Origin of the sequence: Streptomyces sp. NPDC002935, assembly GCF_040611295.1 — a bacterium.
Classification (GTDB): Bacteria; Actinomycetota; Actinomycetes; order Streptomycetales; family Streptomycetaceae; genus Streptomyces.
Map to the genome: position 1 here is coordinate 1 of NZ_JBEXNW010000009.1, position 56,899 is coordinate 56,899.

Consider the following 56,899-nt stretch of genomic DNA (forward strand, 5'->3'; position numbering starts at 1 on the left):
CCTCCGCCTTGCAGTTGGACGCACCAGGCCCCGCTCACGTGCGCTGATCAGGCGCCGCAGGTTTCCTCCGACTTGATCCGCCGGACAGGCCCTAGTCCGCGTTCTCCAGCGTCTTCGACATGTTGACGAACCCGCGACGCTGCGCCGTGAGCTGACCGCCCCGTACGACCTGGAACGTGACGTCGGCGTTGACGAGGCGCGGGAAGTCGACGGCCGCAATCATGTCCTCGAAGCGCCAGCTGAGCGTCGGCGTGAGCCCGCCCGTGTCCACCTTGAGGCCGTTGTCCAGCGTGCGCCGGATGGTGAGCGGTGAGACCTCGCCCGCGCCGAGAGACTCGATGATCTTGTTCAGCACGGTGTAGGCGATCCAGGTGGTCTGCACTCCGGCGTCGTCCGGATCGATCCGGTTGTCGCCGAAGGCCTGCTCCTTGATCACCTTGCGCATCTCGTCCCAGCGCGCGTCGTTCGCGGTCGGGTACCAGCCGGTGACGTACGAGCCCTCGTAGGGGCCCGACTTGCCGCCGGTGGCGTCGATCTGAGACTGGTCGATGCTGCCGATGATCGTGCCGGTGTGCACCTTCGGGTAGTCCGCGCTGTCGCGCCGGAAGGAGTCCATGAAGGTGTTCGTGCGGTCACCGAGCGCGGGGACCACACAGCCTTGCTCGACCGAGTCGGAGGTCGCGTGCTGAAGCGCCTGCTTCGTCGGCAGGGCGTACTCCGTGGCGTCCTCGGCCGCCCGCTGGTCGGCGGCCCGCGCGTGGCCCTGCGTCTTCAGGCCCGAGTCGAGCAGCACCGGGAGCTCGTCACCGGCGATGGTGTCGGGCCGGATGAGCGAGACCGGGCCGCAGTTCTTGCCGAGCTGCTCGCCGAGTCCGGCCAGCAGGGCGGGCTGGCCACCGTTGACGGGGTAGGAGAGAGGGCTGGTGAACTCGTCGTCGGTGACGCCGTAGCCCCCGAGGTACGGGATGCCCGCGCTTTCCAGCGGGGCGAGGAACGAGCGGCTGTGCTGGCTGTAGGAACCCACGACCGCGACGACCTTCTCGTCGGCGGCCCGCTCGGCGCAGTGCGCGGCGGACACCGAGTCGTTGTGGTCGTTGCAGGTGAGGACCTCCAGCTGACGGCCGTTGATGCCGCCGTGGGCGTTGACCCAGCGTGCGTAGGCTTTCGCCAGCGCCGGCATGCCGGGCTTGTTGGTCGCGTTGGTCTTCTCCGGCGCCCAGGTCATCACCTTGACGGGGCCATCCCCGGAACCCCCCGTGGTACCAGGGATGGCCCCGCACCCGACGGCGACCGACGCACACGCCACCAGTGCGCTCGCGTACAGCAACGTGGCCTTTAAGGGCCGAGGCGGAACGGGGGAGGTGGTGCGAGTACGTCGCCTACCGGTCATGGACACGCACGATTCCCCCACATCGAGAACCCTTGTGTGACCCGTGGTCGACACGGGGTGACGTAGAGGTGAATTGCGGGGGCCGATGAACTGATTTTCACAGGGAACGTACGATCGGTGACCGTGCAAGGTTCGGAGAACTCTTCCCGTCGCGGCCGTCGCTCATCCACCATGGGCGGTATGCCACTGAACGACATGCCGTGGTGGCGCTGGCGCAGCAATGTGCGCTCTGCGCTGCACATGCTTTCCGACCCCGCCTTCCAGCGAGACGTCTGGCTCGCCGGCGTCGACGGGTACGGCGACGTCACCGACGCCGTGTACCGGCTGGTCGAGGACACCTGGCTGGACAACTGGTCGGCCGAGAAGTACGTCGGCACGATCTTCCGGGACTCCCAGGAGGCGGCCCTCGTGGACAGTGCCGTCCTGCGGGTTCTGCGGATCATGCACCAGGTCGGACCCGACGCGCCCGTCTCCGCCTATCTCGACCATCAGGCGTGGCCGGAGGCTTTGCAGGCCGCGCGCGCCGCGCACGTACGGCTGGCGACGAGCGACGGCGAGGACCCGGACGCGCCGCCGCGCACGCTTGAGGTCCTGCGCATCCTGACGCGCTCGGCCTAGCGGCGGCCACCATCGGCCGTAGTCACGTACGTCGCGGCGCCGCGACGACGGCGCCGCTCGGCCTGGCGCTCGGCCTGGCGCTTGGGCCGGCGGTCACCCGGGACGTCCGCGTGGCGGGACGACAGTCCGCCGCGGGCGCCTGGTATGGGACCCTGTCCCGCATGAATGAGCCGTCCGTCCGCGGGGCCGCGCCCCCCGCCGAGCAGTACGTCCTGACCCTCTCCTGCCCCGACAAGCAGGGCATCGTGCACGCCGTGTCGAGCTACTTGTTCATGACCGGCTGCAACATCGAGGACAGTCAGCAGTTCGGCGACCACGACACGGGTCTGTTCTTCATGCGGGTCCACTTCTCGGCGGAGTCGCCGGTGACGGTGGACAAGCTGCGCGCGAGTTTCACGGCGATCGGTGACGCCTTCCACATGGAATGGCAGATCCACCGGGCCGAGGACCGGATGCGGGTCGTCCTCATGGTGAGCCGGTTCGGCCACTGCCTGAACGACCTGCTCTTCCGCGCGCGGATCGGCGCCCTGCCCGTCGACATCGCGGCCGTGGTGTCCAACCACACGGACTTCGCCGAGCTGGTGGGCTCCTACGACGTTCCCTTCCACCACATCGCGGTGACGAAGGACACCAAGGACGAAGCCGAGGCGCAGCTGCTGGAGCTGGTGCGCGAGAAGGACGTCGAGCTCGTCGTCCTCGCCCGCTACATGCAGGTTCTTTCGGACGACCTCTGCAAGCAGCTCAGCGGCCGCATCATCAACATCCACCACTCCTTCCTGCCGAGCTTCAAGGGCGCGAAGCCGTACCACCAGGCACACGCGCGCGGCGTCAAGCTCATCGGCGCCACCGCGCACTACGTCACCGCCGACCTCGACGAGGGCCCGATCATCGAGCAGGAGGTCGAGCGGGTCGGCCACGACGTCACTCCCGACCAGCTGGTCGCCATCGGCCGCGACGTGGAGTGCCAGGCGCTGGCCCGCGCGGTGAAGTGGCACGCGGAGCGCCGCATCCTGCTGAACGGGCGCCGGACGGTCGTTTTCGCGTAGGGGTAGGGGTAGGGGTAGGGGTAGGGGCAGGGGCAGGGGCGCGGGGGCGCAGGGCGTAGCGACGGGCGTGATGGCGCCGGGCTACATCCGGCTGAGCGACGCCGCCGCGAACAGCACGTCCCTGATGGCCTCGCGGTCGCCAACCTGTCCGGCGGCCGCCTCCTCCGGTGACAGGTGGCCCGCGGCCAGCCGGCAGAATTCCACCCCGTCCAGCGCGACATGGGCCACCTCGCGCTCGGCGGAGCCGACGGCGCCGGGTGAATCGAGCGGAATGAGCCACTCGCCGCCCCCGGAGCCCTCGATCTCCAGGCGCAGACTGCGCCCCGGAGCGCCCGCCGCGACGAGATGCCGGGCCGGAGGAGCCGTAAGGCCCGCCCGGCGCCGCTCGGCCAGCGACGTGGGCAGCATCCGCGCGGCGAGGTCGATCATCCGGTGGAGGTGCCGGGGAGCGGGCGGTTCGTACGGGTAGTCCACCGCTTCGGCGATGTCCCCGGCGTGCACCCAGCACTCGAAGGCCCGGTCGAGCATCGAGTCGCTGAGCGGCAGCTCGAAACCGCCGTACGCCACCGTGAGCAGCCCGGAGCCCTCCCCACGCTCGACCGCGCGTGCGTGCGGGGCGCCGCCCTCCACGAACGACACCGTCCGGACGATGCTGTGGCTCTGCTCCCGCCAGGGCCCGCGCACGGACCGGGTGGGCGGGACGTTCGACGCCCGCCAGTACGCCTCGGTGCGCTCCTGCGGCGTCGGACGCTTGGTGCCGGTTCCGGTGCCGCCGAGCGGGTCGTCCAGGCCCAGCGCGACGGCGACCAGTCCGTCGACGCTCAGCAGATGGGCGATGACCCCGGCCACCGTCGTGCGGCGGCTCGTGGGCCCGTCGCCCTCGAACCAGCGCAGCCGCACGGGCGCGTGCCACTCGGAACCGCCGATGTCCTGGAGCAGGGCGTCGAGCCGGGCGGTCTCCGCGTCGTACGGAGCGGCCCATTCGGGTACCGGGATGCGCGGCGGGCGCCGGTCGAGGCAGCTCGTCAGGACGCGGGTGCGCAGCGTCGGGTCCAGGTCGAGGCTCTCCGCGGGGTGCAGCAGTCCGACGGCCTCACGCAGCCGCAGCGCCTCGTCCGCGCACGGGCCGCAGTGGCCGAGGTGTTCCTCGACGGCCGTCGTCTCGTCCGCCGAACACGCGGTCAGCGCCCACGCGCCGAGCAACGACTTCAGGACCCGGTGGTCGAGGACGAGCGGCGCGGGGCCGGGCGCGGCGGCCGGTTCGGGCAGCGGCAGTCCGGTGTCCTCCACGGAGGTGCGCGGCGGCGGTATGCGCGGAGGCCCCTCGGGCTCCTTGCGCCCGTCCTCGTCCACGGCCTTGCGCGCGTTCTCGTCCGCGGCCTTGTGTCCGTTCTCGTCCACGGCCTCGTTCACGTCCTTGCGCCCGTCCTCGTCGCCGTACGACTCGAACCGGTCCGTTCCCTCGCTCACCGCGCACCCCCGTATTCCGGCGGTGCGCCGGTGGGCCCGGCGTCATGGGCGGTGGACAGGAGCTGGAGGCCGAGGCGGAGCCGGCGGCGGGCCTCGTCCTCGGTGACGCCGAGGTCGGCGGCGGCCTGGCGGTAGTCACGGCGCTGGAAGTACGCGAGCTCCAGGGCGGTCCGCAGTGGGGTGGGCATCGAGGTGACGATGTAGTCCGCGCGGGCGGCGACGGACGCGCTGCGCACCTTGCGCTCCAGCTCCTCGGCGGTGCCGTGGCCGCCCTGGGCGAGCGCGGCGGTCTCGGTGGCGCGCAGGCGCTGCACGGCGAGGCGGTGGGTCAGTGTCGCGACCCAGGAGCGCAGGGGGCCCTGCTTGGGGTCGTACGCCTCGGGGTTCTCCCAGACGTGGGCGAAGACCTCGCGGGTGATCCCGTCGGCGGCCCGCTCGTCTCCGAGCACGCGGTGGGCGAGACCGTGCACGAGCGAGGCGAACCGGTCGTAGAGCTCACCGAGCGCGGCCGCCTCCCCGCGCGAGAGCCGCTGCTGCATCTTGCGGTCCCAGCGGGGTGGTGCGTCCTGCTTCGCCATACGGCCCCCTCACCCCTGGTCGTGCCCGGCGCCCGTCCGTGTGCCGGGCGCTGTCCCGGCCGTGTCCCCTGTCGCTTTCCAGCCGTGCGGTGCTGCTGTCCAGCCTGTGGGCAACTGCTGTCCTGAATGTAGTCGGCACGTCCGACAGCGCACGCCCCTTTGCGTCAATGCGCGCCCCTGGACGGGCCGAGGATGGTAAAGGCGCGGCGCCTTCACCTCCGGATCTGACCACAACAGACCGTATGCGACCGAAAGAAAACCCTCGTGAAGCATTTTCGACCGTAGACAGGCGTTTCTTCCTGGCGGGATCCGTGTTTCATGGAACTACGGCGGGGCAGCCGCGCTGAAAGGAAGCGTACGGAGAGCTTCCGTTTCTGCTGGGCGAGGCGAGCGAGAGGCGTGGCGGTGACGCTCAAGGTGATCCACGTGACCGACGTGACCGACGACGAGGGCGGCACAGGGAGTGCGGGGGGCGCGGGCGGTCCCGGCGCCGTGCGTCGCGAAGAGGGCGAGTGGGCCGTGCTGCGGGTGTCGGGCGAGCTCGACCTCGTGACGTCGCCGGCGCTGCGCCAGAGCGTGCACGACGTGGTGGCCGAGGGCCGGCACAGCATCGTCCTGGACCTCTCCGAGGTCGTGTTCTGCGACTCCAGCGGTGTCGGTGTCCTGATCGCCGTCCGCCGGCTCATGCGTTCCTGCCGGGGTCGTCTGCGGCTGATCCTGCCGGCCCGGGGGGCGGCCGACGGTTCGCACGTCAACCGCGTGCTCGCGGCCCTCGGTGTGCGCCGCCTCTTCGACGTGTACCCCGATGTGGCGGCCGCCGTCGACGAGGAATCCCGCCCGCTGTCGGCATGATCTGCCGGTCAGGGTCCGTTCCGTCGCCGCGCCCGCACCGAAACCCTGCCCTCGCCTTCGCCTTCGCCCGGAGTGACGTCCCCTGCTCACTGCGCGACACACCGCCACGCGGTTGTTCCAGAATTCCTGCGGTCTTGGTACAACCGTCGCTTTCCCGCTCCCACGGCGGCCCGGGCGTCGTACGCTCCGTCCCAGATGAACCGCAGTCCGGCCGAGGCCGGCTGAGAAGTGAGGCGGTCCGAACACACCATGGTCAGTACCGAGTACGAGCGCAGGATTGCCGCCCGGTTCGCCGGCTTCGACCAGGACGGCAACGGCTACATCGACCGGGAGGACTTCAACGCCGCGACCAAGGCGGTGCTCGCCGAGTTCGGTACGACGGCCCGGTCGGACAAGGGCCAGGCCCTGTACATCGGCGCCGAGGCGTTCTGGCAGGGCATGGCCGGGATAGCGGACCGGGACGGCGATCAGCGGATCACCCGTGAGGAGTTCGTGAGCGGCGCCGTGAAGCGGCTGCGCGACAACCCCGACCGGTTCGCCGAGATCGCCCGCCCGTTCCTGCACGCGGCCCTCGCGGTGGCGGACACCGACGGGGACGGCGCGGCCACGGTCGAGGAGACCGCGCGCGTCCTCAGGGCCCTCGGAGTGAGCGACGACATCGCCCCCGCCGCGGCCGCCGCCCTGGACGCGGACGCCGACGGACGGATCGGTGAGACGGAGGTCGTGAGCGCGTTCGCCCGTTACTTCACGGTGCCGGATCAAGGGTAGAACGGCCGGGTCGGCCGACCGCTCGCCCCGACAGGATCGGGGGCGGCCACGGCCTCACCCCGAAAAGCGCTCCCTGAGCCGGTACTTGAGCACCTTGCGCAGTGTCTCGTTGCGCGGAAGGGCGTCCACGACCTCCAGTTGCTCCGGCAGCTTGTGCACGGACAGCCCTTCCCCGCGCAGGTACGACGTCACGGCGGCCAGCGTCAACTCGGCAGCCCCCGGCGGCTGTTCGACCACCGCGCAGACGCGTTCCCCGCGCTCGGCGTCGGGCAGCCCGATCACGGCGGCGTCCCCGACCGCCGGGTGTTTGTGCAGCAGGTCCTCGATCTCCTTCGCGGAGATGTTCTCGCCCTTGCGGATGATGATGTCCTTCACCCGGCCGGTGAGGACGAGATGCCCGCTCCCGGTCAGATGCCCCACGTCCCCGGTGATCAGGAACCCGTCCCCGTCGAACGCCTCCGCCGTCTGCGCAGGGTCCAGATACCCCTGGCACACGGCCTCCCCCCTGAGCCGTACGTCGCCGTCGACGCCACAGGGCCGGGCGGCTCCCGTCGCGTCCACGATCCGTATCTCCATGCCCTCCGGGGGCCTGCCCTCCGTGGTCGCGAGGTTCTCGGCCGTGTCGTCCGGCGCGCCCATGGTGATCATCGGGACCTCGGTCATCCCGTACCCGTGGGTGAGCTGCACGCCCATCTCCCGGACGACGGAGTGATAGACCTCGGGCGGCTTCGGGGCTCCGCCGCCCGCGAGCAGCCGCAGCGTGGGGATGACCGGCTCCCCTGGCTGTTTGCGCTGTTCGGCGAGGAACATCGAGTAGAAGGCGGTCGACCCGCCCGCCACCGTCACGCCGTGCTCGCGGTAGTCCTCCAGGGCGGCGGGCAGCGCGAAGTGCTCGAACATCACGGCCGGGAAGCCGTACAGCAGCAGCATCACCGTGTAGTCGGGCCCGGCGATGTGCGCGTACGGGAAGGCCATCGAGCCCACGTCGTCGGCGGCCAGGTGCAGCGCGTGGGCCAGGCAGGAGCCGCCCGCGATCAGTGAACGGTCGGTGTGCAGCACGCCCTTGGGGTCGGAGGTGGTGCCCGAGGTCCAGTAGATCCAGCGGACGCGGGTGCCGTCGCAGGGCGGATCGGGCAGCACGGCGGGATCGCCGTCCGGCAGCGTGTCGTACGCCTCGAAGACGCCTTTCGCGCCGAGCCGGTGCGCCATCGCGGTGTGGTCGAAGCCGCGCCACTCGCCCGGCACGGCGAAGTACTCCGCCTTCGACTCCTGCAGCGCGAAGCCGACTTCACGGTCGCGGTAGAAGGGGATGACCGGCGACTGCACGGCGCCGATGCGGGCCAGCGCGAAGGACAGCAGAGCGGTCTCGATCCGGGTGGGCAACTGCCAGGCGACCACCGTGCCGGGACGTACGCCCATGTCGTGGAGGCCCGCCGCCACCCGCTCGGCGCGGTCGCGCAGCTCGCCGAAGGTCAGGGAGCGGTCGTCCTGGAGCAGGACGGGCCGGTTGGGGGTGAGGTCGGCACGACGGGCGACCAGTTCCCACAGCGTGCGCGCGGAACTCAGGGCGTGTGCGGTGTCGTTCACTTCGGCCCCCTGCGGTCGATCGCTTCGGTTCGTTACCTGACGGGCAGTCAGATCGTGCGCAGAGCGTAGGGCTCGCCGCCTTGTCGGTCCATAGGCGCGGGGCTAGCCTGCTTGTGAACAGAAATCTGACGACCCATCAGATACGTCGCCGGGGACACCCGCGGACGGACCCGTACGCAGGCGGAGGGGACCATGACCGAACTGCCCCGCATCATCAGCGTCGACGACCATGTGATCGAGCCCGCGCACCTCTTCGAGACCTGGCTGCCGCGAAAGTACCGGGAGCGCGGTCCGCGGCCGCTCACCGCCGGGATCGGCGAACTCGCCTACGTCGCGGGCAAGTACCAGATCACGATGGACCCGGACGGTCCGCCGACCGATTGGTGGATCTACGAGGACCTCAAGTTCCCGTACAAGCGCAACATCGCCGCCGTCGGCTTCGACCGTGACGAGATGACGCTGGAGGGCATCACGCGCGCGGAGATGCGGCGCGGCTGCTGGGACCCGGCCGAGCGCCTCAAGGACATGGACCTCAACCACGTCGAGGCCAGCCTCTGCTTCCCCACCTTCCCGCGCTTCTGCGGCCAGACCTTCGCCGAGGCGCACGACAAGGAAGTGGCCCTGTCCTGTGTGCGGGCGTACAACGACTGGATGGTCGAGGAGTGGTGCGGAGACAGCGGCGGCCGGCTGATCCCGCTGTGCCTGATCCCCCTGTGGGACATCGACCTCGCGGTCGCCGAGATCCGCCGTAACGCCGCCCGGGGCGTGAAGGCCGTCACCTTCTCCGAGATCCCCACCTATCTGGGTCTGCCCTCCATCCACTCCGGCTACTGGGACCCGTTCTTCGCGGTCTGCCAGGAGACCGGGACGGTCGTGAACATGCACATCGGTTCGTCGTCCCAGATGCCCGCCGCGTCCCCCGACGCACCCCCCGCCGTCCAGGCCTCGCTGTCCTTCAACAACGCGATGGCCTCCATGATGGACTTCCTGTTCAGCGGCGTCCTCGTCAAGTTCCCGCGCCTCAAACTCGCCTACTCCGAAGGCCAGATGGGCTGGATCCCGTACGCCCTGGAGCGCGCCGACGACGTCTGGTCGGAGCACCGCGCCTGGGGTGGGGTCAGGGACCTGATCCCGGAGCCGCCCTCGACGTACTACTACCGGCAGATGTTCTGCTGCTTCTTCCGCGACAAGCACGGCGTCGCCTCCCTGGACGTCGTGGGCCGCGACAACGCCACCTTCGAGACCGACTACCCGCACGTCGACTCGACCTTCCCGCACACCAAGGAGGTCGCCCTCGACCACGTGAAGGGCCTCGACGACGAGACGATCCACAAGCTGATGCGCGGCAACGCCATCCGCATGCTGGACCTGGACCTGTAGTGGACCTGACCTACACGCCCGAGGAGGAGGAGTTCCGCGCGCGCCTGCGAACGTGGCTCGCCGGGGTCCTTCCGGCGCTGCCGCCGAAACCGTCCCCGGACGACTGGCCCGCGCGACGGGCGTACGACCTCGGCTGGCAGCGGATGCTGTACGACGCCGGGTACGCGGGCCTGCACTGGTCCGTCGACGCCGGTGGCCGGGGTGCCACGCCGACGCAGCACCTCATCTACCTGGAGGAGACGGAGAAGGCGGGTGCTCCCTATGTAGGGGCCAACTTCGTCGGACTGCTGCACGCCGGGCCGACCATCGCCTCCGAGGGGAGCGCCGGACAGCGGGCGCGCTGGCTGCCGCCCGTGCTGCGCGGCGAGGAGGTCTGGTGCCAGGGCTTCAGCGAGCCGGACGCCGGCTCGGACCTCGCGGCGCTGCGCACGCGCGCGTGGCGGGACGGCGACGACTACGTGGTCAGCGGGTCCAAGATCTGGACCTCCCACGCCGAAGTCGCCGACTGGTGCGAGCTGCTGGTGCGGACGGACCCCGCCGCCCGCAAGCACCGGGGCATCACCTGGCTCGCGATGCCCATGGACGCGCCCGGGATCACCGTCCGGCCGCTGCGGACGCTCGCGGGCTCCACCGAGTTCGCGGAGGTCTTCCTCGACGAGGTGCGCGTCCCGGTCGCCAACCGCGTCGGCGCCGAGAACGACGGCTGGCGCGTGACCATGGTGACGCTGTCGTACGAGCGCGGGACCGCCTTCGTGGGCGAAGTGGTCGCCTGCCGACGCGTGTTGGCCGAGGTCGCGCGCGAGGCACGGAAGAACGGCCGCTGGGACGACGCCGTACTGCGCCGCCGTCTCGGCCGGCTGAACGCCGAGTTCCGCGCGCTGTGGCGGCTCACCCAGTGGAACGTCAGCGAGGCACAGGGAACGGGCGGAGTGCCCGGCGTCGGCGGTTCGGTTTTCAAACTGAGCTACTCGCACGCCCGCCAGGAGCTGTTCGACGCCGCCGCCGAGGTTCTCGGCCCCGAGGCCCTGGACCTGGGACGGGAGTGGACCCTGGACCGGCTGTCGTCCCTGTCGTACACCATCGCGGCCGGCACCTCGCAGATCCAGCGGAACATCGTGGCCGAGCGGATCCTCGGCCTTCCCAAGGGCAGGTGACTTCGACCAGTGGACTTCCGACTCACCGACGATCAACGCGCACTGCGACAAGGGATACGGGAGCTGCTGGAGGGCCGGTTCGGACGGGAGGCGCTGCGCGCGGCCGTGGACCGGGGGGACGGGAAGGGCGGGGGTGTCCTCGACCGGGAGCTGTGGCGCGAGCTCGGTGCGGCGGGGTTCTTCGCGCTGTGCCTGCCCGAGGCCGACGGCGGCGTCGGACAGGGCCTCCCGGAGGCTGTGCTGGCCTTCGAGGAGGCGGGGCGGGTCCTGCTGCCCGGCCCGCTGATCGCCACGCATCTCGCCGCGGGCGCCGTGGCCGGGGCGGCCACCGGAGAGGTGGTCGTGACGGCCGTCGACGGAGGGCTCGTGGAGTGGCTGGACGAGGCCGACGTCGTCCGCGGCGACACCACCGGAGCCGAGCCGCTGGCCTCGGTGGACCCCCTGACCCCCCTGCACCGGCTGCCCGCCTCCCCCACCGCGCGATCCGAGGGCGACGCACTCCGGGCCGCGCGGACGGCGGACGCGCTTCTCACGTCTCTTCTCACCGCCGCCGAGCAGCTCGGCAGTGCCTCCCGAACCTGCGAGACGGCCGTGCAACACGCCCGGACGCGCGAGCAGTTCGGGCAGCCGATCGGGGCCTTCCAGGCGGTGCAGCATCTGTGCGCGGGCCTGCTCGTGCGGGTCGAGGTGGCGCGCGCGGCCGTCTACGCCGCCTCGGTCACCGCCGACCCGGTGGACATAGCGGCGGCCAGGCTGCTCGCCGACGAGGCCGCCGTGCGCGGCGCCCGGGACTGTCTCCAGGTGCACGGCGGCATGGGCTTCACCTGGGAGTCCGACGTCCATCTGCACCTGAAGAGGGCGTGGCTGCGGACGCACCGTGCGGGTGGCATCACGCAGGGCGAGGAGCGGCTGGCGGAGGATCTGTCGGCCGGGACGGCGTAGAGGGCCCCTGTCCTGGGGCGCCGTGGGAGGAACGCGAGCGGATGTCGCGGATCGTGGCGGATCGGAATCACGGAGCGTTGAGACCGGGTTGTGTCCTAGGCGTGACTTGTCACGGCCTGGAGTCGGCGCCGTGCTCCGGTACCTTGTGTGGGATGCGAGTGGTTCTGAGGCTGAGCCATCCCGGTGTTGCCCCCGAGGCCGCGCCGAACCCGGCGATGCGTGCCGCTCGCGAGGCAGTGCGGACCCCCGTACCTGCCTGTTCGACTCCCCGTGGCGAGCGTCGCACAGTATGCCGCACGCGTACTCCTTCGCGCTGGAATATGCCCGAAGCGCTTGTTGGGGTGACTGTACGTCAACCATGCTGTCTCGCAAGGGAATCACGTTCCGTGATCCTTGTTCTGGCCATGCAGAAAATGGCTACGATCGTGGCCCTTGTGAGGCGCGAGGCGATGTGTCCGCCGGTTCGGATGGTGTGAGCGGTGCAGGTGCTTCAAGTGCAGTTGGAGATCCGGCCCGACCCCGCAGAGGTGGGGCGAGCCCGGCAGTGGGCCCGTTCGAGGCTCGCGGGGTCCGGGATAGAAGCCGATGAACCACTCGCCGAGACGCTGATCCTGCTCGTCTCCGAGCTCGTCACCAACGCCGTGGTGCACACCGGGTGTCCGGCCGTACTGCGCCTCTGTCTGCCGGGCGGTGCCGGGGCCGCCACGGTGCGCCTGGAGGTGGCCGACTCCAGCGCCCGCCCGCCGATGCCCCGGCACGCCGACGGCGACGAGACCAACGGCCGCGGCCTGGAACTCGTCGACGGACTCGCGGACCGCTGGGGCTGGAGTCCCGAGGGCGTCGGCAAACGCATCTGGTGCGAGGTGGACCGCTGCGCTTCGGGCCCCTCGGCGGGGGCCGCCTACCCGGCCTACGAGGACTTCGCGTACGAGGCGGTCTAAGGCCTGTCCGCCTGACCAGGCGCCGCAGGTTTCCTCCGACTTGATCCGCCGGACAGGCCCTTGCGGTCCCGTCCCCGCGCGCAAGCCGTGCGAGGCGGACCGGCTCACCCCGTGCGCGTGCCGTGCCGGACCCTCCGGCCGCCGGGGCGCGACGAGTTCGCGTTTTCCCGGTCGTGCTGTTCGCCGGGCTTTCCGGCTTCGGTGCCGCAGGCCGCGGAGGGTGGGTACACGCTTTCGTGCATGTATGCACGAAACGTCTGTACACGGCCGCCGTAGTGGCCGAATGCGCCGGGCCGTGCTTCCGTACGCGCTGTCTTAATTGGGGTGTAGTGCCACAAATCTCCGATCGGGTGTTGACGTGACGTGTCCGTTTGATCACGCTTGTGTTCAGCGATTCGCCGCGAGGGGACGACGAGGGTTCCGGTGACGGGGGCCCTCGGCGAGTGCGGGTCGCGATTCGGCGTCGGCTTCTCCAGGGGCGGGGGAGCAGGGCGGGAACGCCGGAGGCGGAGGGCGGCGCGCGGTGCCGTGCCCGGGGTGAGGTGGGGGACCTCCCGGTCGGGCGCAGTCGAGAGTGGGGGAAGCGCGCCGCCAGCCGGCCCTCGGCCGGCTGGACAAGAGCCACGGGAGCCACGGCCGGTCGGGGAAGTGTCGCGGGAGCCGCCGCCGGTCAGAGGAGTGCTACGGGTGCCACGGGTGTGCCCGTGCCGCCGACGAAGGGTTCCGGCATCGCCGACAGCAGGAAGGCGTAGCGACTTTCTTGTCCACAGGCTGTGGACAACTCTTCGAGATTCCAGTTCTGGCCCTGTAACATCCCCATTTCGACCAGATCGAGTGCGTGCACGGGCAGCCACAGGTCCTCGATCTCGGGCGGGAAGATCTCGAACGTCAGGGTGTCGTTGGCGACCGCCGCGACATCGCGCGCATGGAACCACTCCGGGGTGCGCACCGACAGGCCCGGCGACGGATACCCGTACCCGTGCTTGTCGCCCGCCAGATACACCTGGATCTGGCCTGTCCGTACGAGCACGATGTCGCCCGCCCGGACCCGTGTGCCCGCCAACTCCTCGGCCGCCTCCAGGTCTTCGGGGGTGACCGCGTGCCCGCCGGCCAGCCGGTGCTCGCCGCGCGCCCGGGCCACATCGAGCAGGACGCCGCGCGAGACGATGTGCCGCGGTTTGTCGATCCCGCTGAACTCGGCGCCACCGTGCGGGGTGACGGTGCCGGCCGGGCGACCGTTGTAGAGCTTGCCGGAGTGCGAGACATGGGTCAGCGCGTCCCAGTGGGTGGCCGCCTGGAGTCCCATGGTGACGGCGTCGTCGCTGCACGCCACCGTGCCGGGCCCGAAGATCTCCTGATTGATCTGCACCATCGTGTGCAGCGGATTGACCCGCCCGGGGATCATCCCGGTCTGCACGCCGTCCTGCTGGAGCGGGAGGGCGAGCGGGACGCGGCGTCCGGTCCGTACGGTCGCGGCCGCCTCCCGGACCACCTCGTCGGTGATGAGGTTCAGGGTCCCGATCTCGTCGTCGGCCCCCCAGCGCCCCCAGTTGTTCACGCGCTTGGCGATCTCGTGGAACTCCGGACGAAGCGTCGGCAGCGACATGAGTCCTCCCCGGGGGCTTGTCTCCAGGTATCTGACGGGTCGTAGAATCCGAGTTGAATCTAACGGACCGTCAGAAACTGCGGGAAGGGGCCGGGCGTGGGGAACTTCTTGGCGGGCAAGGTCATCGCCGTCACGGGCGCGGGGCGGGGGATAGGCCGGGCGGTCGCCCTCGCCGCGGCGGCCGAGGGCGCGCGCGTCGTCGTCAACGACTACGGCGTGTCCGTCGAGGGTGCCGAGCCCACGAGTTCGGTCGCCGACACCGTCGTCAAGGAGATCGAGGCGGCGGGCGGGGAGGCGGTCGCGGTGGCCGACGACATCTCGACGATGGCGGGCGGGCAGCGTGTCGTCGACACCGCGCTCGCCTCGTACGGTCGGATCGACGGAGTGGTGTGCGTGGCCGGCATCCTGCGCGAGCGGATGCTCTTCAACATGTCCGAGCAGGAGTGGGACCCGGTCGTCGCCACCCACCTCAAGGGCACGTTCACCCTGTTCCGGGCCGCCTCGGCAGTGATGCGCAAACAGGGCTCGGGCACGCTGATCGGTTTCACCAGCGGCAATCACCAGGGATCGGTCGCGCAGGCCAACTACAGCGCGGCGAAGGGCGGGATCATCTCGCTGGTGCGCAGCGCGGCCCTCGGGCTCCACAAGTACGGGGTCACCGCGAACGCCGTCGCGCCCGTCGCCCGTACCCGCATGTCGGCGAACGTCCCGATGGAGCTGAAGGAGATCGGCGAACCGGAGGACGTGGCCGCGCTCGTGATCTACCTGCTGTCGGACCGGGCCCGCGAGGAACGCATCACCGGGCAGGTCTACACGATCGCCGGACCCAAGATCGCCGTATGGGCCCAGCCGCGTGAACTGCGCGCCGGATACGCCGAGGGCGCCTGGACCCCGGAGAAGATCGCCGACTTCCTGCCCGGGACGGTCGGCGTGGATCCGATGCCGCTGCTGGAGCAACTGGAGGCGATGGCGCGGGCGGCGGCGGAGAAGGCGCGCCCCAACGCGTGAGTGGGTCGCGTGCGTGCGCCGCGTGAGGCCGTCGCGTGAGTCCGTCGTCGGGTCTGGTGGGAGGAGAGCGCGTGGATTTCGCATTCGGTCCGCAGGACGAGGCCTTCCGGCGTGAGGCGCGGACCTGGCTGGAGGAGCACCTGTCCGGCACCCCCGCGCGCCGCGACTGGGAGCGGGAACTCGGGCGGGGCGGCTGGATCGGACTCGGCTGGGCCGAGGACGGGTACGGGAACCGGCGCGCGGAGTTGACCCAACAGGTCGTGTGGGCCGAGGAGTACGCCCGCTCGAAGGCGCCGGCGCGGTCCGGGCACATCGGCGAGAACCTGCTGGCGCCGACGCTCCTCGCGCACGGGACGCCGGAGCAGAAGCGGCGCTTCCTGCCGCCGATCGCCGAGGGCCGGGAGCTGTGGTGCCAGGGGTACAGCGAACCCGGCGCTGGCTCGGACCTGGCGGGCATCCGGACGACTGCCGCACGGACGAGTGCCGCACGGACGGTCGATGCGGAAGCGGCCGACGCGGGAACAACTGCCGTACGGGACAAGGGAGGAGCGCCGGTGGAGGCGTTCCGTGTCACGGGGCAGAAGATCTGGACCTCGCTCGCCCACGAGGCGGACTGGTGCTTCGTGCTCGCCCGTACGGAACCCGGGTCCACCCGCCACCACGGACTGTCCTTTCTCTTCGTCCCCATGGACCAGCCGGGCCGCGTCGAGGTCCGTCCGATCCGCCAACTGACCGGCACGAGCGAGTTCAACGAGGTGTTCTTCGACGGGGCGGTGGCGCGGGCCGAGCACGTGGTCGGCGGCGAGGGGAACGGCTGGCAGGTCGCCATGAGCCTGCTCGGATTCGAGCGCGGGGTCTCCACGCTCGTCCAGCAGATCGGTTTCGCCGAGGAGTTGGGGCGCGTGCTGCGGACGGCCGTCGCGACGGGAGCGGCCACGGACCCCGTCGTACGCGACCGGCTCGTCCGTCTGTGGGCCGAGCTGCGCACGATGCGGTGGAACGCCCTGCGCACGCTGGGGAGTTCGGGGAGTTCGGGGAGTTCGGGGAGCGGTGGGGACGCGGCGGCGCCGAGTGTGGCGAAGTTGCTGTGGGGCGGCTGGCACCGGCGGCTCGGTGAGCTGGCGGTGCAGGTGCGGGGGGCCGGCGCGGCGGTGGGTCCGGCGGACTGGTCGGCGGCGCTGCCGTACGAACTGGACGCCGCCCAGCACCTGTTCCTCTTCAGCCGGGCCGACACGATCTACGGCGGCTCGGACGAGATCCAGCGCACGATCATCGCCGAGCGCGCGCTCGGCCTGCCGAAGGAGCCCAGGGGATAGCCAGGCCCGCCCCGGTACGCCCCGGGAACAGCCCGGTACAGCTCAGCACGGCCCAGGAACAGCCCGGCACGACTCAGGAACAGCCCGGTACGGCCCGGGAAACAGCCCGGGGTGGCCCGGGAAACAGCCCGGGGTGGCCCGGGAAGAGGGGAGCTGGCGCGATGCGAGGCGTGATCTTCGACGGGAAGCAGACCGAGGTCGTGGACGATCTGGAGCTACGGGACCCGGGGCCCGGAGAGGTCCGGGTGGCGATCTCCGCGGCGGGGCTCTGCCACAGCGACCTGTCCGTGGTGGACGGGACCATACCTTTCCCTGTCCCCGTGGTGCTCGGGCATGAGGGTGCGGGCGTGGTCGAGGCCGTGGGGGCGGGCGTCACCCATGTCGAGCCGGGCGACCATGTGGCGCTGTCCACCCTCGCCAACTGCGGGACCTGCGCCGAGTGCGACCGGGGGCGGCCCACGATGTGCCGCAAGGCGATCGGCATGCCGCGGCGGCCGTTCGCGCGGGCCGGGCAGCCGCTCTACCAGTTCGCCTCCAACTCGGCCTTCGCGGAACACACGGTGGTGAAGGCGGTGCAGGCGGTCCGGATCCCGAAGGACATCCCGCTGACGTCCGCCGCGCTGATCGGCTGCGGGGTCCTCACGGGCGTCGGAGCGGTCCTGAACCGGGCCCGGGTCGACCGGGGCGACACCGTCCTCGTCATCGGCACCGGTGGCATCGGCCTCAACGTCATCCAGGGCGCGCGGCTCGCGGGCGCCCTGCGGATCGTCGCGGTCGACTCCAATCCGGCCAAAGAGGCCGTGGCCCGCCAGTTCGGCGCGACGCACTTTCTGACCTCGACGGACGGGGTGAAGGACATTCTCCCCACAGGCGCCCAGCACGCCTTCGAATGCGTCGGGCGCGTCGAACTCATCCGCCAGGCCGTCGACCTGCTCGACCGCCACGGCCAGGCGATCCTCCTCGGCGTACCACCGGCGACGGCAGAGGCGTCCTTCCTCGTCTCCTCGATGTACCTCGACAAGTCCATCCTCGGCTGCCGCTACGGCTCGTCCCGCCCCCAGCGGGACATCGCCCTGTACGCCGAGCTGTATCGCGAAGGCCGCTTGCTCCTGGACGAGTTGGTGACCGCGACCTACCCGGTCGAGGACTTCGAGAAGGCGGCCGAGGACGCGCACGCCGGGAAGGTGGCGAGGGCGGTGCTGACGTTCTAGGACAGCCGCCGGGGCATCACATCCGCGAGGAGACGAAGGAGCTCCCGTCCCCTGTTCCGTCGGCTCCATCAGTTCCATCAGTTCCATCGGCACCGTCGGCTTCGGAAGCGGATCTGAAGGTGCGCCGGTAGGTGGTCGGGGTGACGCCGAGGGTCGCCTGCAGGTGCTGGCGCATCGACTGGGCCGTGCCGAAGCCGGCGTCGCGGGCGACCTGGTCGATGGACAGGTCGCTGGACTCCAGGAGCTGGCGGGCGTGTTCGACGCGCTGCCGGGTGAGCCACTGGCCGGGGCTGACGCCGACCTCCTCGCGGAAGCGGCGGGTGAAGGTGCGCACCGACATCGACTCCTGCTCGGCCATGTCGCGGAGCTGGATCGGCTCGTGGAGGCGGCCGAGCGCCCAGGCGCGGGCGGCGGTCGTGGTGGCCGACTGCGCCTCCGGCACCGGGCGCTGGATGTACTGCGCCTGGCCGCCGTCGCGGTGCGGCGGTACGACGGTACGGCGGGCCACCTCGTTGGCGACGGCGGCGCCGTGGTCGCGGCGTACGAGGTGGAGGCACAGGTCGATCCCGGCCGCGACACCGGCGGAGGTGAGGACGTCGCCGTCGTCGATGAAGAGCACGTCCGCGTCGACCCGGATCTGCGGGAAGAGCTCCTGGAAGTGCTCGGCGTGCATCCAGTGCGTGGTGGCCGGGCGGCCGTCGAGATACCCGGCAGCGGCGAGGACGTAACTGCCGGTGCAGATGGAGACGAGACGGGTTCCGGGGCGGATGTGCGCGAGGGCGGCGGTCAGCTCCGGGGTCAGGATGCCCTCCTGCTGGACCGGTCCGAGTTCGTACGAGGCCGGGACGACGACGGTGTCGGCGCCGGCCAGCGCCTCGGGGCCGTTGGCGACGAGGACGGCGAAGTCTGCGTCCGTCTCCACGGGGCCGGGCGGCCGGACCGAGCAGGTGACCACCTCGTAGAGCGGCCGCCCTTCGCTGTCCCGCGCCTTGCCGAAGATGCGCTGCGGAATGCCCAGCTCGAAGGGGAGCAGTCCGTCGAGGGCGAGGACGACGACACGGTGCCGGCGGAACGTACCCGAAGTGGCCATGGCCCGATCCTAGCGAATGCTGTCCTTCAGGCCAGTGGTTCGCCGGTTCGCGCTCCCCGAAGATCGATGACGTGACCCAGACAAGCGAAGCCCCGGCCCCGGAGGACTCCCGGCCCACCCGTCCCGCCGCCCGTCGCCGCATCCACCGCGCGTGGTTCGTCGCCGCCGTCACCTTCGTGACGATCATCGGCGCGGCGGCCTTCCGCTCGCTGCCGGGGCTGCTGATCGATCCGCTGAACGAGGAGTTCCACTGGTCGCGCGGCACCATCAGCGCCGCTGTCTCGATCAACCTCGCGCTGTACGGCCTCACGGCGCCCTTCGCCGCGGCGCTCATGGACCGCTTCGGCATCCGGCGCGTGGTGGCGGTCGCCCTGACCGTGATCGCGGTCGGGTCCGGGCTGACCGTGTGGATGACGGCGGCCTGGCAACTGCTGCTCTGCTGGGGTCTGCTGGTGGGCCTGGGCTCCGGTTCGATGGCGCTCGCCTTCGCGGCGACGGTCACCAACCGCTGGTTCACCGAGCGCAAGGGTCTGGTGACGGGCATCCTGACGGCGGCCTCGGCCTCGGGCCAGCTGATCTTCCTGCCGCTGCTGTCCTGGATCGTCACGGAGCACAGCTGGCGTCCCGCCGCGGTCACCGTGGCGCTCGCCGCCCTCGCGGTCGTCCCCTTCGTCTGGCTGCTGCTGCGCGACCATCCGGCCGACGTGGGCCAGATGCCGTACGGGGCGAAGGAGTTCGTGCCGAAGCCCGAGCCCGTGCGGGGTGCCGCCCGGCGTGCGGTGACCGTGCTGCTCTCCGCGGTCCGCACGGGCCCCTTCTGGCTGCTGGCCGGGTCGTTCGCGATCTGCGGCGCCTCGACGAACGGCCTGGTCCAGACGCACTTCGTGCCCGCGGCCCACGATCACGGCATGCCCATCACGGCGGCCGCCTCGCTCCTCGCGGTGATCGGCGTCTTCGACGTGGTCGGCACGGTCGCCTCGGGCTGGTTCACCGACCGCTTCGAGCCGCGTCGCCTGCTGGCGGTGTACTACGCCCTGCGTGGCATCTCGCTGCTGTTCCTCCCGATGCTGCTCCACGCGACCGTGCACCCGCCGATGGTCCTCTTCATCGTCTTCTACGGCCTCGACTGGGTCGCCACCGTCCCGCCCACCCTGGCCCTGTGCCGTGAGCAGTACGGCGAGGACAGCGCCATCGTCTTCGGCTGGGTCCTCGCCTCCCACCAGGTCGGCGCCGCCCTCGTCGCCTTCCTCGGCGGCGTCGCCCGCGACCACCTCGGCACGTACGACGTGGTCTGGTACGCCTCGGGCGCCCTGTGCGCGGCGGCCACGCTGATGGTGCTGGTGATCCGGCGGCGCCGGCCGACCGGCCGGCTGACCGCGACGGTGTCACCCGCTACCGCCTGACGGGCTGGGGCGGGACGACGGCCCGAAAGGCCTGGCCGGGGCCACCGTGGGACGGGCTCGGCCGGGGCGATGACTGCCCGACGGCTCAAGCTCCGGCCGACGGCTCGGGTCAGGTGAGGAACCGGCCCTTGTGGAAGAGCAGTGGCGGCACGCCCTCGGTGCCGTCTCCGTTCGTGCCGAGCGCGTCCACCCGGCCCACCACGATCAGGTGGTCCCCGCCCGTGTGCACCGCGTGGATCGTGCAGTCGATCCAGGCCGCCGTGCCCGCGAGACGGGGGGAGCCCGAGACCGGAGCGGCGTCGTAGATCACTCCCGCGAACTTGTCCGCGCCGCTCACCGCGAAGCCGCGGCACAGGTCGCCCTGGTGCGTGCCGAGGACGTTGACGCAGAAGGCGCCGGCCCGGGCGATGCGCGGCCAGGTCGTCGACGTACGGCCGACCATGAAGCAGATCAGCGGGGGGTCGAGGGAGAGGGCGGCGAAGGACTGGCAGGCGAAGCCGGCCGGGCCCGCCCTGTCCTCGCCGTCACCGGCCGGTGCCGTCACCACGGTGACGCCCGTCGCGAAGTGGCCCAGCACGCGCCGGAATTCGGCCGGGTCGACCGGCGCCCGCTCGTCGTCGCCGACCGCGCGCAGATCCGGGCGCGGCAGCGCCTCGACGGGCCCCGCGACGGTGGGGGCTCCGGCCGACCTGAGGTAGCGGACGGCGGCGGCCGCCATCCCTGCGTGTCCCATCACATGAACCATTGAAGCTGACGCTCTGTCAGATGGGAAGGCGTTCGAGGGGGCGGGAAGGCGGCAGTTCGACAGGTCAGGGTCGGCGGCCCCGCGCGTCCCGCCGGAGCGGCCGACGGCAACCCCTCGGAGAGCAGCGTGTTTCGCCCGCGTATCTTTCGCCTCATGGGGTGGGGAGACTCAGGGAAGCCCGCGCGCTCCCGGTGGGCATGGGCCGGCGGCGAGGTGAACCTCGCCGCGGCGATCTGCGCGGCACAGTTCGCGGTCGCCGTCGCCGTCCGGTGGGTCGGTACGTTCGACGACGACGACTACGGCGTGGGGCTCGGCGGTGGGCTCGCCGGCGCCGGGTTCCTGTGCATGCTGGTCTTCGGACCGCCGCTGCTCGCCGTTCTCGGACTGCTGCACACGGTGATGTATACGATGCCGGCTGCCACGCTCGCCCGGCCGGCGACCCGGCGCGCACCCGGCCCCGAGGGCGTCTGGCACCTGGCTTTCGTGCTGGTGCTCGGCACGCTCTGGGCCGCTCTCGCGGTCGTGCTCGGCGGCCTCGCGCCCACCGGCGCGACCGCTCTGCTGATCGCCGTGTCCGGTGTCCCGCCGACGCTGGGTGTCGCCCTCATGCGGCGGCGCGAACGCGTCACCGGACACCCGCCGGGCGCCCACCGCGTCTGGTTCCGCTCGGCGCTCGCGGCCCTCGGCGTGTGCGGACTGGTCGTCGCGGCGGGCACGGTGGGCCTGGCCACGGGGCTCATCCAGCAGTACGAGCCCCCGAAGCTCGGTGCCGACCGGCTCACCGGCGTCTGGCGGGGTGATCGCGGGGCGGTGCTGCGGCTGCGCGCCGACGGCCGGGCCGAACTGACGGAACTGCCCGCCCAGCCCGAGTTCGAGGACGTGACCACCAAGGAGTTCACGCGCTGCGACGGCACCGGCACGTGGTTCCTCGACACCGGCGGCCGCTACGACGCGTACGCCGGCGGGGGCGCCGGGCAACGGGACGGCGTTGTCGTCCACGTCGGGAACTGCGGTCACGACACGTACTGGACCATCGGCGGCACCGAGACCCACCCGGAACTCTTCGTCCTCTTCGGCGACCCCGACGCGGGGGATCTGCGCATATTGCGGCGGGGGTGAACGGGGGCCCGCGTCCGGGTTCGGCCGGTGGGTGGGGCGGGGCCGCGCCGGTACATCCGCCCGCATCCGAACGGAACTCAGCGGTGTTTCGAAGTGGGCGTGGGTGGTGATCCGTCCGGCCTGCGGGCATTTGATGTACCGGCACGTCCCCTCCCGCGCGTCGCCGGGTGCGCCGGGTGCGACGGGTTCGGATCGTCAGCGGCCCTTGAAGCGGGGGCTCCGGCGTTCCACGAAGCTCGCCACGCCCTCGTTGGCGTCCGCCGTCGTCATGTTGATCTCCTGTGCCGCGGCCTCTGCGGCGAACGCGGCGGCGCGGTCGGTGTCGAGGGAAGCGTTGACCAGCTGTTTGGTGAGGGCGAGGGCGCGGGTCGGCCCGGCGGCGAGCCGCTCGGACCACTCGCGTGCCGTCTTCTCCAACTCCTCGGGCGGTACGACCCTGTTGACGAGCCCGATCCGCTCCGCGTCCGCGGCGCTCAGCGCGTCGCCGAAGAACATCAGCTCTTTGGCGCGCTGCGGACCGACGAGGCGGGGCAGCAGATAGGCCCCGCCGCCGTCCGGTACGAGACCGCGGCGCACGAACACCTCGATGAACCTGGCCGGTTCGGCCGCCAGGACGAGGTCGCACGCGAAGGCGAGATGCGCGCCGATCCCTGCCGCCGTGCCGTTGACCGCCGCGATCACCGGCTTCTCGCAGTCGAGGACGGCGGCGATCAGGCGCTGCGCGCCCAGCCGGATGGTGCGGGCGACATCGCCGGCCACCCGTTCCCCCGTGGGCGGACCGCCCCGCAGATCCGCGCCCGCGCAGAACCCGCGGCCGCTCGCGGTGATGACCACGGCCCGCACGCCGGGGTCGGCGGACGCCGCCGCGAGCAGCGCGATCACGCGTTCCCGCTGGTCCCAGGTGAGCGCGTTCATCGCCTCGGGCCGGTTGAGGGTGATCCACGAGACGGCGTTGTCAGTGGTGTGACGTATCAATGAGTCGAGGGGCATTTCGGTCTCAGGGGATGGGGATTCGGGAGCTTCGTGGGGCGCACGGGGGGAGTCGGTCATGGAGGTGCTCCGTTTCGTACGGCGGTGGGGGGCGGGCCTGCCGGTCGGTGCGCGGGGCCGCGCCGGTGGAGGCGTCGGCTCAGCGACACACCACCAGCGCGTCCAGGGCCACGGCCCCCTGCCCCCGCGGCAGCACCATCAGCGGGTTGATGTCCAGCTCGGAGACGTCGTCCCCGAGTTCGAGCGCCATGCGCTGCACCCGGATCACGACCTCGACGAGCGCGTCCACGTCCACTGGCGGAGCCCCGCGCACCCCGTCGAGGAGCGCCCGCCCCCGCAGCTCGGACAGCATGGCCCGCGCCTGGTCCTCGCCGAACGGCGGCACGCGTACGGCGGCGTCGCGCAGCACCTCGACGAGCACCCCGCCGAGCCCGACGGTCACGGTCGGCCCGAAGAGCTCGTCATGCGTGACGCCGACCACCATCTCGACGCCCCGTTCGACCATCTGGCAGACGAGGACGCCGTCGAGGGAGATGCCTTCGTACCGGGCGATGTCGGTCAGCTCGCGATAGGCATCGCGGACCTGACTGGCGGAGGTCAACCCGATCTTCACCAGGCCGAGTTCGGTCTTGTGGGCGATCTGCGCGCCGGAGGCCTTCATGACGACCGGGTAGCCGACCTGGCTCGCCGCCCGCACCGCCGCGGCCGCGCTGGTGACCAACTGCTCGCGCGGTACGCGGATTCCGTACGCGCGCAGCAGCTGCTTCGCCGCGTGTTCGCTTAGCTGCTGGCCCGGGCGCATCAGGGCCTGGGCCTTGCGGAAGGAGGGCGAGGGGGTGCGCGGGGCCTCGTCGAAGGGCGAGCGGTAGGCGGCGGTGAACCGCGCGTGGTCGAGGTGGGCGCGGACGGCGGTGATGCAGTTGGCGAACGTACGGAAGGTGGCGACCCGGGAGGAACCGAGCAGGGTCTCGCGGTAGGCCGCCTCGGTGCCGACCGGCGACCCCCACACCACGCACACCAGCTTGTCCGTCTGTTCCGCCGCGTCCACCAGGTCCTGCGCCAGCTTGTCGCTCATGGGCGGGAAGGGCCCCGTGATCGGGCAGATCAGCACTCCGACGGCGGGGTCGGCGAGGATCGCGTCGATGATCTTCCGGCCGCGCCAGTCGCCGACCGGGTGGCCGCCGTTGTCGACCGGGTTGGCGACGTTCAGGTAGTCGGGTATCCAGGTGTGCAGTTCGGCCTGTTTGGCGTCCGAGAGGACCGGCAGGTCCAGCCCCGCCCCGCTCGCCAGGTCCGCGAAGTGCGCGCCCGTGCCGCCCGAGATCGAATAGACGACGACCCCGTCGGCCTGCGGTGCGCGGGCCCGTGCCAACAGGGCCGCGGTGTCCTGGAGTTCGTCGAGTCCGTCGACGCGGATCACGCCGTACTGCCGCATCGCCGCGTCCACCACCGTGTCGGCTCCGGTCAGTTTGCCGGTGTGCGATGCGGCGGTGCGGGCGCCGGTCTCGGTGCGGCCGACCTTGACCGCGACGACGGGGACTCCGCGCCGGGCGGCGCGGTCGGCGGCGAGGAGGAAGGAGCGGCCGTCCTTGAGTCCCTCGACGTAGCAGGCGATGGCGCCGACCTCGGGCCGTTCGGAGAAGTAGGAGATGAAGTCGGCGGTCTCCAGGTCGGCCTCGTTGCCGGTGGGCGCCCAGTGGGAGAGGCGGACGCCGAGCTGCTGCATGGCGAACACCGGCCGGCCCTGGTGGCCGGACTGGGTGATGAGGGCGACCGCGGGGCCGTCGAGGTCGTCGCGGAAGTTCTCGAAGGCGTTGAGGTTGGTGTTGGGCCCGAGCAGCCGCAGACCGGAGCGGCGCACGGCGGCGGCGAGCCGGGTCTGCGCGGCGGCGCCCTCGGCCCCGGTCTCGGCGAACCCGGAGGCGAAGGCGACCGCGAACCTCACCTTGGCCTCGGTTAGTTCCTCGATGACCGGAAGGGGGTCGCCGACGAGGAGCACGGCCAGATCCACCTGCTCCGGCAGGTCCGCGACGGAAGGGAGGCACGGCAGGCCGAAGACGGACCGGCGCGTCGGGTGCACCGGGTGCAGCCGGGCGCCGACCCGCTCGGCCCAGCCGATCAGCTGCCGGGTGATCCCGGTGTTCGGCCGCCCCTCGGTGTCCGAGGCGCCGATCACGGCCACGGACTCGGGTCGGAAGAAGCGGTCCAGATCGGGTACGTCGGCGTACAGCGGGCGACCGCTGACGTCCAGGTCGTCGACCTCGGCCGGCCGTCCGTGCACGACCGGTGAGGGTTGCTCGCCGCAGGCGATGACCCGGGCCCGGCGGGAGTCGGTGGTGAGGGTGCCGTGGGTTGATCCAAGCATCGGTCCGCCCGCTCCTGTGTGACAGCCAACTTTTAACTGACGCAGTGTCAGATTACTTAACTGACGCCGCGTCAGGAACCGTTGTGCAGGCAAAGGCTGCGAAGGGGGAGCGGGAGGGCGTCGGAACACCGGGCGCGCGAAGGCGTGAGCCGGGCACCCGGTACGTACCCGCCCGGCGAGGCGGGGGAACCCGCGGGCGGGTGGGCGACGGCCACCGCGGGCGGACGACGGTCACCGCCGGTGGGCGGGCGACGGTCACCGGGGTGGGTGGACGACGGCCACCGCTCGCGACGGGCAGCAGGGGGCGATCCGCCCGCCGGCGTCTGTCGAGGGACGGGCGGGGATGTCTGCCGACGCCTGCTCGGGCGCGGGCGGGGTGGTTGGGGGTGTCAGGGTGCGGTGGGGGATGCGGCCCGGGTCTTGGAGATGTGCCGGGCCACCGCCTTCGCGATCTTCTCGGCGTCGAGGGCGAGTTCGCGGAACATGCCGCTGATGGGGTTGGTGAAGCCGGTGAAGTACAGGCCGGGCGCGTTCTTCGGGCTGTGTCCGCCGTGCACGACCGGGCGTCCGCGGCCGTCGAGCACGTCGAGGTGTCCGACGACGTCCTCCAGTGCCTGCTTGTATCCCGTCGCGGCGATCACGACGTCCGGGCCGATCCGGGTCCCGTCGGCGAGCACGGCCTTGCTGTCCTCGAACCCCTCGACCGCGGCCACGATCTCGACCTTCCCCTTGCGGACGGCGTCGATGAGGCCGACGTCCTGGACGGGGATGGAGCCTTCCTTGACGCGGGAGTAGAGCCCGGTGCCGGGACGGGGCAGTCCCTGCGCCGCCAGGTCGGGCACGCTCAGCCGCGCCATCGGCCCGGCCAGCCCGTCCACGAGGCGCACCGGCAGCCGCCGTACGAGAATGCCCGTGAACTGCGCGGCCCAGCCGGCCGTCGAGCGGCGCACGATGTGCGGCACGGTGCGCACGGACAGCCGGACGCGCGAGGCGCCGCCCTCGACCAGGTCCACGGCGATCTCGGCGCCCGTGTTGCCGACGCCGACGACGAGGACGTCACGGCCCGCGTGGGGGGCCGGGTTGCGGTACTCGCCGGCGTGCAGCAGCTCACCGGTGTAGGTGTCGCGGCCCGGCCAGTCGGGGACGCGCGGGGTGTGGTTGTAGCCGGTCGCGACGACCACCGCGCTGCCGGTCAGCTCGCGGCCGCCGGTGGCGTGCAGCAGCCAGCCGTCGCCGCCCGGGGCGGGCTCGATGCGCGAGACCTCGACGCCCGTGACGATCTCCAGCTCGTGGTGCTCGGCGTACTTCTCCAGATAGCGCACCACGTTGTCGCGCGACACCCATCGCCCGAACGAGCGCGGCATCGGCAGCCCCGGCAGCGCGGACAGCCGCCGGGTGGTGTGCAGATGCAGCCGGTCGTAGTGGTTCCGCCAGGACGCGCCGACCTGGTCCGACTTCTCGAGCACGACAGCCCGTACGCCCCGGGTGCGCAGTGCGTGGGCAGCCGCGAGCCCTCCGGGGCCGCCTCCGATCACGTACACGGGGCGGTCCTCGTGGGACGGCACCGTGCGAGGGGTCGTGGAAGCAGTCGAGTCGGCCATAGCGCGAGCGTAATCACGACTTTGGTTGATAGGTCTCGGTCAAGACCGGAATCGGTTGCGAACTGGTCACGTCTGTGGGAGGAGTGCGTGGGACTGGTGGCGTAGATCACTTCAGTGTGGTGAGGGCGTGCGAAAAGCGCGTTGTCGCCGCAGGTGAGCGCCGGGGAATACGCCCTTTGTGGGAGCGCGGGATCGGCTCCGCGCGCACGCCTGTGGAGGGGGTGAATCGGGTGGGGGGTCGCCCCCGCGTCGGTGACGTACTCCTTGCCGAGAGGTACCGGCCTCTTGCGCGGGCGCCCCGGTGCATCGAAACTGACGTTCCGTCAGATCCGGTGCGCTGCGGGAGGTTCGGCCATGGAAACGATCTGGCTCGGCGGGGCGGAATGGCTGGCCGTGCTCCGTATCGGGCTCGGGCTCTGGTGGCTGGAGAGCTGGCGGCACAAGGACAGGAAGGGCTGGTTCGAGCGGGGGACCGGGATCGCGTGGGCGGCGGATGTCGCGGCCAAGCACCGGTGGAACGCCGTGCGGTCCGGTTTCGACGCCGTCGTCGCACCGCGCCCGCGGACGATGGCGTACGTCGTCGTGTACGCGGAGCTGGCCCTCGGCCTCGGGCTGGTGGCCGGACTGCTGACACCCGTCGCCCTGGTCGGAGGACTGCTGCTCAACGTCCTCTACTTCACGCTCATGATCCACGACTGGGCGGAGCAGGGGCAGAACGCGATGATGGCGCTGGTCTCGGCCGTCGGGCTGTTCGGGATGTCCTGGCAGACGTGGTCACTGGACAGCGCGCTGGGGCTCTTCTCGTGAGCGGGCCCGCGCGAGGTGGCGATGCGACGGGGCCGGCGCGGGGACTCGACGTCCCGGAGGTGGATGCCTTCACCCGCCCGTACTGGGACGCGGCGGCCGAGGGTCGGCTGCTGATCCGGCACTGCGCCGCCTGCGACCGCGCTCACCACTACCCCCGGGAGTTCTGCCCGCGGTGCTGGAGCGAGGACGTGAGCTGGCGGCCCGCGAGCGGCCGCGCCACGCTCTACACCTGGTCCGTCGTCCACCGCAACGATCTGCCGCCGTTCGGCGAGCGCGTGCCGTACGTCGCCGCCGTCGTCGACCTGGCGGAGGGACCCCGGATGATGACCGAGGTGGTCGAGTGCGAGGAGGCCGCGCTGCGGGTCGGGATGAACCTGGAGGTGGCGTTCCGGGCGGGAATCCCGGTGTTCCGACCCGCGTCACGCGCCGGGGACCGACCCTGACCGGTGCGGCGGCCGACCTGCACGGAAGCCGACTTCGCCCGGCGCGGAAGCCGGACCGCCCCGGGCTTCTTCCGGGAGCCCCGGCCCGCCCAGGGAGTGACCCGTGGGCATGAAGGGGTTTCAATGACTGGATGTCCGACGTCCATGAGCAGTTCGCCGTCCATCCCTTCCCCGAGCTGACAGGCCTAGGTCTGCGGCTGCGCCCCTGGGACCCGGAGTCCGACGCCGATGTCTCGGCGTATCTGCACGGGCTGGCCGATCCCGAGTTCCAGCGCTGGAACACCCCGCTCAGATTCGTCCGGGACATCGACGCCGCCCGTGAGGCGCTCCGGTCGCGCGTCGCCGCCGCGACGAACGGCACCGGGGTCTCCTTCTGCGTCACCGACGCCGAGACCGGCGAGACGCTGGGCCACATCGGCATCAACGAGATCGACCACGTCATGAGCTGCGCCCGCGTCGGCTACTGGGTCCTGCCGGAGTCCCGCGGCCGCCAGGTCGCCACCCGCGCCCTCACCCTCGCGGCCCGCTACGCCTTCGTCGACCTCGCCCTGCACCGCCTCGACCTCGGCCACGCCGTGGGCCACGACCTGTCCTGCCGCGTCGCCGAGCGCTGCGGATTCCGGTACGAGGGGACCCTGCGCGGCGCGATGTTCGAGGCGGGCCGCCACGACGCGTTCCGCGACGTACATCTGCACGGACGGCTGGTGACGGACCCGGAACCAGCGCCGGCGCCGTAACGCCCGGGAGCATGTGTCGCCGCGGTGAGCACGCAGGTGTACGTCGCCCCCGGGGCCCGGGGCGACGCGGACGCCCGCCGAAAATCGGAGGCGCGGCGCGGACGCCCGCCGAAAATCGGAGGCGCGGCGCGGTGGCTCCACGGGATCATCGGACATGACCTCCTCCGTGGCATACGACTGGCGGCTCACCCGTGACCTCGACGCGTTTCTCGGCCGGGCCGGGGACTTTCTCCGCTCGCGGCCCGCGCAGCACACCGTCGCCCTGACCGTGACGGACGCGCTGCGGAGGCGGGGGACGCGTCAGTTCGGACAGGACGCGCCGGTCTTCGGGTCCCTGGAGCGGGACGGGGCGGTCCGGGCGACCTTCTTCCGTACGCCCCCGTACCGGCTGAACCTCACGCCGCTGGACGAGCGGGGCGCGGACACCCTCGCCGCGCTGCTCGCGGACGCGGAGATCGAGGTGCCCGGTGTCTCCGCCGACACGGACACGGCCGCGGCTTTCACCGGGGCCTGGCGGCGGCGGACCGGAGCGAGGGCCGCGCTGCAGCGGAGCGAGCGGCTGTACCGGCTCGGCGACCTCACCGTGCCCGAACCCGCGCCGCCCGGCCGGGCCAAGGTCGCGAGCGACGCCGACCGTGACCTGCTCGCCCGCTGGTACACGGAGTTCGCCGAGGCCATCGGCGAAGGCGGGTACGGCGAGCCCGGAGCCTGGGCCGACGACCGGATCTCCTACGGCGGCATCACCCTCTGGGAGGCCCCCGACGGCACCCCCGTCGCCATGGCGGGCGGTTCGGCTCCGGTCGCCGGACAGGTGCGCGTCGCCCCCGTCTACACCCCGGCCCACCTGCGCGGCCGTGGTTACGCCGGTGCCGTCACCGCCGAGGTGAGCCGCGCCGCGCTCGCCGCCGGTGTCCAGGAGGTGCTGCTCTTCACCGACCTCGCCAATCCGACCAGCAACGGCCTCTACCAGCGCATCGGCTACCGCCCCGTCTCGGATTTCGCGACGTACGACTTCACGTACGACCGCGCGCGGGGCGACGAGCAGGACCGCGCGCGGAACGGCGCCCGGGGCGACGGGTAGGACGTCGTGCTCCTGGTCACCGTCGTCGTCACGGCCACAGCAGCTCTGTGGCCCAACCGGAGTCCGTGCGGCGGTAGACGAGCCGTGCGTGGCGTCGGCGGGCGTCGCCCTGGAAGAACTCCACCTCGTCCGGGCGGAGGCGGTAGAGGGTCCAGGTGGGGGCGGGGGAGTGCGGGGCGTTCTCGGCCCGTTCCCAGGCCGCGTCCGACGCCCGGTCCAGTTCCGCCCGCGAGGGCAGGACCTCGCTCTGGTGGCCCACCAGAGCGGCGGCCAGCGCCCCCGTGGACCGGGCGTGCAGGTCCGCCTGGCTCTCCTCGGGCGGTGCGACGGTGACGGGGCCGCGGAGCCGGATCTGACGTCCCTGCGCGGGCCAGTAGAAGCCGAGGGCCGCGTACGGGCGTGCGGTCAGCTGTCGTCCCTTGCGGCTCGTCACGTGCGAGGCGAACGCCCAGCCCCGGGCATCCGCGCCGTGCAGCATCACCGTCCGGACGTCGGGCAGTCCGTCCTCGTCGGCCGTCGCCAGCGACACCGTGTGCGGCTCGGTCTGTCCGGCCGCCACCGCTTCCGCGAACCATCGTGTGAACAGGGCCAGCGGGTCCGCCGGGGCCTCCTCCGGGTCGAAGCCGGGCAGCTCCGTGTCCCACACCCGCAGCGATCTCAGCAGCTCATGAAGATCCGGTTCCATGGCCCCGAGTATCACTCGGGACGGGTCGACACCGCCGCCGCCGTGTCGACGGTGGCCGCCCCCACACCCTCACCCGGACCCCTCACCCCCGCCCCAGCACCACCGTCCCCGACGAGCAGAACCAGCCACCCGTCCCGGACACCACCGCCAGCTCGGGCAGCGTGCCGTCGGGGCGGCGCACCTGCCGTTGCTCCGGCAGCTCGCCCCGTAGCTGCCGTACGGCCTCCACCAGCAGGAACAGGCCGCGCATTCCGGGGTGTTGGGCCGACAGTCCGCCTCCGTCGGTGTTCACCGGCAGTTCCCCGTCCACCAGCAGCCGTCCCTTCGCCGCGTCCACGAAGGCCCCGCCCTCACCCTTGGCGCAGAAGCCGAGGTCCTCCAGCGTCACGAGGGTCATGTAGGTGAAGGCGTCGTAGATCTCGGCGAAGTCGATCTCGTCCGGGCGGACTCCGGCGCGTTCGAAGGCGAGCCGGCCACTCACCGCCGCCGGGGAGACGGTGAAGTCCGCCCACTCGGACATGGTGGTGTGGGAGACGTGTTCACCGGTCCCGAGCACCCACACCGGGGCCGTACGGCAGTCGCGTACGTACTCCTCGGCCGCCAGCAGCACCGCCGCGCCGCCGTCGGAGCGGATGCAGCAGTGCAGCTTGGTGAAGGGGTCCGCGATCATCGGCCCCGACAGGACGTCGTCGACGGTGACCGGGGCGCGGAACATCGCCTCCGGGTTGTGGGCGGCGTTCGCGCGGGCCTGGACGGCGACCGAGGCGAGCTGTTCGAGGGTGGTGCCGTAGGTGTGCATGTGGCGGCGCGCGGCCATCGCGTACTTGGCGATGAGTGTGTGGCCGTACGGGACCTCGAACTGGAGCGGGCCCCGGGCGCCGAAGGAGAGGTTGCCGGTGCGGCGGCCCGCTCTGATGTCGGCGCGGGCGGTGGAGCCGTAGACGAGCAGGACGGCGTCGGCGTGGCCCGCCGCGATCGCGTCGGCCGCGTGGGCCGCCATGACCTCCCAGGTGGACCCGCCGACGGAGGTCGAGTCGACCCACGTGGGTTGCAGCCCCAGGTATTCGGCCACTTCGACGGGTGCGAGGGTGCCGAGGCCCGCCGACGCGAAACCGTCGATCACCGAGCGGTCCAGGCCGGAGTCGGCCAGCGCGCGGCGCGCGGCCTGGGCGTGCAGCGCGTACGGGGTCGCCTCGTCCACGCGGCCGCAGTCGGACAGGGATATGCCGACGACGGCGACCTTGCGACGGCTGTGGCCCGGGGTGGCATGCGTCATGAATCTGACGGTACATCAGATGACTGCATCGGATAACTGCTCCGCCGGGAGGTGGTCGCACCCCTGTGCATCTGGAACCCTCCGCCCTAACATGACGGCCCGTCAGATCCGGGATGTCCGCTGCCCCGCTGTCCCGCTGCCCGACGAGGGAGGAGCCCGCCCATGGATGCCCATCTCACCGCGGAGCAGGAGGAGATCCGCCGCACGCTGCGGGAGGTGCTGCTGAAACGGTGTGGTCCGGAGGAGCTGAGGGCCGCCGAACAGACCCCCGCCGGCTACGACCCGGCGCTCTGGGAAGCTCTCGCGCAGCAGCTCGGGCTGCCCGGACTCGCCCTCCCCGAGGCGTACGGCGGTGTCGGCTGCTCGGTGACCGAACTCGCCCTCGCCTGTGAGGAGTCGGGCCGCGCTCTCGCTCCCTCGCCGCTGCTGGGCACCGCCGTTCTCGCCGCCCCGCTGATCCTGGCCCTCGGCACCGAGGCCCAGCGTGCCGCCCTGTTGCCGCCGCTGGCCTCGGGCGGGCTGACCGCCGCCCTCGCGGTACCGGGCGCGGGCCTGGCCACCGCCCTCGGGCTGGTCGGCGACAACCATGGCGACTGGGCCGGTGGCGGGCGGGCCGGAGGCGTCCAGGCGCGCCGGGCCGAGGGCGTGTGGCGGCTCTACGGGCAGGCGGCGCAGGTGCTCGACGGGCACAGTGCCGGGCTGCTGGTGGTGGCCGCGCACACCGGCGGGTTCGCGCGCTCGCGGACGCTGCTGTTCCTGGTGAGGACCGGTGCCGACGGGCTCGTACGCGCACGGCAGACGTCCTTGGACGGGACGCGGCCGCAGGCCCGGATCGAACTGCGGGACGTGGAAGCCGAGTTGCTGGGCGACGAGCAGGCCGACGTGCCCGCCGCGCTGGCCGCCGTCGGGGACACCGCCGCCGCCGTCCTCGCCGTCGAGGCCGTGGGCGCCGCCGACCGCGCGCTGGAACGCACCGTCGAATACGTGCGCCGGCGTGAGCAGTTCGGGCGGGCGATCGGCTCCTTCCAGGCGGTCAAGCACCGGCTCGCGGATGTGTACGTGGGGGTGCGGTCGGCGCGCTCGGCGGCCTACTACGCGGCGTGGGCCTCCGGGGCGGGCGGCGAGCGCGTGGGAGGTCTCGCGCTCGCCCAGGCGCTGGAGTCACTGCGCACCGCCGCCTCCGAGGGCATCCAGCTGCACGGCGGCATCGGCTTCACCTGGGAGCACGACGCCCATCTCTATTTCAAGCGCGCGTCCGGCGACGAACTGCTCTTCGGCCCCGTGCACCGGTTGCGCGCCCACGCCGCCGACGCCGCACGTCTCTTCGACGGCGGGGAGGTGGCGGTCTGATGGCGGCGGCCAGGCGTTCGCGTACGGGGACCGGTTTGGGATCCGGTACGGAGGGGAGGGCGGGTACGGGGACCGGGGCGAGGGGGATTCCCGGAGTGCGGCTGGTGCAGAGGGTGTCCTCGACCCGGACCTTCGCCAGGGTGGCCCCCCATCTCATCCCGGCCCTCGACCGTGCCGTGCACCGGCTGACGCGCGGCAAGGTGCTGCTCAGCGCGCAGATGCTGCCGGGGGTCGTCCTCACCGCGCGCGGCGCCAGGAGCGGCCTGGAGCGCCGCACGCCGCTGGCCTGCATGCCGGAGGGCGACGCGGCGGGTGCCGTGTCGGCCGAGACGCGGGCCGAGGCATCGGGTGCGGTGTCGGGTGCCGGCTGGATTCTCATCGGGTCCAACTTCGGCCGGACGGGCCACCCCGCCTGGACCGCGAACCTGCTCGCCCATCCCGACGCCGTCATCAACTGGAAGGGCGAGGACATCCCTGTGACCGCCCGACTCCTCACGGGTGAGGAACGGGCCGCGGTCTGGAAGAAGGCGCTGGCGTTCTGGCCGCCGTACGCCACCTATCAGGCCCGGGTGGACCGGGAGATACGGCTGTTCAGGATCATGCGGCGGACGGCGCCCGCGGGTGCCCCGGAAAGCGAGGTGCGCTCCGGCTGAACGGACCGTTGGTTCCAGGTTCTTGCCCGGACAGCGCAGCGGGCGGCAGCCCACCGGAATGTTCCTCCGGACGAACTGCCGCCCACCTGACAGGAACTGGGGCGATCAGGAGCGGGAAGCTACTTCGTCGGCTTCTTCCCGGTCACGCCCAGATACACCAACAGCGCAAGATTCGGCTTGAGTTCAGCCTGTTTGACGCCCCACGTCTGGAAGCCCTTCTGGTGCGAGGCGACCGCCGCGAGCATGGCGACGAGGGAACCGGCCATCGCGGCGGGGTTCACGTCCTTGTCGACCTTGCCCTTGGCCTGGAGGTCGGTGACCGAGTCCGTAAGGGAGTTGTTGACGGAGTTCAGGATCTTCATGCGGATCTTGTAGAACCGCTTGTCGCCCTCGGCGGCACCGAGGTCGACGACCCTGAGGATCGCGTCGTTCCTCCGCCAGAACTCCAGGAAGCCGTCGACGAGTTCCTGCGCGGTCTGCCAGCCGGCCTTGCCGACCCAGGAACGTCCTTCGAGCAACTGGGTCAACCCCGCGCCCTCGGCGGCCATTTGCTCGGCGATCTCCAGGACGGCGCCTTCGACGTCCGGGAAGTACTGGTAGAAGGTCGCCGGTGAAGTGCCTGCCTTCCGGGCGACGTCAATGACTTTGACATCCCGGTAGGGCGAGGAGCTGAGCATCTCGCTGAGGCAGTCGAGCAGCTTCTGCCGGGTCGCCTGCCCACGCCGTCCGGCCACGCGGCCGTCGACGGTACGCACTTGTCCTGTCATGCCGTCAGCTTACCGAGGGGTGATCGGAGCGCGATTCGGCCGACTGCAAATGGGGTGCGGCCGTACATCGCGGGGGTTGAACGGGGGTTCAGCGAGGGTTCAGCGAGGGATTCAACCGGGGCTCACCGGGTCGCCGAGAAAGGTTCTTCGGTGTTCCCCGGGGAGTTCTTCGACGTTCCCGGGGGTTCGTGGGTTTCCCTACCCCCGAAGGGCGCCCGCGTTCCCGTGCGGGGCCTCTGAGCAGGGGCGGGGCATCACCGGAGCAGGTGCGTCTGCTCTGCGGGATGCGGAAAGGGCCGTTAGCTTGGCCGCATGGCCGAATCAGCCGTTGTCGCCGCGTTCTCCGAGGGTGTGCCCTGCTGGGTGGACGCACAGCTCCCCGACGTCGAGGCGGGCAAGCGCTTCTACGGTGACCTCTTCGGCTGGACCTTCCCCGAGGAGTCCGGCCCGTCGGGCTGGGCGGAGCTGGACGGCGAACCGGTCGCCGCGCTCACGCCCAAGCGGGACGGCCGGATGCCCACCGTGTGGACGGTGTACTTCGCGACGCCGGACGCCGCCGCGCTCACCCGGCGGATCACGGCGGAAGGCGGCCAGATCATCACCGCGCCCACGGAGGCCGGCGCAGCGGGCGAGCTGGGGACGGCCGCCCTCGCCACCGATCCGGAGGGCGCCGTCTTCGGCCTGTGGCAGCCCGGCACCCACGCCGGTTTCGCCAGGCGCCACGAGCGGCGCACGTTCTGCTGGGCCGAGCTGTACGCGCGCGACACCGCGACCGTCGACCGCTTCTACGGCGCCCTGTTCCACGACGCGCTGTTCGGGCCCGACGCGACCCCCGACTTCGGCCGGGTCCCCGTCTCGGGCGTCTTTCCGGCCGAGATGCCGCCCCACTTCCTCGTCCACTTCGGGGTCGAGGACTGCGACGAGACACTCGGGACGGTGAACCGGCTCGGCGGCCGTGTCCAGGTGACACCCTTCGACACGTCGTACGGGCGGGTGGCCGTCGTCACGGACAATCAGGGTGCGTCGTTCGCGGTACTTCAACGTTGAAGTTGCTTCGACCAGCGGCGACGATGCTTCGGTGGTGACGATGCTTCAACGTTGGAGTTGATTCGGCGGCACGGGCGGAACGCTTCTGCGGTGCGGGGCGCGGCACTTCGGCAGTCTTCGACAGTGAGGGACAGCACTTCCGGGGTGAAGGACGGGGTACTTCTGGGGTGAGGGGCGCATTTCGTCCTTGAACCGTCGCGCCCTGGCGGCCGTACTCCTGCGGGGGCGGTTGTTTTGTCACGAGACACCCCGATCCGCCCCCGGGTTCGCAACCTGTGGCCCGGCCAGGAAGAATCGGGGTGCGTGCCGCCATGGCGGTGCGGTGGTGAGACGCTGCACTGGGCCGCGTTCATACGTGGATGACGTGACCCGTACGGGGAGGTGGCAGGCAAGTGGTGGATCAGCTGACGCAGCACGATCCGCGCCGGATCGGGCCGTTCGAGGTGCTGGGACGGCTGGGTGCCGGCGGCATGGGGCTGGTCTATCTCGCGCGCTCGGCTTCCGGCCGACGTGTGGCGATCAAGACGGTCAGGACGGAGCTCGCCGAGGACCAGCTTTTCCGGGTCCGTTTCTCGCGCGAGGTCGAGGCGGCCCGCGCCGTGTCGGGCTTCTACACGGCGGCCGTGGTCGACGCCGACGCCCGTGCCGCGGTGCCGTGGCTGGCCACCGCCTACGTACCCGCGCCCTCGCTCGAGGAAATAGTGAATGAGTGCGGGCCGCTCCCGGCCCAGGCGGTGCGCTGGCTCGCGGCGGGCGTCGCGGAGGCGCTGCAGTCGATCCACGGCGCGGGACTCGTCCACCGTGACCTGAAGCCCTCCAACGTCCTGGTGGTCGAGGACGGGCCGCGGGTGATCGACTTCGGCATCGCGTCCGGCGTCTCGAACACCCGTCTGACCATGACCAATGTCGCCGTCGGCACACCCGCCTACATGTCGCCCGAGCAGGCGAAGGACTCGCGCAGTGTGACCGGCGCGAGCGACGTCTTCTCGCTCGGCTCGATGCTCGTCTTCGCGGCCACCGGACACGCCCCCTTCCACGGCGCCAACCCCGTCGAGACGGTCTTCATGCTGCTCCGCGAGGGCCCGGACCTCGAAGGCCTGCCCGATGAGCTGCGCCCGCTCATCGAGTCCTGCATGCAGATGGACGCCACGGCCCGCCCCAACCCCGCCGACCTCCAGGCCCAGCTCGCTCCCCATCTCTTCGGCTCCGGCTCCGACGACAGCGGTACGGCGTCGGCGTGGCTGCCCGAGCGGGCGGTGGGCCTGATCGAGACGCGCCGCGGGGGCCGTCCGCCGGTGAAGGCGCCGGCCGGCGGAAGCGGACGCAGTGGCGGGGGGCGCGCGGTTCCTCCGCCTCCTTCGCACGCTCCGGTGCCCGTGGGGGCGCCCGACCCCGGCCCCGTGCGGCTCGCGGGCGGCAAGGTGCCCATCGGTCCCGGACCGCGCGTCGCGGACGCCCGCGCGGCCGCCGTGAAGGCGCCGCCCCCGGAAGCCGGGCTCGCGGCGTCCTGGTCCCGGCCGCGCATCGGCGTGAACGGCGCCGACGCGGCGCCCGCGCCCACGGTCGCGCCTCCCGCGCCCGACGCGGCCGGCGGCTGGCGCCCCTGGCGCTTCCGTATGTCGAACGACGTCTGGGGCACCCCCTCGGTCGCCGGCGACCTCGTCTACGTCACCTCCTTCGAAGTCCACGCCCTCGATGTGGCGACCGGCCGCCGCCGTTTCAAGACACGTGACGTGGCGTGGTCGATGGCGGTGGCGGACGGCCGTATCCACGCGTCCGACGGGCCGACGCTGTTCGCGCTCGAAGCCAGGGAGGGCGGGGACCTCTGGCGCCTGTCCACGGACGCCTGGGTCTATTCACTGCAGGCCGACCGAGGGACGGTCGTCACCGGAACACGCGGGGGCGGCATCCAGGCCTGGGAGGCCTCGAACGGCCAGAAGCTCTGGGAGATCACCGGCTGCCAGACCGACTTCGAGTCCCCGGAGGCCGGTCCGGCGCTCCACGACGGCACGGTCTACGTCTGGAAGGACGCACGGCTGCGGGCGCTGGAGGCCCGTACGGGCGAGGAGCGATGGTCGTACCCGATCGGTGACGCGGCCTCCTGTGGCGGTGTACCGGTCCGCCTCACCCACGCGCCCGACGGCTACGTCTACATCTCCGCCGGCACCCGGGTCCTCGCCGTCGATGTGGCGAGCGGGCACGTCCGCTGGCACTTCGAGGCCCCGGCCGTCTTCCTCTGCCCGCCCACCTTCGCTCCGGGCCCGGCGGTCACGGGCGGCGGTGTCTACCTGGCCGACTACCTCGGCACGGTGTACGCCCTCGACGCGACCGACGGCCGCGACCGCTGGCGTATCGCCACCGAGTCCCGCGCCTCCACCGAGCCGGTCCTCGTCGCCGCCGGACATGTCCACGTGGGCAGCGGCAAGGGCCTGTACACGCTGGACGCCGTCACCGGCACCCCGAAGTGGCGCTTCCAGGCCGGGGGCGATCTGGTCGGCGCCCCGGCGGTGGCCGAGGGCCGCATCCATTTCGGCTCCACGGACCACCTCCTGTACACGCTGAAGGCCGATGACGGGCGCCTGCGCTGGAAGCTGGCCACCGGCGGCGAGATCACCGGGGCACCCGTGGTCAAGGACGGCGTCGTGTACGCGTGCAGCAAGGACCGCTGTGTGTACGCGCTGGACGCGGAGAAGGGGACAGGGACGGCCCGCACGACGTGAGGGGGCTTCCTCCGGGGACCTCTGTGACGGCCGCCGTACCGGGCACGGAAGGGTCTCCGGACGGCGGCCGTCGTTCGCGCGGGCGGTGTGCGGGACGCCGCTCCGGCTGCTGACGCTACGCCCGGCGTGACGACTCCGCCACACGGAGCGACGGTCGCCCGTTCGGAGGGCTGCCCGGTCGGAGGGCTGCTCAGTTCGAGGGCTGCCCGGTCCGCGGAGCCGGCGTTCGGACGACCCCCCTAGGGACAGGTCCTAGCGCAGCCGGAACCCTGGCAGGCGGGCCGCGAAGAGCCCCGCCTGGCGTTCGCCCGGCAGGTTCCCGAGGGAGACGAGATGCGGGGCGTGCGCGAGGGCCGCCGCCCGGGTCGCCTCCTGCGCCTGCCAGAGCGCCCGTACGGTGCCCTGGACGGCTTCCACCGGGTAGGACGCGATGACGGTCGCACAGGCCACGGCTGCCGCCAACGCGCCCCCCGGGGGCGTGAGTTCGGAGACCAGGCCGACCTCGTAGGCGCGCCGCGCGGAGATCCGTTCGGCGGTCCCCATCAGCGCCATCCGCGCCACCTCCCCGAACGGCATCCGCTGCGCGAGGTAGACGGACTCGTACGCGCTGACCATCCCGTAGGTCGTGTGCGGGTCGAAGAAGGTCGCCTTCTGGTCGGCCACGACGAACTCCGACTCGCCCAGCAGGTAGAAGGCGCCGCCGCACGCCATCCCGTTCACGGCGGCGATCACCGGCTTCCACAGGTCGTTGGCCTTCGGGCCGATCGTGGCGAGCGGATCGTCCACCATGTACGGGGAGTTGGGCTGCGGCACGTCGACGCCCCGGTCGATCCCGGTGCAGAAGGCCCGCGAGCCGGCGCCGGTGACGACGAGCGCCCGTACGGTGTCGTCGAACCGGAACTCGCGCCAGGCGGCGACCAGTTCGGCGGCCGTGTCGAGGTCGATGGCGTTCAGCCGCTCCGGCCGGTCGAGGGTGAGGACGGCGACACCGGTGTCCTTGTCGACGGCGACCCCGAGCCCTCCGCCGCCCGTCCCACCCGTGCCTTTCGCGTTCGTCCCCGTACCCGTCCCCGTACCCGTCCCCGTACCCGTCCCCGCCCCGGCCCCCGCCCCGGCCCCGGCCTCGTCCCCGCCCCCGCTCACGCCCGCTCCAGTATCCAGCGCGGCACGGTCACGCCGTTCACCTCGGTGAACACCGCCTGCACCCGTGCCCCGATCCGAATCCGTTCCGGTGGAACGGAGTTGAGGGGTTCGCCCGGCCCGCTCACCAGATTTCCGACCAGCCGTATCCGTGGCGCGTCGGCGAGTTCCACCACGATCGCGTTGTACGGGGCCTGCGCCGCGTAGGCGGGAAGGAGCGGCGGATGCGGGACGACGTACGACCAGATCCGGCCCCGCCCGCTCATCCTTCGCCACTCGTTCGCGAAGGAGTGGCAGTGCGGGCAGCAGGGGCGGGGCGGGAAGCGGAGTTCGTCGCAGTCGGCGCAGGACTGGACGCGGAGTTCGCCCCGGGCGGCGTACTGCCAGAAGGGCGCGCCGTCGTCGTCGAGGACGGGAGGCAGAAGGGGCTCGTCCGTCCTGCTCGGCCCGGCCATCTCGTTCAGCTCGGCCATCTCGTTCATCTCGGCTCCTCAGCTCCTCAGCAGGAGTGCGGAGGTGGGGACCCCTTCCCCCGCTGTGACCAGGCAGGTCGCCGCCCCCGGCACCTGCGCCGTACTGGTGCCGCGCAACTGCTTCACGCCCTCGTTGATGAGGTTGAAGCCGTGCACATAAGCCTCGCTGAGACCGCCGCCCCCGGTGTTGACGGGCAGCCGTCCGCCGATCTCCAGTGCGCCGCCCTCCGTGAAGGCCGCGCCCTCGCCGCGTCCGCAGAAGCCGTATCCCTCCAGGGAGAGAGGGATGAGAGGCGTGAACGCGTCGTAGATCTGGGCCACATCGATGTCCTCGGGCGTGAAGTCGGCGTGTTTCCACAGGTGTCGGGCGGCGGTCCAGGCGGGTCCGGTGAGGGGGTCGTCGTTCCAGTAGTTGACCATGCCGTGGTGCTGGGCGGGCAGGCCCTGGGCGGCGGAGTGCACGTACACGGGCCGCTGACGGCAGTCGCGGGCGCGCTCGGCGGACACGATCACGCAGGCCAGGGCGCCGTCCGTCTCCAGACAGTTGTCGAAGAGGCAGAGGGGTTCGCTGATCCAGCGGGAGGTCATGTACATCTCGCGGGTCAGCGGGCGCTCGTACATCATCGCGGCCGGGTTCTGGTTGGCGCGGTTGCGGCAGGCCAGTGCCACGTTGAACAGGTGGTCGCGCGTCGCCCCGTACTCGTGCATGTAGCGGCGCGCGAGCATCCCGATCTCGTCGGCGGGCCGCAGCAGTCCGAAGGGCCGGGTCCACTGGGCCGGGGTGGGGAGCTGGACGGCCGTGTTCTTCCAGGGCCGCGGCCCGCTGCCCCGCTTGCGCGAGCGCCAGGCCACGCCCACCGTCGCCTGGCCCGCGGCGATGGCGGCGGCGAGATGGGCGACCGTGGCGCAGGAACCGCCGCCTCCGTACCCGACCTTGCTGAAGAAGGTCAGGTCGCCGAGCCCGACGGCCTTCGCGACCTCGACCTCGTCGGTCTCCTCCATGGTGTAGGAGGCGAGCCCGTCGACCTCGGCGGGCGCGATTCCGGCGTCGTCGAGGGCGGCGAGGATCGCGCGGCAGGCCAAGGCCTTCTCGGACTCGGGGAGTTGTTTGGCGAAGGGAGTCTGTCCGATTCCGACGACGGCCGTGGCGTCCTTGATCCCTGGCATGGGTGCACCTCCGCAGACGGTCCCGGCTGCTGACAGGCCGTCAGGCTACAGCTAATCTGACGGTCAGTCAGCTAGTGGTGCTTCAGCGGGAGGTGCTCGATGCGCGGTGACCTGGAGTGGGGCGGCGTCCCGGGACTGGTGCGGTCGGCGGCGGCCCGTTTCGCGGACCGGGAGGCGGTCGTCGAGGGCCGGACGCGTATCTCCTACGAGGAGTTGGGCGCCCGCGTCGAGCGTGCCGCGGCGGCCTGCATGGCGAGCGGCGTACGTCTCGGCGACCGCGTCGCCATCTGGGCCCCGAACACCCTCGACTGGATCGTCTCCGCCCTCGGCGCGGTGTCCGCGGGCGCGGTCCTCGTCCCCCTCAACACCCGCTTCAAGGGCGCCGAGGCGGCGTACGTCCTGTCCCGGAGCCGGGCGAAGCTGCTGTTCGTGACGGGGACGTTCCTCGGCACCTCGTACGTGGCGTCGCTGCGCCGGGCCGCGGGCGAGGGAACGGGCGGGGGGCCGGGCGACGGAACGGGCGAGCGGCCGGGCGAGGGCCCGCTTCCCGGCCTCCCGCACCTGGAACAGGTGGTCGTCCTGGCGGACGACGCCCCCGCCGACTTCCGCACCTGGAAGGACTTCCTGGCGGACGGGGAGGGTGTGGGCGCGGACGACGTACGCCGTCGCGGCGCGGCCGTGTCCGGCGCCTCCCCCTCGGACATCATCTTCACCTCGGGCACCACGGGCCGCCCGAAAGGCGCCCTGATCACCCACGCGCAGACGCTCCGCGGCTACGAGATCTGGAGCGACCTCGCCGGCCTGCGCGAGGGCGACCGCTACCTGATCGTGAACCCCTTCTTCCACACCTTCGGCTACAAGGCCGGCATCATCGCCTGTCTGATGCGCGGGGCGACGATGATCCCGCAGCCGGTGTTCGACGTGGACACGGTGCTCGCGAACGTGGCCGCGGAACGCATCTCCGTCCTCCCCGGCCCGCCCACCCTCCACCAGTCGCTGCTGGACCACCCGTCCCGGGACACGTACGACCTCTCGGCGCTGCGCCTGGTGGTCACGGGTGCCGCGGTGGTGCCGCTGCGCCTGGTGGAACGCCTGCGCACGGAACTCGGCGTGGACACGGTCCTGACGGCGTACGGCCTCTCCGAGGCGAGCGGAATCGTCACGATGTGCCGCAGGGGCGACGCTCCGGCGGTGATCGCCTCGACCTCGGGCCGGGCGATCCCGGACACCGAGGTGCGGGTGGTGGACGCCTCGGGAGCCCCCGCGGCCCCCGGCTCACCCGGCGAGGTCCTGGTCCGCGGCTTCAACGTCATGAGCGGCTACTTCGAGGACCCCGAGGCCACGGCGGCGGTCCTGTCCGCGGACGGCTGGCTGCGCACCGGCGACGTGGGCGTCCTCGATCCCGAGGGCAACCTCCGCATCACCGACCGCATCAAGGACATGTTCATCGTCGGCGGCTTCAACGCCTACCCCGCGGAGATCGAGCAACTCCTCGGCCTGCACCCCGACATCGCCGACGTGGCGGTCATCGGCATACCCGACAGCCGGCTGGGCGAGGTCGGCAAGGCTTACGTCGTCCGCCGCCCGCACTCCGACCTCACAGCCGATGACCTCATCGCCTGGTCCCGCCGCGAGATGGCCAACTACAAGGTGCCCCGCACGGTCGATTTCGTCAGCGAACTGCCACGGAACGCGAGCGGGAAGGTGGTGAAGGGGGAGTTGCGGTCCGGGACGTTCTAGCTACGGCGCCGCGCAGTGCGGGCCGCGGCGCCGGGCCAACGAACTCGCCCGGCCGGGGCCGAGATGATCCACTCGGCCCCGGCCGCCCCCCGAGGTCATGGCCGCAGCTCAGGTCGTGACGGCGGCGTCCGTGGTCACGGGGTAACGGTGACGTGGGTGTTGTCCGTGGTCACGGGGGTGTCCGTGACGTGCGTGTTGTCCGTGGTGACCGGGGTGTCCGTGACGTGAGTGTTGGCGAACGCCGGGACCGAGGCTCCGATCGCCGCGGCCGCCGCGATGGCCACGGTGACGAAGGCCTTCTTGGTGCGAGTCATTCCAACTCCCGAGGAGAGGGGACTTCTGGACACAAGGGACGCTAGTGGTCCAGGAGGCACCCGTTCGAGTTATTCGAACATATGCGCCAATTGTTGGCCTGAACTGCGCATCAAGCGCCCGGACACACGGCGGCCGCGGCGGCTCCCCCTCCGCGCCGCCGCGGCCGATCCCCGTGTGGTGTGGCCTTGGTCAGGCAGGCTCGTCCGTGGCGTGCACGTTGTCCGTGGACGCGTCGCCGGTGTCCTCGCCCGGTGCGATCGGGTTCTTGCCCTTGAGCGGCTCGTCCGTGGCGTGGACGTTGTCCGTCGAGGCCGTCGGCTCGCCGGTGGCGTGGACGTTGTCGGTGCTGAGGTCGTCACTCATGACTGGCTCCCCTGGCAGTTCTGTTCGTTGCGATTGCGGTAGTCGGGATGGGCCCGCCCGGCAACTCCCCCGAGGGTCGCCGGACGGGCACTTCCGGGCCGGTTCACCTTAAAGGTGTTGGCCGGATGTCGTCCCGTCTGCCCCCCGACGCGACGGATCGACAACCAGAGAGTGCCGGGTGGCGATAAACGAACGATGAACGTGCAGGCGTGCGGTCTCAGGCGACGGCGAGCGGCTTCAGCAGTGCCCGCACCTCATCGGCTTCGGGTGCGCCCAACCCCTGGAAGATGTCCAGGGCTTCACGCCAGCAGACCTGCGCGCGGCCGATCTGCCCGATGCTGCTCAGCGCCCTGCCGAGCACGGTGAGTACGTTGCCGCGCCGCCAGTCGCCGCCGATCCCCCGGAGAACGGTCAGCGCCAACTCCGCGTTCGCGGCGGCCTGCGCGGGCCGTCGCGCGGTGAGGTCGGCTTCTGCGAGACGGAACAGGGTCATGCCCTCCCACAGCCGTTGGCGGCTGTCCTTGAAGACCGCGAGGGCTTCCTGAAGACGGTCGACAGCCTGCCCGAGCTGGCCGCTCTGGGTGAGGGCCAGACCCAGCGCGTACCGGCCGTTCGCGCCCTTCAGCGCGTGGCCCATGTCGTCGTACATGTCCGTGCCCTGCTGGGCGAGTGCCACCGCGCTCGCGGTCCGTCCGGTGGCGAGGTGGATGCGGGAGAGGTTGCACAGCGCGCTCGCCTCGCCCGGACGGTCCTCGCACGCACGGAAGTTCTCGATGGCGCGGCCCAGATGCGCCTCTCCGTCGGCGTGACGGTTCTGGTAAAGGGCGATCACGCCGAGGATGTTGGACGACCAGCAGCTCGTCAACGGGTCACCGGTGGCGAGGGCCCGTTCGAGGGCGCGGGTGGCAGCCGCGTCGGCCGAGTCGAACCGGCCGGTGATGTGGTGCACGAAGGAGAGCGTCGTGAGCGCCCGGGCCTCGGCGCGTGGTGCCGCGTGTGTCTGTGCGGCGGCGCCCGCGGCCTCGGCGATGGCCTCGTACTCCTTGGAGTTGGCTCCCGATTCGGCCAGGTCGCAGGCCGCCCACAGGAGGTCGACGGCCCGTGCCAACGTCTCCGGACCCATCGACTGCCGTACGCAGGCCAGCGTGCAGACCGCCTCCGCGTACAGCCAGTCCTGGGCCTGATGGCGGTCCTCGAACACCAGGCCCGGATACTCCGTGGGCTCGAGGTGCTCCACCAGTTTGTCGCCGGGACGGTCGAGGACGTACACCCCCGCCGCAGTGGCCAGATAGAAGTCCAGCAACCGTGACAGGGCCGCCGCTCGTTCGCTCGGTGGTTGTTCGTCGCGTTCGGCGCACGCACGCGCGTAGAGGCGTACGAGGTCGTGGTAGCGGTAGCGGCCGGGGGCCGCGGACTCCAGGAGTGAGGTGTCGACGAGGGATTCCAGGAGGTCCTCGGTGGCCTCGGCCGGGAGGTCGAGGACCGCCGCCGCGGCCGCCAGGGAGATGTCCGGGCCGTCGGCGAGGCCCAGCAGGCGGAAGGCGCGGGCCTGGGCCGGCTCCAGCTGGCCGTAGCCGAGTTCGAAGGTGGCCTTGACGGCCAGGTCGCCGGCCTGGAGCTCGTCCAGGCGGCGGCGCTCGTCGCCGAGCTTCGCCGCGAGCACCGACACCGTCCAGGTGCGGCGGGCGGCGAGCCGTGACGCCGCGATGCGGATGGCGAGCGGCAGGAAGCCGCACGCCGCGACCACGTCGAGGGCGGCCTCCCGCTCGGAGGCGACCCGCTCCCGGCCCACGATCTTCGTGAAGAGCTGCAGCGCCTCCTCGGGGGACATCACGTCGAGATCCACCAGATGGGCACCCGCCAGGTCCACCATCCGCATGCGCGAGGTCACCAGGGCGGCGCAGCCCTCGGTACCGGGCAGCAGCGGGCGTACCTGGGCGGCGTCGCGGGCGTTGTCCAGCAGGACCAGGACGCGGCGGCCGTCGAGGACGGAGCGGTAGAGGGCCGAGCGTTCCTCCAGCGAGTCCGGGATCGCCGAGTCCGTCGTTCCGAGAGCCCGCAGGAAGGCGCCCAGGACCGTCTCCGGTTCGGCCGGCCGGGACCCGGCGCCCTGCAGGTCGACGTACAACTGCCCGTCGGGGAAGGCCCCGCGGGACTGGTGGGCGACATGCACCGCGAGCGTCGTCTTGCCCACGCCCCCGATGCCCGCCAGCGCCGAGACGGCCATGACCCGGCCCTCGTCGGAGGACGCCGAGGCGAGGACGTCGCTCAGTTCCTGCACGAAGGACGCGCGGCCGGTGAAGTCGGTGACGGTGGCGGGGAGTTGGGCCGGGCGGACGGGGGTGGCGGCGGGCTCGGCCGCCGGGGCGGAGGGTTCCGCGAGGCCTGGGTCCGCCTGGAGTATGCGCTGCTGGAGTTCCTTCAGTCCCTGCCGCGGGTCCACCCCCAGCTCGTCGGCGAGCAGCCGCCGGGTGTCCGCGAACACCGCGAGGGCTTCGGCTTGGCGGCCGGAGCGGTACAGCGCCAGCATCAGGAGTTCCCGCAGGCGTTCGCGCAGCGGGTGCGCCGCGGTGAGGGCCGTGAGTTCGGAGACCGCCTCCGCGTGGTGGCCCTGTTCCAGGTCCATGTCGAGCCGGGATTCGAGGAGTTGCAGGCGCCACTCCTCCAGGCGGGCCCGCTGTGTCTCCGCGTAGGGGCCGGGGATGCTCGCGAGAGGTTCGCCGTCCCACAGGGCGAGGGCCTCCCGGAGGAGGCCACGGGCCTGGGACAGGTCGCCCGAGCCGCGCGCCTTCTCGGCGTCGGCGGCGAGCTCCTGGGCGCGTACGTGGTCGAGGGCGCCCTCACCGAGGGAGCGGATCGCGTAGCCGCCGGACTCGCTCACCAGGACCTCGGTGCCGAGCGCCTTGCGCAGGCGTGAGGCGTACGTCCGCAGGGCGGCCAGCGCCTGGGACGGGGGCTCGTCGCCCCACAGGGCGTCGATGAGTTCGGACGCCGTGGCCGTACGGCCGTCGCGGAGCAGCAGCGCGGCCAGCAGGGCGCGTTGCTGCGGGGACCCGGCCGGAAGTGGATCGTCCCCGAGCCAGGCGCGCACCGGGCCGAGCACGCTGAAGCGCAACGCCGCGGGTTCCTCGGAGCCCGGACGCCACTGCTTCGGTACCCGCGGCACACCGTCCATCGCTGTCCCCCTGCCGAACCGTCAGTACAACGAGGCCAGTTTGCCTTGTTCATGGTGGATGCGTCAGCCGTGCGAGGCAGCGATCACAGGGTGCCGTGCGGTAGGCCACACGGTCCTCACACGGCCTCCCCATACATCCCCGCGAATTCACCCGTCCCGTACGGCCGTCCGTAGCGGCCGACAGATAGCTGACGCACCGTCAGATCAGCGCTACCGTGGCCCGTATGGAGACCACGGAAACCCAGCAGAGCCCCTCGGTGAGCGCCCGGGCCGCCTTTCCGAGGATCATCTCGGTGGACGACCACACGGTCGAACCCCCCGACGTCTGGCAGGACCGGCTGCCCGCGAAGTACCAGGACACAGGGCCCCGCGTCGTCCGCGCACCCCTGAAGGAAATGACGTTCCTGGGCGGGAAGTTCGCTCCCGTCATGGGCCGCCCGGGCGACGACGGTCCTATCGGCGACTGGTGGGTCTACGAAGACCTGCACCGCCCCCTCACCCGCCTCGACACCGCCGTCGGCTACGACCGCGACGAGATCAAGCTGGAGATCATCACGTACGAGCAGATGCGCCCCGGCTCGTACGACGTGCCCCAGCGGCTGGCCGACATGGACGTCAACCATGTCCAGTCCGCGCTCTGTTTCCCCACCTTCCCGCGCTTCTGCGGGCAGACGTTCACCGAGGCGACCGACCGTGAGCTGGGCCTTCTCGGGGTGCGGGCCTACAACGACTGGATGGTGGAGGAGTGGTGCGGGCCCAAGGCGCAGGGGCGTCTGATACCGCTGACGCTCGTTCCGCTCTGGGACGCCCGGCTTGCGGCGGACGAAGTACGGCGCAATGCCGCCCGTGGCGTACGCGCGGTGGCCTTCTCCGAGATTCCGCCCCATCTGGGGCTCCCGTCCGTGCACACCGACGACTGGGACCCCTTCCTCGCCGCGTGCGACGAGACGGGCACCGTCATCGCCATGCACATCGGTTCGAGCAGCAGGATGCCGTCGACCTCGGCCGACGCGCCGCCCGCGGTCGGCTCCACGATCACCTTCGCCAACTGTTGCTTCTCGATGGTCGACTGGCTGATGAGCGGCAAGTTCGAGCGCTTCCCGAACCTTAAGGTGATGTACGCGGAGGGCCAGATCGGCTGGATCCCCTACATCCTGGAACGCGCCGACGTGGTGTGGGAGGAGAACCGCGGCTGGGGTGGCGTCGCCGACAAGGTCCACCGGCCGCCGTCCGAGCTCTTCGCCGACCATGTGTACGGCTGTTTCTTCGACGACGCGTTCGGGCTGAAGAACCTCGACGCGATCGGCGTCGGCAACGTCCTGTACGAGACCGACTACCCGCACTCCGACTCGACCTGGCCGAAGTCCCGCGAGGTCGGCGAGGCCCAGATGGGCCATCTGGACGCCGACACGGTCGACCGGATCGTACGGCGCAACGCGATCGAACTGCTGGGACTGACGGCGGACGGCCTCTGGGCGGGCTGACCATCTTCGGCGACCGGCGACCGGCGACCGGCGACCGGCGACCGGCGACCGGCGACCGGCGACCGTACGGGGGCGATACCCGGCCCCGACCCCTTGTCTGACGGTTCGTCAGCTACGACTATGGCAGCGCGGCACAGAAAATGACGGACCGTCAGATAAGAGGTGCGTGCCCATGCAGGTACTGCCCGAGGGGCGACTGGCCTACGGGATGCAGCTCCCGGTCCAGTCGCAGAGCACGATCTACGCGGAGCCGTGGGAGGCGGACGCGGGCCCCGACGACCTCGTCGAGATCGCCCGCGCCGCCGACCGCGCCGGATTCGCCTACATCGCGAGCTGCGACCACGTCGCCATCCCGCGCCGGCTCGCGGGCGCGATGAGCACGGTCTGGTACGACCCGGTCGCCACGCTCGCCTACCTCGCGGGCGTGACCGAGCGCGTACGGCTGCTCAGCCATGTCGCGATCGTCGGGCTCCGGCACCCGCTCGTCACGGCCAAGCAGTACGCGACCCTCGACCATCTGTCGGGCGGCCGTCTGGTCCTCGGGGTGGGTGCCGGGCACGTGCAGGAGGAATTCGAGGCGGTCGGGGCCGACTTCGAGCGCCGGGGAGCCGTCCTCGACGAGACGATCGACGCGCTGCGCGCCGCGCTCGGGCCGGACGAGTTCCCCGTCCACCACGGCAAGACGTACGACTTCGAAGGGCTCGGGCAGCGGCCGAGGCCCGCCCAGGAGCGGGTGCCCGTGTGGGTGGGCGGCTCCTCGCCCGCCGCGGTGCGCCGGGCCGCGCTGCGCGGCGACGGCTGGCTGCCGCAGGGCGATCCGCGCGACCTGCTGCCGGGCCAGATCGCCCGGCTCAGGACCCTGCGCGCCGAGGCCGGTATCGAGGAACCCCTGACGATCGGCGCCATCACCGAGCCGCTGTACGTCGGTGAGCCCGGCTGGGAGGTCGGGCGGCGCACGCTGAGCGGGGCGCCCGAGGCGCTGGCCGAGTCGCTGCGGGCGTACCGCGCGATGGGCGTGCACCAGATACAGGTGCGGTTCCGCAACCGGGGCCGCAGTGAACTCCTCGACCAGATCACGGCGTTCGGCGCGGACGTCGCGCCCCACCTCAGCTAGGGAGTCAGGGCATGGGCAAGCTGGACGGGCGGGTCGTCCTCATCACCGGCGCGGCGCGCGGACAGGGCGAGCAGGAAGCGCGGCTCTTCGTGGCGGAGGGCGCGCGGGTGGTCGTCGCGGACGTGCTCGACGACCAGGGGGAGGCACTCGCGAAGGAGATCGGCGCGCACTACGTCCACCTGGACGTGAGCCAGGAGGCCGACTGGAGCGCGGCGGTGCGGTCCGCGCGGGCGGCGTACGGGCGGATCGACGGGCTGGTCAACAACGCCGGCATCCTGCGCTTCAACGAACTGGTCGACACCCCGCTGGCCGAGTTCCTGCAGATCATGCAGGTCAACCAGGTCGGGGTGTTCCTCGGGATCAAGACCCTCGCGCCCGAGCTGGCGGCCGCGGGCGGCGGCACGATCGTGAACACGGCCTCGTACACGGGGCTCACGGGCATGGCGTACGTGGGCGCGTACGCCGCGAGCAAGCACGCCATCATCGGTCTCACGCGCGTGGCGGCGCTCGAACTCGCGGCCAAGAAGATCCGCGTCAACGCCGTCTGCCCGGGGGCCGTCGACACGGCGATGAGCAACCCGGCGCAGCTCGACCCGGGCGCGAACACCGAGGAGGCGTCACAGGCGCTCGACGAGCTGTACCGCAAGCTGGTGCCGCTCGGCCGGATCGGGCGTCCGGAGGAGGTGGCCCGGCTGGCCCTGTTCCTGACCGGTGAGGACTCCTCGTACATCACCGGGCAGCCGTTCGTGATCGACGGCGGCTGGCTGGCGGGCGTGAGCGTTCTCTGACGCTGTATCAGCTATTGACGGTGCATGCGCACAGTGGAACAGTCGGCTCAACAAATCTGACGGTACGTCAGATAACTGGATGGGGACGGTGAACCTCCTTGGAATTCGGGCTCTTTGTACAGGGATACGTGGGCAAGCGCGCCGAGACCGACCCGCTCGCGGAGCACAAGGCGCTGATGGAGGAGACCGAGTACGTCATCCAGGCGGACAAGTCCGGCTTCAAGTACGCCTGGGCGTCCGAGCACCACTTCCTGGAGGAGTACTCGCACCTCTCGGCGAACGACGTCTATCTGGGCTATCTGGCGCACGCCACGGACCGCATCCACCTCGGATCCGGCATCTTCAACCCGCTCGCCCAGGTCAACCACCCGGTGAAGGTCGCCGAGAAGGTCGCCATGCTCGACCATCTCACCGAGAACCGCTTCGAGTTCGGGTCCGGGCGCGGCGCCGGCTCGCACGAGATCCTCGGTTTCCTCCCCGGCATCACCGACATGAACTACACGAAGGAGATCTGGGAGGAGACCATCGCCGAGTTCCCGAAGATGTGGCTCCAGGACGAGTACGTCGGGTTCCAGGGCAAGCACTGGTCGCTCCCGCCGCGCAAGATCCTGCCGAAGCCGTACGGGAAGTCGCACCCCGCGATGTGGTACGCCGCCGGGTCGCCGCCCTCGTACTCCATGGCCGCCCGCAAGGGTCTCGGGGTGCTCGGCTTCAGCGTGCAGAAGGTCTCCGACATGGAGTGGGTCCTGGAGCAGTACAAGACCGCCGTCGTGAACGCCGAACCCATCGGGGACTTCGTCAACGACAACGTCATGGTGACCACCACCGCCATCTGCGCGCCCACCCACGACGAGGCGATCCGGATCGCCGTCGGCGGCGGGCTGCACTACCTGCCCTCCCTCGTCTTCCGCTACCACGACACCTTCCCGCGCCCCGAGGGCTTCCCCGTGTGGCCCGAGACGCTCCCCGAGTACAACGCGGAGTTCGTCGAACTCCTCATCGAGGAGGAGCTGTTGATCTGCGGCGACCCCGGCGAGGTGCTCACCCAGTGCAAGCGCTGGGAGCAGGCCGGTGCCGACCAGCTCAGCTTCGGACTGCCCGTCGGCGTCCCCAAGGAGGAGACCCTCCAGACGATCCGGCTGATCGGCGAGCACGTGATTCCGAAGATCGACACGGACCCGGTGCACCGCACGACCCGGTTCCGCCAAGCCGTCTAGGGGGTAGTTCCGCGATGCTCGACCACCTGATCAAGGGCGCGACCGTCGTGGACGGGACGGGCGCGCCCGCGTACACCGCGGACGTGGGGATACGGGACGGGCGTATCGCCGTGATCGGCACGGTCACCGAGCCGTCCCGGACGAGCGAGGACGCGCACGGTCTCGTCCTCGCCCCCGGTTTCGTGGACCCGCACACGCACTACGACGCCCAGCTCTTCTGGGACCCGTACGCGACCCCGTCCCTCAACCACGGGGTCACCACGGTCGCCGGCGGCAACTGTGGGTTCACGCTCGCCCCGCTGAACCCCGCGCGCCCCGAGGACGCCGATTACACGCGCCGCATGATGTCTAAGGTCGAGGGCATGTCCCTGGTCGCCCTGGAAGAGGGAGCGCCCTGGACCTGGCACAGCTTCGGGGAGTACCTCGACGCCCTGGAGGGACGGATCGCCGTCAACGCGGGCTTCATGGTGGGACATTGCGCGCTGCGCCGCTACGTGATGGGGCCCGACGCGGTGGGCGGACAGCCGACGCGGGAGCAACTCGACGCCATGCTGCGACTGTTCCACGAAGCCATGGCCGCCGGAGCCTGGGGCCTGTCCACCACCCAGTCCTCCACGCACTCCGACGGCGACGGAAAGCCGGTCGCCTCCCGGCACGCCGGGCCCGCCGAACTGCTCGCCCTCGCACAGGCCGTGGGGGAGCACGAAGGCACCCAGATCGAGGCGATCGTGGCCGGCTGCCTGGACCAGTTCAGCGACGCCGAGATCGATCTGTTCGTCGAGATGAGCGCGGTGGCGGGCCGCCCGCTCAACTGGAACGTCCTGACGATCGACGCCGCCGTCCCCGAGCGCGTCCCGCGCCAGCTGGAGGCGAGCGAGCGCGCCCGCAAGTCCGGCGGCCGCGTCGTCGCGCTCACCATGCCGATCCTCACCCCGATGAACATGTCCCTCGGCACCTTCTGCGCGCTGAACCTGATCCCGGGCTGGGGCCCGATCCTCGGGCTGCCCGTCCCGGAGCGCATCGCGAAGCTCAGCGACCCGGAGGTCCGCGCCGAGATGCTGCGCCGCGCGGACAGCAAGGAGGCGGGCGTCTTCCGCAGGCTCGCCGACTTCGGCCGGTACGTCATCGGCGACACCTACAGCGAAGCGAACCAGGGCCTGACCGGACGCGTGGTGCGGGACATCGCCGCCGAGCGCGGCCAGGAACCCTTCACCTGCCTGGTGGAGATCTGCGCGGCCGACGAGCTGCGGACGGTCCTGTGGCCCATGCCCACCGACAACGACCCGGACTCCTGGGCGCTGCGCGCCGAGACCTGGCAGCACCAGGACGTCCTGCTCGGCGGCTCCGACGCGGGCGCCCATCTGGACCGCATGTGCGGAGCCCCGTACACCACCCGGTTCCTCGGCGACTGTCTGCGCGGGCGCGGGCTCGCGTCCCTGGAGCAGGCGGTGAAGATGCTGACGGACGATCCCGCGCGGCTCTTCGGGCTGCGCGACCGAGGGCGTATCGAGGTGGGATTCCATGCGGACCTGGTGCTCTTCGACCCGGAGCGGATCGACGCCGGCAAGGCCACCCTGGTGCACGACCTGCCGGGTGACAGCCCGCGGCTGGACTCGCGGGCGATCGGCGTGACGGCCGTGTGGGTCAACGGGGTCGAGTCGATCCGGGAGGACGTGGTGACGGGCGCCGTACCGGGGAAGGTGCTGCGGTCGGGCCGCGACACCCGGACGGTGAGCACCCGGTGACGGGCGCCGAGGGGAATACCTCCGCCGCCGAGCAGCGGCTGTTCATCGGCGGATCGTGGGTGGCGCCCGACCACGGGTTCTACGAGGTGATCGACCCGGCGACCGAGGGGGTCGTCGGGCTCGCCCCGGAGGCCTCGCGGGCCCAGGTGCACGCGGCAGCGGCGGCGGCCCGCGAGGCCTTCGGACCGTGGTCGCGCACGCCCGCCGAGGAGCGGGGCGCGATCCTGGCGCGGGCCGCGGACCTCATCCAGCGCGACTTCGTGCCGTACGCCGCCCTCGCGCAGGCGGAGAGCGGCGCCACCACCGGGACGGCGCGCGCCATGCAGGTCGGGGTCGGAATGGCCCGCTTCCGGCGCTACGCGCGGCCCGAACCGGTCGAGCAGCCGCTGCCGCCGCAAATCAACGAGGCGGGGCCCTTCGGCGCGGCGGCCGTGATGGGCGCGCTCGCCGTGCGCCGGCCCGTCGGCGTGGTCACCTGCATCACCTCGTACAACAATCCGTGGGCCAACCCGGCGGGCAAGATCGCCCCCGCGCTGGCGATGGGCAACACCGTGGTCGTGAAGCCGGCCCCGCAGGACCCGCTGTCCGTGTACCGGATGGCCGGGGCGCTGGAGGCCGCGGGCGTTCCGCCGGGCGTGGTCAATGTGGTCTGCGGCTCGACGGCGGAGTCCGGCGAGGCCGCGGTCGACTCCCCGGAGGTCGACATGGTCAGTTTCACCGGCTCGACGGCGGTCGGGCAGCGGATCGCCGAAGTGTGCGGCCGCGGCATGAAGCGCCAGCTGATGGAACTGGGCGGGAAGGGTGCGGCGATCGTCTTCGACGACGCGGATCTGGCCTCGGCGGTGTCGGGCATCGGCACGACCTTCTCCTTCTACAGCGGACAGATCTGCACGGCGCCGACGCGGGTGCTCGTGCAGCGGGGTGCGCACGATCTGCTGGTCCAGCAACTGGCGGCCTACGCAGGCCACTTGAAGGTGGGGGACCCGCGGGAGCCGGGCACGGTGGTCGGTCCGGTCATCTCGGCGGCCCACCGCGACCGGGTCGAGTCGTACGTCGAACTCGGGCGCAAGGAGGGCGCACGGGTGGTGACCGGCGGCGAACGGCCCTCCCTGCCCAGCGGGTTCTATGTCGCCCCCACGCTTCTCGCCGACTGCACACCGGACATGCGGGTCGTCCGGGAGGAGATCTTCGGCCCGGTCGTCGTCGTCCTGCCCTTCGACGACGAGGAGGAGGCGATCGCCCTCGCCGACGACTCCGACTACGGCCTGATCGACTACGTCTGGTCCGGGGACGTGGCCCGCGCCTTCCGGGTCGCCCGCCGGCTGCGTGCGGGCGGCGTCGGCGTCAACACCGTCGGCCGCAACATGGAGGCCCCCTTCGGCGGCTTCAAGAAGAGCGGCGTCGGGCGTGACGTGGGGTCGTACGCCCTGCACGCGTACAGCGAGACCCAGGCGATCGTGTGGCCGGGGTGAGACACTGGCGCGGGGCGGCCGAAGGCTGTCCGGCGGATCTTCACGGAGTACAGGTCACCTGGGCCGGGCCGACCGCTCCGGCTCTCAAGGAAAGACCAGTTGACACCGCATTCCCTGGCGTTCTACCTGGACGTGATCACGTCGGGAACGGTCCTCGGCGCCAAGCCGACGGACAGCCCCGACCAGGTCACGGCGATCCTGGGCCCCGACTTCGCCGAGAACTCTCTCGACGGCCGGAGCATGTGGCGCGACTACGGAATGATCGAGTTCTTCTGGGACCGGGAATCGCGTGACCGCCCCTGGCGAGGTCACCACTTCACCCTTCAGGCGCATCGGCTTTCCTGGGGCGGCGGCGTCGTCAACAGCGCGATTCGTGATCGGTACGGCCGGTTCGACCGTCACCTCGACTTCGGCAGACTGGAGCGGCTGGCGGCCAGGCGCGGCATACGCATGGAGGACGTCCCGGACGCCAACGCTCCGGCCTACAGCCTGCACTGGCAGCCCGCCTCCCAGATGTCCGTCATGGTGCGCCGGTCACCTGGAAAGGGGGGACGTCGGCGCGGCGGCGCACGTCTCGGCGACGTGCATGCCCTCTCGTCATCAATGAACGCCGAGCAGGTGGCCTGGCACAGGGCGCGTTACGGCCGTCAGAACGGCCGTCGATGGTCGGCTCGACTTCGTTGAGGCGTCGCTGGGCCCGTTCCTCGTCCGAAGACGGACCCTAGATGTCGAGGACGGCTCGGAGGCCGATCTCCACAGCTTCCATGACCCGCTCGTCGACCGGCCCCAGGTCATGGGTGAAGCACGCGGTCGAGAGGGTGCGGAACTCGCCGAGCACGATGGTGCCCGACGAAGGGGTGTCGACCGGGATGTCGACGAGGGTCGCCTCGCGTACCCGCTGGGGATAGACGAGTACGCACGTGGCTGCCTTGTTCCGCTCGTTGAGGGCGTCCGAAGACACGACCAGGACGTGCGCGGGCCCTCCGGCGAACGACAGCTCGAAGACGTGGCCGCGCTTCACCTGCCCGCCACCCGTCCCCAGCGCTCCAGTGTGGCGTCCTCGCTCTCGACGGGTTCCGCGGCGGTGATCACTATGCCCGCCTCGGCCCGCAGCCGCGCGGACCTCTCCAGCTCCTCGGTGAGCATCTGCCGGCGCAGTATCCGCGCGGTGTACGCGGAGGCGTTCCCCTTGGCCTTCACGAAGGCGGCCACTTCGTCGGGCAGGCTCATCGTCATGTTGACCGTCATACGAGCATCGTACGGCCGATGGGGTGATGCGTGTGGCGACTGTGGAGAAGTCCATCCCGGAGCGCGGGGCAGGCGCTCCGAAGCGTCGACCTCGCGACGTCGGCGCCCCTGCCGGTACGGCGGACCTCGCCGGGTAGCGATGCTACGGCATGAATGTTAGCGTTGCTTTCAGCGCGATGGTGAACACCGCTACCCCGGCCGAGACAAGGAGCAACGCCATGAGCGAGCAGCCGAGCACCTCCCCGCGCGTCGCGATCGTCACCGGTGGGTCCCGCGGCATCGGCCGCGAGACCGCCGAGCGGCTGGCCGGCGAGGGATACGCCGTCGTCGTGAACTACGCGGGCAACGCCGCCGAGGCCGACAAGGCCGTCGCCGCGATCAGTGAGGCGGGCGGGCAGGCCGTCGCCTTCCGCGCCGACGTCGCCGAGGAGGCGGAGGTCGCCGCCCTCTTCGACACCGCGGAGAAGGTCTTCGGCGGCGTCGACGTCGTCGTCCACGCGGCCGGTGTCATGACCCTGGCCCCGCTCGTCGACCTCGACCTCGACGCCCTGGACCGGATGCACCGCACCAACATCCGCGGCACGTTCGTCGTGGACCAGCAGGCCGCGCGCCGGCTGCGCACGGGCGGCGCGATCATCAACTTCTCCAGCTCCGTGCTGGCCCTCGCCATCCCCGGCTACACCGCGTACGCCGCCACCAAGGGCGCCGTCGA

The 56,899-nt window shown here is 71.5% G+C and carries 51 protein-coding genes (1 of these 51 cut by a window edge); 30 read left to right on the forward strand and 21 right to left on the reverse strand.

The window, feature by feature from the left end; translation table 11 throughout:
* Nucleotides 1-91: 91 nt before the first annotated feature.
* Entirely contained in the window at nt 92-1,390 is a 1,299-nt protein-coding gene (locus tag ABZX90_RS14035) for an ABC transporter substrate-binding protein (RefSeq protein WP_351120806.1), read from the reverse strand.
* A gap of 117 nt (nt 1,391-1,507) precedes the next feature.
* Here ABZX90_RS14035 and ABZX90_RS14040 point away from each other — a divergent pair, with 117 nt between their 5' ends.
* Nucleotides 1,508-2,008: a hypothetical protein gene (locus ABZX90_RS14040; RefSeq protein ID WP_351120538.1), complete on the forward strand. Its 501-nt coding sequence runs from the start codon at nt 1,508-1,510 to the stop codon at nt 2,006-2,008.
* Between the two features lie 161 nt (nt 2,009-2,169).
* Nucleotides 2,170-3,054 (forward strand): formyltetrahydrofolate deformylase, encoded by an 885-nt coding sequence (gene purU / locus ABZX90_RS14045; RefSeq protein ID WP_351120536.1) that lies wholly within the window; start codon nt 2,170-2,172, stop codon nt 3,052-3,054.
* Nucleotides 3,055-3,135: 81 nt separating this feature from the next.
* Here the strand turns inward: purU and ABZX90_RS14050 are convergent, their stop codons facing one another.
* Together ABZX90_RS14050 and ABZX90_RS14055 are read right to left on the reverse strand one after the other, a co-directional pair.
* Nucleotides 3,136-4,407, reverse strand: a complete 1,272-nt coding sequence (locus ABZX90_RS14050; protein WP_355205060.1) for a maleylpyruvate isomerase N-terminal domain-containing protein — start codon at nt 4,405-4,407, stop codon at nt 3,136-3,138.
* 113 nt (nt 4,408-4,520) lie between these two features.
* Nucleotides 4,521-5,102, reverse strand: coding sequence for a sigma-70 family RNA polymerase sigma factor (locus ABZX90_RS14055; RefSeq protein WP_351120532.1), 582 nt, complete (start codon nt 5,100-5,102; stop codon nt 4,521-4,523).
* Between the two features lie 492 nt (nt 5,103-5,594).
* Between ABZX90_RS14055 and ABZX90_RS14060 the strand changes: the two genes are divergently transcribed.
* Entirely contained in the window at nt 5,595-5,954 is a 360-nt protein-coding gene (locus ABZX90_RS14060; RefSeq protein ID WP_351120804.1) for an STAS domain-containing protein, read from the forward strand.
* A 249-nt stretch (nt 5,955-6,203) separates the two neighbouring features.
* The gene (locus ABZX90_RS14065) at nt 6,204-6,722 is read left to right on the forward strand and encodes an EF-hand domain-containing protein (RefSeq protein ID WP_351120530.1); all 519 of its coding nucleotides are present in this window, start codon (nt 6,204-6,206) and stop codon (nt 6,720-6,722) included.
* A gap of 54 nt (nt 6,723-6,776) precedes the next feature.
* On the opposite strand, the gene ABZX90_RS14070 is transcribed toward ABZX90_RS14065, so the two are convergent.
* Nucleotides 6,777-8,309, reverse strand: coding sequence for an AMP-binding protein (locus ABZX90_RS14070; RefSeq protein ID WP_355204623.1), 1,533 nt, complete (start codon nt 8,307-8,309; stop codon nt 6,777-6,779).
* 192 nt (nt 8,310-8,501) lie between these two features.
* Here ABZX90_RS14070 and ABZX90_RS14075 point away from each other — a divergent pair, with 192 nt between their 5' ends.
* The 4 genes from ABZX90_RS14075 to ABZX90_RS14090 all read left to right on the forward strand — a co-directional run bounded on the left by ABZX90_RS14075 (nt 8,502) and on the right by ABZX90_RS14090 (nt 12,726).
* The gene (locus tag ABZX90_RS14075; RefSeq protein WP_351120526.1) at nt 8,502-9,689 is read left to right on the forward strand and encodes an amidohydrolase family protein; all 1,188 of its coding nucleotides are present in this window, start codon (nt 8,502-8,504) and stop codon (nt 9,687-9,689) included.
* Complete coding sequence (locus tag ABZX90_RS14080) at nt 9,689-10,843, forward strand: acyl-CoA dehydrogenase (RefSeq protein WP_355204626.1); 1,155 nt, start codon at nt 9,689-9,691, stop codon at nt 10,841-10,843. The genes ABZX90_RS14075 and ABZX90_RS14080 overlap by 1 nt, the downstream gene beginning before the upstream one ends.
* 9 nt (nt 10,844-10,852) lie before the next feature.
* Complete coding sequence (locus tag ABZX90_RS14085; RefSeq protein ID WP_355204629.1) at nt 10,853-11,785, forward strand: acyl-CoA dehydrogenase family protein; 933 nt, start codon at nt 10,853-10,855, stop codon at nt 11,783-11,785.
* 479 nt (nt 11,786-12,264) lie between these two features.
* Nucleotides 12,265-12,726 (forward strand): ATP-binding protein, encoded by a 462-nt coding sequence (locus ABZX90_RS14090; protein WP_351120520.1) that lies wholly within the window; start codon nt 12,265-12,267, stop codon nt 12,724-12,726.
* Between the two features lie 670 nt (nt 12,727-13,396).
* Here ABZX90_RS14090 and ABZX90_RS14095 read toward each other — a convergent pair.
* Nucleotides 13,397-14,332, reverse strand: coding sequence for a cyclase family protein (locus tag ABZX90_RS14095; RefSeq protein ID WP_355204633.1), 936 nt, complete (start codon nt 14,330-14,332; stop codon nt 13,397-13,399).
* A 96-nt stretch (nt 14,333-14,428) separates the two neighbouring features.
* On the opposite strand from ABZX90_RS14095, the gene ABZX90_RS14100 reads away from it, so the two are divergent.
* The 3 genes from ABZX90_RS14100 to ABZX90_RS14110 all read left to right on the forward strand — a co-directional run bounded on the left by ABZX90_RS14100 (nt 14,429) and on the right by ABZX90_RS14110 (nt 17,867).
* Nucleotides 14,429-15,340 (forward strand): SDR family oxidoreductase, encoded by a 912-nt coding sequence (locus ABZX90_RS14100; protein WP_351120517.1) that lies wholly within the window; start codon nt 14,429-14,431, stop codon nt 15,338-15,340.
* A gap of 71 nt (nt 15,341-15,411) precedes the next feature.
* Nucleotides 15,412-16,656 (forward strand): acyl-CoA dehydrogenase family protein, encoded by a 1,245-nt coding sequence (locus ABZX90_RS14105; protein ID WP_355204637.1) that lies wholly within the window; start codon nt 15,412-15,414, stop codon nt 16,654-16,656.
* 161 nt (nt 16,657-16,817) lie between these two features.
* A complete protein-coding gene (locus ABZX90_RS14110; RefSeq protein WP_355204639.1) occupies nt 16,818-17,867 on the forward strand; it encodes a Zn-dependent alcohol dehydrogenase in 1,050 nt (349 codons plus the stop codon).
* Between the two features lie 16 nt (nt 17,868-17,883).
* Here the strand turns inward: ABZX90_RS14110 and ABZX90_RS14115 are convergent, their stop codons facing one another.
* Complete coding sequence (locus tag ABZX90_RS14115) at nt 17,884-18,957, reverse strand: helix-turn-helix domain-containing protein (RefSeq protein WP_351120511.1); 1,074 nt, start codon at nt 18,955-18,957, stop codon at nt 17,884-17,886.
* Between the two features lie 71 nt (nt 18,958-19,028).
* On the opposite strand from ABZX90_RS14115, the gene ABZX90_RS14120 reads away from it, so the two are divergent.
* Nucleotides 19,029-20,360, forward strand: coding sequence for an MFS transporter (locus ABZX90_RS14120; protein ID WP_351120509.1), 1,332 nt, complete (start codon nt 19,029-19,031; stop codon nt 20,358-20,360).
* 109 nt (nt 20,361-20,469) lie between these two features.
* Here ABZX90_RS14120 and ABZX90_RS14125 read toward each other — a convergent pair whose 3' ends face one another.
* Nucleotides 20,470-21,093 carry a flavin reductase family protein gene (locus ABZX90_RS14125; RefSeq protein ID WP_351120507.1) on the reverse strand — a complete coding sequence of 208 codons (624 nt, stop codon included), beginning with the start codon at nt 21,091-21,093 and terminating at the stop codon, nt 20,470-20,472.
* Between the two features lie 165 nt (nt 21,094-21,258).
* Here ABZX90_RS14125 and ABZX90_RS14130 point away from each other — a divergent pair, with 165 nt between their 5' ends.
* Nucleotides 21,259-22,224, forward strand: a complete 966-nt coding sequence (locus tag ABZX90_RS14130) for a hypothetical protein (RefSeq protein ID WP_351120505.1) — start codon at nt 21,259-21,261, stop codon at nt 22,222-22,224.
* Between the two features lie 195 nt (nt 22,225-22,419).
* Here the strand turns inward: ABZX90_RS14130 and ABZX90_RS14135 are convergent, their stop codons facing one another.
* The 3 genes from ABZX90_RS14135 to ABZX90_RS14145 form a co-directional block, all read right to left on the reverse strand.
* Nucleotides 22,420-23,214 (reverse strand): enoyl-CoA hydratase-related protein, encoded by a 795-nt coding sequence (locus tag ABZX90_RS14135; RefSeq protein ID WP_355205064.1) that lies wholly within the window; start codon nt 23,212-23,214, stop codon nt 22,420-22,422.
* 139 nt (nt 23,215-23,353) lie between these two features.
* Nucleotides 23,354-25,579 (reverse strand): acetate--CoA ligase family protein, encoded by a 2,226-nt coding sequence (locus ABZX90_RS14140; RefSeq protein WP_355204644.1) that lies wholly within the window; start codon nt 25,577-25,579, stop codon nt 23,354-23,356.
* Between the two features lie 389 nt (nt 25,580-25,968).
* Complete coding sequence (locus tag ABZX90_RS14145) at nt 25,969-27,180, reverse strand: NAD(P)/FAD-dependent oxidoreductase (protein WP_355204647.1); 1,212 nt, start codon at nt 27,178-27,180, stop codon at nt 25,969-25,971.
* 354 nt (nt 27,181-27,534) lie between these two features.
* Here ABZX90_RS14145 and ABZX90_RS14150 point away from each other — a divergent pair, with 354 nt between their 5' ends.
* The 4 genes from ABZX90_RS14150 (at nt 27,535) to ABZX90_RS14165 (ending at nt 30,248) form a co-directional block, all read left to right on the forward strand.
* Nucleotides 27,535-27,987, forward strand: coding sequence for a DoxX family protein (locus tag ABZX90_RS14150; RefSeq protein ID WP_355204650.1), 453 nt, complete (start codon nt 27,535-27,537; stop codon nt 27,985-27,987).
* Nucleotides 27,988-28,046: 59 nt separating this feature from the next.
* Nucleotides 28,047-28,430 carry an OB-fold domain-containing protein gene (locus tag ABZX90_RS14155; protein ID WP_351120495.1) on the forward strand — a complete coding sequence of 128 codons (384 nt, stop codon included), beginning with the start codon at nt 28,047-28,049 and terminating at the stop codon, nt 28,428-28,430.
* A gap of 131 nt (nt 28,431-28,561) precedes the next feature.
* Nucleotides 28,562-29,167: a GNAT family N-acetyltransferase gene (locus ABZX90_RS14160; RefSeq protein WP_351120493.1), complete on the forward strand. Its 606-nt coding sequence runs from the start codon at nt 28,562-28,564 to the stop codon at nt 29,165-29,167.
* Between the two features lie 154 nt (nt 29,168-29,321).
* Nucleotides 29,322-30,248 (forward strand): GNAT family N-acetyltransferase, encoded by a 927-nt coding sequence (locus tag ABZX90_RS14165; RefSeq protein WP_355204654.1) that lies wholly within the window; start codon nt 29,322-29,324, stop codon nt 30,246-30,248.
* 28 nt (nt 30,249-30,276) lie between these two features.
* Here ABZX90_RS14165 and ABZX90_RS14170 read toward each other — a convergent pair whose 3' ends face one another.
* Together ABZX90_RS14170 and ABZX90_RS14175 are read right to left on the reverse strand one after the other, a co-directional pair.
* Entirely contained in the window at nt 30,277-30,933 is a 657-nt protein-coding gene (locus ABZX90_RS14170) for a pyridoxal 5'-phosphate synthase (protein ID WP_355204657.1), read from the reverse strand.
* A gap of 82 nt (nt 30,934-31,015) precedes the next feature.
* Nucleotides 31,016-32,209, reverse strand: coding sequence for an acetyl-CoA acetyltransferase (locus ABZX90_RS14175; RefSeq protein ID WP_351120489.1), 1,194 nt, complete (start codon nt 32,207-32,209; stop codon nt 31,016-31,018).
* 162 nt (nt 32,210-32,371) lie between these two features.
* On the opposite strand from ABZX90_RS14175, the gene ABZX90_RS14180 reads away from it, so the two are divergent.
* Both ABZX90_RS14180 and ABZX90_RS14185 read left to right on the forward strand, forming a co-directional pair.
* Nucleotides 32,372-33,559, forward strand: a complete 1,188-nt coding sequence (locus ABZX90_RS14180) for an acyl-CoA dehydrogenase family protein (protein ID WP_355204662.1) — start codon at nt 32,372-32,374, stop codon at nt 33,557-33,559.
* Between the two features lie 86 nt (nt 33,560-33,645).
* Nucleotides 33,646-34,212, forward strand: a complete 567-nt coding sequence (locus ABZX90_RS14185; protein WP_355205067.1) for a nitroreductase/quinone reductase family protein — start codon at nt 33,646-33,648, stop codon at nt 34,210-34,212.
* Between the two features lie 119 nt (nt 34,213-34,331).
* Here the strand turns inward: ABZX90_RS14185 and ABZX90_RS14190 are convergent, their stop codons facing one another.
* On the reverse strand, nt 34,332-34,967 hold the full coding sequence (locus ABZX90_RS14190; protein WP_266765735.1) for a TetR family transcriptional regulator: 636 nt from the start codon (nt 34,965-34,967) through the stop codon (nt 34,332-34,334).
* A gap of 324 nt (nt 34,968-35,291) precedes the next feature.
* On the opposite strand from ABZX90_RS14190, the gene ABZX90_RS14195 reads away from it, so the two are divergent.
* The gene (locus ABZX90_RS14195) at nt 35,292-36,026 is read left to right on the forward strand and encodes a VOC family protein (protein WP_351120484.1); all 735 of its coding nucleotides are present in this window, start codon (nt 35,292-35,294) and stop codon (nt 36,024-36,026) included.
* A 392-nt stretch (nt 36,027-36,418) separates the two neighbouring features.
* Nucleotides 36,419-38,746 (forward strand): serine/threonine-protein kinase, encoded by a 2,328-nt coding sequence (locus tag ABZX90_RS14200; RefSeq protein ID WP_351120482.1) that lies wholly within the window; start codon nt 36,419-36,421, stop codon nt 38,744-38,746.
* A gap of 252 nt (nt 38,747-38,998) precedes the next feature.
* On the opposite strand, the gene ABZX90_RS14205 is transcribed toward ABZX90_RS14200, so the two are convergent.
* The 3 genes from ABZX90_RS14205 to ABZX90_RS14215 are packed head-to-tail and all read right to left on the reverse strand — an operon-like array spanning nt 38,999 to nt 41,526.
* Entirely contained in the window at nt 38,999-39,889 is an 891-nt protein-coding gene (locus tag ABZX90_RS14205; protein ID WP_355204666.1) for an enoyl-CoA hydratase/isomerase family protein, read from the reverse strand.
* A complete protein-coding gene (locus tag ABZX90_RS14210) occupies nt 39,886-40,368 on the reverse strand; it encodes an OB-fold domain-containing protein (protein WP_355204669.1) in 483 nt (160 codons plus the stop codon). Before ABZX90_RS14210 ends, ABZX90_RS14205 begins: the two co-directional genes overlap by 4 nt.
* 9 nt (nt 40,369-40,377) lie before the next feature.
* Nucleotides 40,378-41,526, reverse strand: a complete 1,149-nt coding sequence (locus ABZX90_RS14215) for a lipid-transfer protein (protein ID WP_355204672.1) — start codon at nt 41,524-41,526, stop codon at nt 40,378-40,380.
* Between the two features lie 99 nt (nt 41,527-41,625).
* Between ABZX90_RS14215 and ABZX90_RS14220 the strand changes: the two genes are divergently transcribed.
* Nucleotides 41,626-43,266, forward strand: a complete 1,641-nt coding sequence (locus tag ABZX90_RS14220; protein WP_355204675.1) for a fatty acid--CoA ligase family protein — start codon at nt 41,626-41,628, stop codon at nt 43,264-43,266.
* Nucleotides 43,267-43,400: 134 nt separating this feature from the next.
* Here ABZX90_RS14220 and ABZX90_RS14225 read toward each other — a convergent pair whose 3' ends face one another.
* The 3 genes from ABZX90_RS14225 to ABZX90_RS14235 form a co-directional block, all read right to left on the reverse strand.
* Nucleotides 43,401-43,580, reverse strand: coding sequence for a hypothetical protein (locus tag ABZX90_RS14225; protein ID WP_351120472.1), 180 nt, complete (start codon nt 43,578-43,580; stop codon nt 43,401-43,403).
* Between the two features lie 190 nt (nt 43,581-43,770).
* Nucleotides 43,771-43,944, reverse strand: a complete 174-nt coding sequence (locus ABZX90_RS14230; protein WP_266759824.1) for a hypothetical protein — start codon at nt 43,942-43,944, stop codon at nt 43,771-43,773.
* 217 nt (nt 43,945-44,161) lie between these two features.
* Entirely contained in the window at nt 44,162-47,119 is a 2,958-nt protein-coding gene (locus tag ABZX90_RS14235; RefSeq protein WP_351120470.1) for a BTAD domain-containing putative transcriptional regulator, read from the reverse strand.
* Between the two features lie 224 nt (nt 47,120-47,343).
* Between ABZX90_RS14235 and ABZX90_RS14240 the strand changes: the two genes are divergently transcribed.
* The 7 genes from ABZX90_RS14240 to ABZX90_RS14270 all read left to right on the forward strand — a co-directional run bounded on the left by ABZX90_RS14240 (nt 47,344) and on the right by ABZX90_RS14270 (nt 55,623).
* The gene (locus ABZX90_RS14240; RefSeq protein WP_355204680.1) at nt 47,344-48,603 is read left to right on the forward strand and encodes an amidohydrolase family protein; all 1,260 of its coding nucleotides are present in this window, start codon (nt 47,344-47,346) and stop codon (nt 48,601-48,603) included.
* Nucleotides 48,604-48,775: 172 nt separating this feature from the next.
* Nucleotides 48,776-49,717 carry an LLM class F420-dependent oxidoreductase gene (locus ABZX90_RS14245; RefSeq protein ID WP_355204683.1) on the forward strand — a complete coding sequence of 314 codons (942 nt, stop codon included), beginning with the start codon at nt 48,776-48,778 and terminating at the stop codon, nt 49,715-49,717.
* An 11-nt stretch (nt 49,718-49,728) separates the two neighbouring features.
* On the forward strand, nt 49,729-50,505 hold the full coding sequence (locus tag ABZX90_RS14250) for a glucose 1-dehydrogenase (RefSeq protein ID WP_355204686.1): 777 nt from the start codon (nt 49,729-49,731) through the stop codon (nt 50,503-50,505).
* Nucleotides 50,506-50,603: 98 nt separating this feature from the next.
* A complete protein-coding gene (locus tag ABZX90_RS14255) occupies nt 50,604-51,722 on the forward strand; it encodes an LLM class flavin-dependent oxidoreductase (protein ID WP_351120462.1) in 1,119 nt (372 codons plus the stop codon).
* 14 nt (nt 51,723-51,736) lie between these two features.
* The gene (locus tag ABZX90_RS14260) at nt 51,737-53,467 is read left to right on the forward strand and encodes a D-aminoacylase (protein ID WP_355204690.1); all 1,731 of its coding nucleotides are present in this window, start codon (nt 51,737-51,739) and stop codon (nt 53,465-53,467) included.
* Nucleotides 53,464-54,939, forward strand: a complete 1,476-nt coding sequence (locus ABZX90_RS14265) for an aldehyde dehydrogenase family protein (RefSeq protein WP_355204693.1) — start codon at nt 53,464-53,466, stop codon at nt 54,937-54,939. Before ABZX90_RS14260 ends, ABZX90_RS14265 begins: the two co-directional genes overlap by 4 nt.
* Nucleotides 54,940-55,038: 99 nt before the next feature.
* Complete coding sequence (locus tag ABZX90_RS14270) at nt 55,039-55,623, forward strand: hypothetical protein (protein WP_355204696.1); 585 nt, start codon at nt 55,039-55,041, stop codon at nt 55,621-55,623.
* A gap of 37 nt (nt 55,624-55,660) precedes the next feature.
* Here the strand turns inward: ABZX90_RS14270 and ABZX90_RS14275 are convergent, their stop codons facing one another.
* Both ABZX90_RS14275 and ABZX90_RS14280 read right to left on the reverse strand, forming a co-directional pair.
* Complete coding sequence (locus tag ABZX90_RS14275; RefSeq protein WP_355204699.1) at nt 55,661-55,960, reverse strand: type II toxin-antitoxin system PemK/MazF family toxin; 300 nt, start codon at nt 55,958-55,960, stop codon at nt 55,661-55,663.
* The gene (locus ABZX90_RS14280) at nt 55,957-56,187 is read right to left on the reverse strand and encodes a hypothetical protein (protein WP_355204702.1); all 231 of its coding nucleotides are present in this window, start codon (nt 56,185-56,187) and stop codon (nt 55,957-55,959) included. The genes ABZX90_RS14275 and ABZX90_RS14280 overlap by 4 nt, the downstream gene beginning before the upstream one ends.
* Before the next feature lie 218 nt (nt 56,188-56,405).
* Between ABZX90_RS14280 and ABZX90_RS14285 the strand changes: the two genes are divergently transcribed.
* Nucleotides 56,406-56,899 carry the 5' portion of an SDR family oxidoreductase gene (locus ABZX90_RS14285; RefSeq protein WP_351120452.1) on the forward strand. 256 nt of this gene lie beyond the right edge of the window, so 494 of the gene's 750 nt are visible here — the first part of the coding sequence; the start codon lies at nt 56,406-56,408; the stop codon falls past the right edge of the window.

Bases quoted from the DNA above. Each gene is read 5' to 3' on its own strand.
- ABZX90_RS14035 (WP_351120806.1), bottom strand. From the start codon at position 1,390: ATGACCGGTAGGCGACGTACTCGCACCACCTCCCCCGTTCCGCCTCGG.
- purU (WP_351120536.1), top strand. From the start codon at position 2,170: ATGAATGAGCCGTCCGTCCGCGGGGCCGCGCCCCCCGCCGAGCAGTAC.
- ABZX90_RS14055 (WP_351120532.1), bottom strand. From the start codon at position 5,102: ATGGCGAAGCAGGACGCACCACCCCGCTGGGACCGCAAGATGCAGCAG.
- ABZX90_RS14065 (WP_351120530.1), top strand. From the start codon at position 6,204: ATGGTCAGTACCGAGTACGAGCGCAGGATTGCCGCCCGGTTCGCCGGC.
- ABZX90_RS14075 (WP_351120526.1), top strand. From the start codon at position 8,502: ATGACCGAACTGCCCCGCATCATCAGCGTCGACGACCATGTGATCGAG.
- ABZX90_RS14095 (WP_355204633.1), bottom strand. From the start codon at position 14,332: ATGTCGCTGCCGACGCTTCGTCCGGAGTTCCACGAGATCGCCAAGCGC.
- ABZX90_RS14110 (WP_355204639.1), top strand. From the start codon at position 16,818: ATGCGAGGCGTGATCTTCGACGGGAAGCAGACCGAGGTCGTGGACGAT.
- ABZX90_RS14115 (WP_351120511.1), bottom strand. From the start codon at position 18,957: ATGGCCACTTCGGGTACGTTCCGCCGGCACCGTGTCGTCGTCCTCGCC.
- ABZX90_RS14125 (WP_351120507.1), bottom strand. From the start codon at position 21,093: ATGGGACACGCAGGGATGGCGGCCGCCGCCGTCCGCTACCTCAGGTCG.
- ABZX90_RS14130 (WP_351120505.1), top strand. From the start codon at position 21,259: ATGGGGTGGGGAGACTCAGGGAAGCCCGCGCGCTCCCGGTGGGCATGG.
- ABZX90_RS14135 (WP_355205064.1), bottom strand. From the start codon at position 23,214: ATGCCCCTCGACTCATTGATACGTCACACCACTGACAACGCCGTCTCG.
- ABZX90_RS14140 (WP_355204644.1), bottom strand. From the start codon at position 25,579: ATGCTTGGATCAACCCACGGCACCCTCACCACCGACTCCCGCCGGGCC.
- ABZX90_RS14145 (WP_355204647.1), bottom strand. From the start codon at position 27,180: ATGGCCGACTCGACTGCTTCCACGACCCCTCGCACGGTGCCGTCCCAC.
- ABZX90_RS14150 (WP_355204650.1), top strand. From the start codon at position 27,535: ATGGAAACGATCTGGCTCGGCGGGGCGGAATGGCTGGCCGTGCTCCGT.
- ABZX90_RS14160 (WP_351120493.1), top strand. From the start codon at position 28,562: ATGTCCGACGTCCATGAGCAGTTCGCCGTCCATCCCTTCCCCGAGCTG.
- ABZX90_RS14165 (WP_355204654.1), top strand. From the start codon at position 29,322: ATGACCTCCTCCGTGGCATACGACTGGCGGCTCACCCGTGACCTCGAC.
- ABZX90_RS14170 (WP_355204657.1), bottom strand. From the start codon at position 30,933: ATGGAACCGGATCTTCATGAGCTGCTGAGATCGCTGCGGGTGTGGGAC.
- ABZX90_RS14175 (WP_351120489.1), bottom strand. From the start codon at position 32,209: ATGACGCATGCCACCCCGGGCCACAGCCGTCGCAAGGTCGCCGTCGTC.
- ABZX90_RS14180 (WP_355204662.1), top strand. From the start codon at position 32,372: ATGGATGCCCATCTCACCGCGGAGCAGGAGGAGATCCGCCGCACGCTG.
- ABZX90_RS14195 (WP_351120484.1), top strand. From the start codon at position 35,292: ATGGCCGAATCAGCCGTTGTCGCCGCGTTCTCCGAGGGTGTGCCCTGC.
- ABZX90_RS14210 (WP_355204669.1), bottom strand. From the start codon at position 40,368: ATGAACGAGATGGCCGAGCTGAACGAGATGGCCGGGCCGAGCAGGACG.
- ABZX90_RS14215 (WP_355204672.1), bottom strand. From the start codon at position 41,526: ATGCCAGGGATCAAGGACGCCACGGCCGTCGTCGGAATCGGACAGACT.
- ABZX90_RS14220 (WP_355204675.1), top strand. From the start codon at position 41,626: ATGCGCGGTGACCTGGAGTGGGGCGGCGTCCCGGGACTGGTGCGGTCG.
- ABZX90_RS14225 (WP_351120472.1), bottom strand. From the start codon at position 43,580: ATGACTCGCACCAAGAAGGCCTTCGTCACCGTGGCCATCGCGGCGGCC.
- ABZX90_RS14230 (WP_266759824.1), bottom strand. From the start codon at position 43,944: ATGAGTGACGACCTCAGCACCGACAACGTCCACGCCACCGGCGAGCCG.
- ABZX90_RS14235 (WP_351120470.1), bottom strand. From the start codon at position 47,119: ATGGACGGTGTGCCGCGGGTACCGAAGCAGTGGCGTCCGGGCTCCGAG.
- ABZX90_RS14240 (WP_355204680.1), top strand. From the start codon at position 47,344: ATGGAGACCACGGAAACCCAGCAGAGCCCCTCGGTGAGCGCCCGGGCC.
- ABZX90_RS14245 (WP_355204683.1), top strand. From the start codon at position 48,776: ATGCAGGTACTGCCCGAGGGGCGACTGGCCTACGGGATGCAGCTCCCG.
- ABZX90_RS14250 (WP_355204686.1), top strand. From the start codon at position 49,729: ATGGGCAAGCTGGACGGGCGGGTCGTCCTCATCACCGGCGCGGCGCGC.
- ABZX90_RS14260 (WP_355204690.1), top strand. From the start codon at position 51,737: ATGCTCGACCACCTGATCAAGGGCGCGACCGTCGTGGACGGGACGGGC.
- ABZX90_RS14280 (WP_355204702.1), bottom strand. From the start codon at position 56,187: ATGACGGTCAACATGACGATGAGCCTGCCCGACGAAGTGGCCGCCTTC.